The sequence below is a fragment of the Hyphomicrobium sp. genome, assembly GCF_036833075.1.
Taxonomy (GTDB): domain Bacteria; phylum Pseudomonadota; class Alphaproteobacteria; order Rhizobiales; family Hyphomicrobiaceae; genus Hyphomicrobium_C.
Map to the genome: position 1 here is coordinate 1 of NZ_DAITQL010000031.1, position 45,763 is coordinate 45,763.

The 45,763-nt window shown below is 67.8% G+C and carries 37 protein-coding genes and 1 pseudogene; 22 read left to right on the top strand and 16 right to left on the bottom strand.

Annotated elements, in window-relative coordinates; genetic code table 11:
• From V7082_RS10775 to V7082_RS10795, 5 genes and pseudogenes are all read left to right on the top strand, one after another.
• The coding region (locus V7082_RS10775; protein ID WP_334148379.1) for an aspartate aminotransferase family protein at positions 1-1,093 on the top strand (1,093 nt) is incomplete at its 5' end.
• Positions 1,094-1,340: 247 nt separating this feature from the next.
• A complete protein-coding gene (locus V7082_RS10780) occupies positions 1,341-2,663 on the top strand; it encodes an aspartate aminotransferase family protein (RefSeq protein WP_334148381.1) in 1,323 nt (440 codons plus the stop codon).
• A 13-nt stretch (positions 2,664-2,676) separates the two neighbouring features.
• Positions 2,677-4,173, top strand: a pseudogene (locus tag V7082_RS10785) (CoA-acylating methylmalonate-semialdehyde dehydrogenase).
• Between the two features lie 5 nt (positions 4,174-4,178).
• A complete protein-coding gene (locus tag V7082_RS10790) occupies positions 4,179-4,865 on the top strand; it encodes a GNAT family N-acetyltransferase (RefSeq protein WP_334148383.1) in 687 nt (228 codons plus the stop codon).
• A gap of 92 nt (positions 4,866-4,957) precedes the next feature.
• Positions 4,958-5,788 carry a lytic murein transglycosylase gene (locus V7082_RS10795; protein ID WP_334148384.1) on the top strand — a complete coding sequence of 277 codons (831 nt, stop codon included), beginning with the start codon at positions 4,958-4,960 and terminating at the stop codon, positions 5,786-5,788.
• Positions 5,789-5,812: 24 nt separating this feature from the next.
• Here the strand turns inward: V7082_RS10795 and V7082_RS10800 are convergent, their stop codons facing one another.
• Both V7082_RS10800 and V7082_RS10805 read right to left on the bottom strand, forming a co-directional pair.
• On the bottom strand, positions 5,813-7,525 hold the full coding sequence (locus V7082_RS10800) for an NADPH-dependent assimilatory sulfite reductase hemoprotein subunit (RefSeq protein WP_334148385.1): 1,713 nt from the start codon (positions 7,523-7,525) through the stop codon (positions 5,813-5,815).
• Positions 7,526-7,581: 56 nt separating this feature from the next.
• Positions 7,582-9,372, bottom strand: coding sequence for a diflavin oxidoreductase (locus V7082_RS10805; RefSeq protein ID WP_334148388.1), 1,791 nt, complete (start codon positions 9,370-9,372; stop codon positions 7,582-7,584).
• A 581-nt stretch (positions 9,373-9,953) separates the two neighbouring features.
• On the opposite strand from V7082_RS10805, the gene pqqA reads away from it, so the two are divergent.
• From pqqA to V7082_RS10835, 6 genes are all read left to right on the top strand, one after another.
• Positions 9,954-10,043 (top strand): pyrroloquinoline quinone precursor peptide PqqA, encoded by a 90-nt coding sequence (pqqA, locus tag V7082_RS10810; RefSeq protein WP_020086280.1) that lies wholly within the window; start codon positions 9,954-9,956, stop codon positions 10,041-10,043.
• A 186-nt stretch (positions 10,044-10,229) separates the two neighbouring features.
• Positions 10,230-11,162, top strand: a complete 933-nt coding sequence (pqqB, locus tag V7082_RS10815; protein ID WP_334148393.1) for a pyrroloquinoline quinone biosynthesis protein PqqB — start codon at positions 10,230-10,232, stop codon at positions 11,160-11,162.
• Positions 11,159-11,926, top strand: a complete 768-nt coding sequence (pqqC, locus tag V7082_RS10820; RefSeq protein WP_334148395.1) for a pyrroloquinoline-quinone synthase PqqC — start codon at positions 11,159-11,161, stop codon at positions 11,924-11,926. The genes pqqB and pqqC overlap by 4 nt, the downstream gene beginning before the upstream one ends.
• On the top strand, positions 11,919-12,236 hold the full coding sequence (gene pqqD, locus V7082_RS10825; protein ID WP_334148397.1) for a pyrroloquinoline quinone biosynthesis peptide chaperone PqqD: 318 nt from the start codon (positions 11,919-11,921) through the stop codon (positions 12,234-12,236). The genes pqqC and pqqD overlap by 8 nt, the downstream gene beginning before the upstream one ends.
• A gap of 17 nt (positions 12,237-12,253) precedes the next feature.
• On the top strand, positions 12,254-13,477 hold the full coding sequence (pqqE, locus tag V7082_RS10830) for a pyrroloquinoline quinone biosynthesis protein PqqE (RefSeq protein ID WP_334148399.1): 1,224 nt from the start codon (positions 12,254-12,256) through the stop codon (positions 13,475-13,477).
• Positions 13,478-13,636: 159 nt separating this feature from the next.
• Positions 13,637-14,014: a c-type cytochrome gene (locus tag V7082_RS10835; RefSeq protein ID WP_334148401.1), complete on the top strand. Its 378-nt coding sequence runs from the start codon at positions 13,637-13,639 to the stop codon at positions 14,012-14,014.
• A 57-nt stretch (positions 14,015-14,071) separates the two neighbouring features.
• Here the strand turns inward: V7082_RS10835 and folK are convergent, their stop codons facing one another.
• On the bottom strand, positions 14,072-14,584 hold the full coding sequence (folK, locus tag V7082_RS10840; RefSeq protein WP_334148402.1) for a 2-amino-4-hydroxy-6-hydroxymethyldihydropteridine diphosphokinase: 513 nt from the start codon (positions 14,582-14,584) through the stop codon (positions 14,072-14,074).
• A gap of 144 nt (positions 14,585-14,728) precedes the next feature.
• Positions 14,729-15,103 (bottom strand): 4a-hydroxytetrahydrobiopterin dehydratase, encoded by a 375-nt coding sequence (locus V7082_RS10845; RefSeq protein ID WP_334148404.1) that lies wholly within the window; start codon positions 15,101-15,103, stop codon positions 14,729-14,731.
• Between the two features lie 107 nt (positions 15,104-15,210).
• Between V7082_RS10845 and V7082_RS10850 the strand changes: the two genes are divergently transcribed.
• The 7 genes from V7082_RS10850 to fae all read left to right on the top strand — a co-directional run bounded on the left by V7082_RS10850 (position 15,211) and on the right by fae (position 21,944).
• Positions 15,211-16,179, top strand: a complete 969-nt coding sequence (locus V7082_RS10850; protein WP_334148406.1) for a beta-ribofuranosylaminobenzene 5'-phosphate synthase family protein — start codon at positions 15,211-15,213, stop codon at positions 16,177-16,179.
• A gap of 63 nt (positions 16,180-16,242) precedes the next feature.
• Complete coding sequence (locus V7082_RS10855) at positions 16,243-17,142, top strand: NAD(P)-dependent methylenetetrahydromethanopterin dehydrogenase (protein ID WP_334148408.1); 900 nt, start codon at positions 16,243-16,245, stop codon at positions 17,140-17,142.
• A complete protein-coding gene (locus V7082_RS10860; protein WP_334148410.1) occupies positions 17,139-18,290 on the top strand; it encodes an ATP-grasp domain-containing protein in 1,152 nt (383 codons plus the stop codon). The genes V7082_RS10855 and V7082_RS10860 overlap by 4 nt, the downstream gene beginning before the upstream one ends.
• On the top strand, positions 18,287-19,255 hold the full coding sequence (gene mch / locus V7082_RS10865) for a methenyltetrahydromethanopterin cyclohydrolase (protein WP_334148411.1): 969 nt from the start codon (positions 18,287-18,289) through the stop codon (positions 19,253-19,255). The genes V7082_RS10860 and mch overlap by 4 nt, the downstream gene beginning before the upstream one ends.
• 72 nt (positions 19,256-19,327) lie before the next feature.
• Positions 19,328-20,275 (top strand): ATP-grasp domain-containing protein, encoded by a 948-nt coding sequence (locus tag V7082_RS10870; protein ID WP_334148412.1) that lies wholly within the window; start codon positions 19,328-19,330, stop codon positions 20,273-20,275.
• A gap of 67 nt (positions 20,276-20,342) precedes the next feature.
• On the top strand, positions 20,343-21,212 hold the full coding sequence (locus tag V7082_RS10875) for a triphosphoribosyl-dephospho-CoA synthase (RefSeq protein ID WP_334148414.1): 870 nt from the start codon (positions 20,343-20,345) through the stop codon (positions 21,210-21,212).
• Positions 21,213-21,431: 219 nt separating this feature from the next.
• Complete coding sequence (fae, locus tag V7082_RS10880) at positions 21,432-21,944, top strand: formaldehyde-activating enzyme (protein ID WP_334148416.1); 513 nt, start codon at positions 21,432-21,434, stop codon at positions 21,942-21,944.
• 271 nt (positions 21,945-22,215) lie between these two features.
• On the opposite strand, the gene V7082_RS10885 is transcribed toward fae, so the two are convergent.
• Positions 22,216-23,760 carry a class I adenylate-forming enzyme family protein gene (locus V7082_RS10885; protein WP_334148418.1) on the bottom strand — a complete coding sequence of 515 codons (1,545 nt, stop codon included), beginning with the start codon at positions 23,758-23,760 and terminating at the stop codon, positions 22,216-22,218.
• A gap of 23 nt (positions 23,761-23,783) precedes the next feature.
• Entirely contained in the window at positions 23,784-25,574 is a 1,791-nt protein-coding gene (locus tag V7082_RS10890; protein WP_334148443.1) for an extracellular solute-binding protein, read from the bottom strand.
• Between the two features lie 446 nt (positions 25,575-26,020).
• Between V7082_RS10890 and V7082_RS10895 the strand changes: the two genes are divergently transcribed.
• Complete coding sequence (locus tag V7082_RS10895; protein ID WP_334148420.1) at positions 26,021-26,887, top strand: invasion associated locus B family protein; 867 nt, start codon at positions 26,021-26,023, stop codon at positions 26,885-26,887.
• A gap of 114 nt (positions 26,888-27,001) precedes the next feature.
• Here the strand turns inward: V7082_RS10895 and hspQ are convergent, their stop codons facing one another.
• The 4 genes from hspQ to V7082_RS10915 all read right to left on the bottom strand — a co-directional run bounded on the left by hspQ (position 27,002) and on the right by V7082_RS10915 (position 30,770).
• On the bottom strand, positions 27,002-27,391 hold the full coding sequence (gene hspQ / locus V7082_RS10900) for a heat shock protein HspQ (protein ID WP_334148422.1): 390 nt from the start codon (positions 27,389-27,391) through the stop codon (positions 27,002-27,004).
• A 96-nt stretch (positions 27,392-27,487) separates the two neighbouring features.
• Positions 27,488-28,543 (bottom strand): HpcH/HpaI aldolase/citrate lyase family protein, encoded by a 1,056-nt coding sequence (locus V7082_RS10905; RefSeq protein ID WP_334148424.1) that lies wholly within the window; start codon positions 28,541-28,543, stop codon positions 27,488-27,490.
• 121 nt (positions 28,544-28,664) lie between these two features.
• Entirely contained in the window at positions 28,665-29,981 is a 1,317-nt protein-coding gene (locus V7082_RS10910; protein WP_334148426.1) for a polyhydroxyalkanoate depolymerase, read from the bottom strand.
• A 243-nt stretch (positions 29,982-30,224) separates the two neighbouring features.
• Positions 30,225-30,770 carry an Lrp/AsnC family transcriptional regulator gene (locus V7082_RS10915; protein WP_334148428.1) on the bottom strand — a complete coding sequence of 182 codons (546 nt, stop codon included), beginning with the start codon at positions 30,768-30,770 and terminating at the stop codon, positions 30,225-30,227.
• Between the two features lie 142 nt (positions 30,771-30,912).
• Here V7082_RS10915 and ald point away from each other — a divergent pair, with 142 nt between their 5' ends.
• Positions 30,913-32,037, top strand: coding sequence for an alanine dehydrogenase (ald, locus tag V7082_RS10920; protein ID WP_334148430.1), 1,125 nt, complete (start codon positions 30,913-30,915; stop codon positions 32,035-32,037).
• 246 nt (positions 32,038-32,283) lie between these two features.
• Here the strand turns inward: ald and mfd are convergent, their stop codons facing one another.
• Complete coding sequence (gene mfd, locus V7082_RS10925) at positions 32,284-35,760, bottom strand: transcription-repair coupling factor (protein ID WP_334148432.1); 3,477 nt, start codon at positions 35,758-35,760, stop codon at positions 32,284-32,286.
• A 101-nt stretch (positions 35,761-35,861) separates the two neighbouring features.
• Positions 35,862-36,128: a succinate dehydrogenase assembly factor 2 gene (locus V7082_RS10930; protein ID WP_334148434.1), complete on the bottom strand. Its 267-nt coding sequence runs from the start codon at positions 36,126-36,128 to the stop codon at positions 35,862-35,864.
• 228 nt (positions 36,129-36,356) lie between these two features.
• Here V7082_RS10930 and recG point away from each other — a divergent pair, with 228 nt between their 5' ends.
• A complete protein-coding gene (gene recG, locus V7082_RS10935; RefSeq protein WP_334148436.1) occupies positions 36,357-38,471 on the top strand; it encodes an ATP-dependent DNA helicase RecG in 2,115 nt (704 codons plus the stop codon).
• Positions 38,472-38,634: 163 nt separating this feature from the next.
• Here recG and V7082_RS10940 read toward each other — a convergent pair whose 3' ends face one another.
• From V7082_RS10940 to glmU, 4 genes are all read right to left on the bottom strand, one after another.
• Positions 38,635-39,462, bottom strand: coding sequence for a DUF502 domain-containing protein (locus V7082_RS10940; RefSeq protein ID WP_334148437.1), 828 nt, complete (start codon positions 39,460-39,462; stop codon positions 38,635-38,637).
• Between the two features lie 67 nt (positions 39,463-39,529).
• Positions 39,530-41,131: an SPOR domain-containing protein gene (locus V7082_RS10945; RefSeq protein ID WP_334148438.1), complete on the bottom strand. Its 1,602-nt coding sequence runs from the start codon at positions 41,129-41,131 to the stop codon at positions 39,530-39,532.
• Between the two features lie 110 nt (positions 41,132-41,241).
• Complete coding sequence (gene glmS / locus V7082_RS10950) at positions 41,242-43,062, bottom strand: glutamine--fructose-6-phosphate transaminase (isomerizing) (protein ID WP_334148439.1); 1,821 nt, start codon at positions 43,060-43,062, stop codon at positions 41,242-41,244.
• A 129-nt stretch (positions 43,063-43,191) separates the two neighbouring features.
• A complete protein-coding gene (glmU, locus tag V7082_RS10955; RefSeq protein WP_334148441.1) occupies positions 43,192-44,550 on the bottom strand; it encodes a bifunctional UDP-N-acetylglucosamine diphosphorylase/glucosamine-1-phosphate N-acetyltransferase GlmU in 1,359 nt (452 codons plus the stop codon).
• A 288-nt stretch (positions 44,551-44,838) separates the two neighbouring features.
• Here glmU and V7082_RS10960 point away from each other — a divergent pair, with 288 nt between their 5' ends.
• Entirely contained in the window at positions 44,839-45,663 is an 825-nt protein-coding gene (locus V7082_RS10960) for a hypothetical protein (protein WP_334148442.1), read from the top strand.
• The last annotated feature ends 100 nt before the right edge of the window (positions 45,664-45,763 follow it).

Below are 45,763 nucleotides of genomic sequence, written 5' to 3' on the forward strand. Positions count from 1 at the left end.
GCAGCTCGAGGACTTCAGCCACGTCTGCTTCCAGGTGACGCCGCACGAGAACTACGTCTCGCTGGCCGAGCGCCTCAACGCCATCGCGCCGGTCTCGGGTCCCGCCAAGACCATGCTCGCCTCCACCGGCGCCGAGGCGGTCGAGAACGCGGTCAAGGTCGCGCGCGCGTTCAGCGGCCGGCCCGGCATCGTCTCGTTCTCGGGCGGCTTCCATGGCCGCACGCACATGGGCATGGCGCTGACCGGAAAGGCCGTGCCCTACAAGAAGGGCTTCGGCCCCTTCCCGTCCGACATCTACAACGTCGCCTTCCCGAACCTCTACCACGGCACGTCCGCCGCCGAGAGCATCAAGGCCCTCAACGCCCTCTTCAAGCACCAGGCCGACCCCTCGAGCATCGCCGGCATCATCATCGAGCCGGTGCAGGGCGAAGGCGGCTTCAACATCGCGCCGGCCGACTTCATGCAGGCGCTCCGCGCGCTCTGCGACGCGCACGGCATCCTTCTCATCGCCGACGAGATCCAGACCGGGTTCGCCCGCACCGGAAAGATGTTCGCGCTCGAGCACATGGGTGTGACGGCGGATGTCGTGACGCTCGCCAAGGGATTAGCCGGCGGCTTTCCGCTGTCGGCCATCGTCGGGCGCGCCGAGGTCATGGACGCGGCCGCACCGGGCGGCCTCGGCGGCACCTACGCCGGAAATCCCGTCGCCTGCGCGGCCGCCCACACCGTGCTCGACATCATCGCCGAGGAGAACCTCTGCGCGCGCGCCGACGCCATCGGCGAGATCATCCGGAGCCGCTGCCGGGAGCTGGCCTCCCGCTCGAACCTCGCCTGCATCGGCGACGTGCGCGGCCTCGGCGCCATGTGCGCCGTCGAGTTCGTGAAGGACGTGACGAGCGGCGAGCCCGCGCCGGAGCTCACCGCGGAGGTCCTGAAGGCCGGCAACGCGCGCGGCCTGATCCTGCTCTCGTGCGGGACCTCCGGCAACGTCATCCGCTTCCTGCCGCCCTTGACCGCCAGCGACGAGATCGTCAAGGAAGGCATGGACCTCTTCGAGGCGAGCCTCACCGACGCCGTCGCCAAACTTCAATGACGGCTCGCAACATGAGAGGCTCTGAGACAGAATGAAAGCATCGCATTGCAACCCTCGACGTGTCTGGATCCTGGCAAGTCATGCGGAGCATGGCTTCGCCATGATGCCGGGATGACGTTGAAATCGGACAATCGGATCGCCACCAATAATTCGTCACTCCGGCGAAGGCCGGAGTCCAGACACGCCGCCGCAGCGCCGATCCGCGCACTTCGCGCAAAGATATGAAAGAGTCCACGAGAAACGCGCCATGACCGTGCAGCTCAAGACCAACGACCTCGAAGCGTTCTTCATGCCGTTCACGGCGAACCGGCAGTTCAAGACGGCGCCGCGCCTTTTGGCCGCCGCCAAGGATATGCACTACTTCACGCAGGACGGCCGCAAGGTGCTCGACGGCACGTCCGGCCTCTGGTGCGTCAACGCCGGACACTGCCGCCCACGGATCGTCGAAGCGATCCAGAAGCAGGCCGCCGAGCTCGACTTCGTCGGCACCTTCCAGATGGGGCACCCGAAGGCGTTCGAGGCCGCGTCCCGCCTCGTTAACGTAGCGCCGAAGGGCTTCGACCACGTCTTCTTCACCAACTCGGGCTCCGAATCGGTCGACAGCGCGCTCAAGATCGCGATCGCCTATCATCGCGCCAGGGGCAACGGATCGAAAGTCCGCCTCATCGGCCGCGAGCGCGGCTATCACGGCGTCAACTTTGGCGGCACGTCCGTCGGTGGCATCGGCAATAACAGGAAGCAGTTCGGCGCGCTCGTTTCGGGCGTCGACCACCTGCGCCATACGCACGACCTTGCGCGCAACGCCTTTTCGAAGGGCGAGCCCGAGCACGGCGCGGAGCTCGCCGACGACCTCGAGCGCCTCGTCGCGCTGCACGACGCCTCCACCATCGCCGCCGTCATCGTCGAGCCCGTCGCCTGCTCGACCGGCGTGCTGATCCCGCCCAAGGGCTATCTGAAACGTCTCGCTGCCATCGCCGCGAAACACGACATCCTGCTGATCTTCGACGAGGTGATCACGGGCTACGGCCGTCTCGGCACGCCGTTCGGCGCCGATTACTTCGATGTCTCGCCCGACATTATCACGACGGCGAAGGGCGTCACCAACGGCACCATCCCCATGGGCGCCGTGTTCGTGACCTCGCGCATCCACGACGCCTTCATGGCCGGCCCGGAGAACGTCATCGACCTCTTCCACGGCTACACGTACTCCGGCCATCCGATGGCGGCCGCCGCCTGCCTCGCGACGCTCGACACCTATCACGAGGAGCTGCTCCTCACGCGCGCCGCCAAGCTCGCCCCCTACTGGGAGGAGCGCCTCCACGCGCTCCGCGGGCTGCCGCACGTCATCGACATCCGCAACATCGGCCTCATCGGCGCCGTCGAGTTCGCGCCGAAGCCCGACGCGCCGAGCGCGCGCGCCTACGATCGCTTCGTCGAGTGCTTCGAGAGGGGCCTGCTCGTGCGCCAGACTGGCGATATCATCGCGCTCTCGCCGCCGCTCATCATCGGGGAGAGCCAGATCGATGAGCTCTTCGACATCTTCACCGCCGTCCTCCGGGACGCCGACTGAAAAGGCTTCCCCCATGCGCACCATCGAGAACGCCTACGGCGGCAAGACGATCACGTCGCGCTCCGAGCGCATGACCGACGTCACCAATCCCGCGACCGGCGAGGCGACCGCGCGCCTGCCGCTCTCGACCGTGGACGAGGTGAACGCGGCCGTCACCGCCGCGCAAGCCGCGTCCGTCACCTGGGGCACGACACCGCCCATGAAGCGCGTCGCGCCGATGTTCCGCTTCAAGGATCTCTTGCAGAAGAACGCCGACGCGATCGCGCGCGCCATCTCGTCCGAGCACGGCAAGACGCATCCCGACGCCCTCGGCGAGGTGCAGCGTGGCCTCGAGGTCGTCGATTTCGCTTGCGGCATCCCGCATCTCGTGAAGGGCGAGTACAGTCGCAACATCGGGCCCGACATCGATAGCTGGTCCGACCGCCAGCCGCTCGGCGTCGTCGCCGGGATCACGCCGTTCAACTTCCCGGCCATGGTGCCGATGTGGATGTTCCCGGTCGCCGTCGCCTGCGGCAACACCTTCGTGCTGAAGCCCTCCGAGCGCGATCCCTCGGCGCCTATGCTGATCTGGGAGCTGTTCCAGGAGGCCGGCTTCCCCGACGGCGTGCTCAACGTCGTGCACGGCGACAAGACCGCCGTCGACGCGCTGCTCGACCATCCCGACGTCCGCGCCGTGAGCTTCGTCGGCTCTACGCCGATCGCGGAATACGTCTATGCGCGCGGCGCCGCGGCGGGCAAGCGCGTGCAGGCGCTCGGCGGCGCCAAGAACCACATGATCGTCATGCCCGACGCCGACATGGACAAGGCCGTCGATGCGCTGATGGGCGCCGGCTACGGCTCGGCCGGCGAGCGCTGCATGGCGATCTCGGTCGCCGTTCCCGTGGGCAGGAAGACAGCCGACCAGCTCGTCGAGGCGCTGGCGCCGCGCGTGCGTGCGCTCAAGGTCGCGCCGGCCACCGATCCCTAGTCCGAGATGGGCCCCGTCGTGACGGCGGACGCCAAGCGCCGCATCACGGACCTGATCGGCCTTGGCGTCAAAGAGGGCGCCGAGCTGGTGGTGGACGGACGCGGCCTCGTGCTGCAGGGCTACGAGAACGGCTATTTTCTCGGCGGCACACTGTTCGACCGGGTGACGCGCGACATGACGATCTACAAGCAGGAGATCTTCGGGCCCGTGCTTTCTGTCGTCCGCACCGAGAGCTATGATGAAGCCGCCGACCTCGTGAACAGCCACGAGTACGGCAACGGCACCGCCATTTTCACGCGTGACGGCGACACGGCGCGCACCTTCGCCGACCGCATCGAGGTCGGCATGGTCGGCATCAACGTGCCGATCCCCGTTCCGGTGGCCTATCATTCCTTCGGCGGCTGGAAGCGCTCGCTGTTCGGCGACCACGCCATCTACGGCCCCGAGGGCGTGCGCTTCTATACCCGCATCAAGACCGTCACCGCTCGCTGGCCGACCGGCATCCGCTCGGGCGCCGAGTTCAACTTCACCGGCCGGAGCTGAAAGAGATGGTCGCAATCGCGGATCCGCGGGCTTGGGTTCCACGACCGCGCCCGGCGCGCAAACCACTCGACGGCCGCTACACGCGTCTGGAGCCGCTCGACGCCCAGCGCCACGGCGACGGCCTGTTCGAGATCTCGACCCGGCCCGATGCCGCCGAACGTTTCCGCTACCTGAAGGAAACGCCTCCCGAGAGCCGGGAGACCTTTCAGAAGTGGCTCGAGATGGCGCAGGCGAGCGAAGATCCTCTTTACTTCGCCGTCATCGTCAAGGCGTCGGGCAAGGCCGCCGGATGGCAGTCCTTTCTGCGCATCGAGCCATCGCATGGATGCATGGAGATCGGCCACATCCATTGGGGCCCGGCCGTCGCGCGTAAGCCGGCGGCGACGGAGGCGCACTATCTGTTCCTGCGGCACGCGTTCGAGGATCTCGGCTATCGCCGCTGGGAATGGAAGTGCAACGACCGCAACGCGGCTTCGAAACGTGCAGCGGAGCGGTTCGGATTCCAGCCGGAAGGCCTCTTCCGCCAGCATATGATCGTCAAGGGCGAGAGCCGCGATACGGCTTGGTATTCGATCATCGATAGCGAATGGCCGAACCTGAAGCGCGCTTACGAGGAGTGGCTCGATCCTGCGAATTTCGACGCCGCTGGCGCGCAGAGGCGCCGCCTGAAGGACATCATCGTCTCCCCGTAACAGCGCCGACCGGAGAAAGTGCCGCGCTTCGATGCCTTCCCGAATGCCGGAACGCCCGCTAACGTCCCGCAAAAGTCAGGGACCACGAAAATATGATTAACAGCGCCACGATCCGAGTGCTTGCGACGCTTGCGCTCGTGCTTCCCGTTACGCTTTCCACCGCCGCTCACGCCGCCTCGTGCGGCTCGTCCGGCGCCGGCTTCGGCCCGTGGCTCGCGAATTTCAAGAGGCAGGCCGCCGCCCAGGGCCTCTCGCAGCACGCCATCGGCGCCGGCCTCGACGGCATCACGTACGACGCGCGCATTGTCCGCCTCGACCGCAACCAGAAATCCTTCAAGCTCTCCTTCGAGCAGTTTTACGCCCGCCGCGTCGGCACGGCGCTGATCACCCGCGCGCGGGCCCGCCTGAAGACGCACCGGGCAACGCTCGATCGCGTCGAGCGCCAGTTCGGCGTGCCGCGCGAGATCGTCGTCGCCATCTGGGGCCTCGAGACCAACTTCGGTGCCGACACCAGCGGTAAGTTCTCGATCATCCGCTCGGTCGCGACCCTCGCCTACGACTGCCGCCGCTCGGCGTTCTTCACCGGCCAGCTCATGGACGCGCTGCGCATCATCGACAATGCGCACATGCGCCCGGAGGAGCTGCGCGGCGGCTGGGCCGGCGAGATCGGCCAGACACAGTTCCTGCCGACGCCCTACGTCCGCTTTGCCGTGGACTTCGACGGCGACGGCCGCAAGGACCTGATCCACAGCGTGCCAGACGTCCTCGCCTCCACCGCCAACTTCCTGAAGGGCCACGGCTGGAAGGCCGGCCAGTCGTGGGAGCCGGGCTCCACCAACTACGCCGTGATCAAGGACTGGAACCGCGCCGGGGTCTACCAGCGCACCATCGCCATCATGGCATCGAAGCTCGCCGGCCGCTGAGCGCGTATCGCCGCCCGCACAGGGTCAGACGAGTGTCACGTCGTCGTGGAAGGAGTTGCCGCCGCGTGTGGGCTTCACGACGCCGGCGCGGATAACGAAATCGCCGAAGTGCTCGCCCTCCTGGCGCTCCTTCGCGTAGCGGATCAGCAGCGGCTCGACGAGCTCGACGATGCGCGCCTTGCCGACATCCTGCGCGTAGAGCTTGTTCATCCGCGTGCCGTCGTGCGCCGCGCCGAGGTAGAGGTTGTAGAGGCCGGGCCCGCGGCCGACGAGGCCGATCTCGGCGAGGTAAGGACGGCCGCAGCCGTTGGGGCAGCCCGTCATGCGGATGACGATGTCGTCGTCGCGCAGGCCTGCCTTGTCGAGCGAACCCTCGAGCGCTGTGATGAGCTCCGGCAGGAAGCGCTCGCTCTCGGCCAGCGCAAGACCGCAGGTCGGCAGCGCAACGCAGGCGATCGAGTTGCGGCGCAGGCCCGACGTGGCGGCGACCTCGACGCCGTGCGTGTTCAGGACCGCCTCGATCTTCGCCTTCTGGCGCGCGGCCACGTTGGCGATGATGACGTTCTGGTTGCCGGTCAGCACGAAATCGACGCCGCCCGCATCGGCGATCTCGCGTAGCGCGGTACGCAACGCGCGCCCCGGCACGTCCTTGACGCGCCCGTTCTCGACGAACAGCGTCAGGTGCCATTTCTTGTCCGCGCCCTGGCGCCAGCCGATCTGATCGCCCATGGACGTGAAGTGGAACGGGCGGGCCTCCGTGAGCGGGCGCCCGAGCCGGCGCTCGACCTCGGCGCGGAAGGGCGCGAGCCCGCGGTCCTCGATGGTGTACTTCAGGCGCGCGCGGGCGCGGTTCTCGCGGTTGCCCCAGTCGCGCTGTACGGTGAGGATCGCCTCGGCGACCTCGATCACCTCATCGGTCGTGCAGAAGCCCATCACGTCGCCGGTGCGCGGGAAGGTGCGCGTCTCGCCGTGGGTCATGCCCATACCGCCGCCGACGGTGACGGTCCAGCCGGTGAGCTCGCCGTTCTCGACGACGGCGATGAAGCCGAGGTCATGGGCGAGCACGTCGACGTCGTTCACCGGCGGCACGGCGAACACGATCTTGAACTTACGCGGCAGGTAGAAGCGTCCGTAGATCGGCTCCTGGTCCTCATCGGCCGGGCGCGAAACATCCTTCACCTGCTCGCCGGCAAGCCAGATCTCGTGATAGGCGCCCGAGCGGGGAATGAAGTGATTGCTCGCGCGACGCGCCAGCTCGTAAGCGGTGCGGTGCGTCGACGAAAGATGGGGGTTGGCCGCCGCCATGACGCCGCGATTCACGTCGCCGCAGGCCGCACGGGTGTCGAACTCCGCCGCGTTGATGGCCTGCATCGTGCGCTTGAGGTTCGACTTGATCACCTCGTGGAACTGGAATGTGGCGCGCGTCGTGACGCGCAGCGAGCCGTTGGCGTAGGTGGTCGCCACGTCGTCGAGCTGGCGCCACTGGGACGACGTGACGAGACCGCCCGGAATGCGCAGGCGGATCATGAAGCTGAACGCCTTCTCGAGCTTCTTCTTGGTCCGCTCGCCGCGCACGTCGCGGTTGTCCTGCATGTAGGAGCCGTGGAACTTCAGGAGCTGGGTATCGTCCTCGGCGATGGCACCGGTCTCGACGTGCGTGAGGCCGTCGGCGATGGTGCCGCGCAGGTAGCGGCTCGCTTCCTTGAGGAACTCGTTTTTGGAGCGTTTGTCGGTCATTGGGTTTCCAGGCAGTGAGGCAGTGGGCGGCAGTCGTTCACTTACTGCCTCACTGCCTAATAAACATCGCGTTGATAGCGGCCGGCCTTGGTCAGCTCCTTGAGCCGGGCGCGGCCTGCCTCCTCGTCGCCTTTGGCGGCCTCGGCGAGGATCCTGACGAGCGTCGTATCGACGTCCTTGGCCATGCCCTTCTCGTCGCCGCACACGTAGACGTGGGCGCCGTCGTCGATCCACCGCAGGAGCTCCGCGCGCCGCTCCCAGAGCCGATGCTGGACGTAGATCTTCTCCGGCTGATCGCGCGAGAAGGCGACGTCGATGCGCGACAGCGTGCCGGAGGCCAGGTGATCCTGCCATTCGAGCTGATAGAGGAAGTCGTACGAGAAATTGCGCTCGCCGAAGAACAGCCAGCTCTTGCCCTTGTCTCCGGCCTCGGCGCGCTCCTCGATGAAGCCGCGATAGGGCGCAACGCCCGTGCCGGCGCCGATCATGACGATCGGGCGGTCGCCGTCGGCGGGCAGGCCGAAGTGCTTGTTGGGCTTGACGTAGATGCGGGCGTTGCCGCCCACCTTGCAGCGGTCGGCAAGAAAGGTCGAGGTGACGCCGTTGCGCGCGCGGCCGTGAGAGGTCCAGCGCACCGCCCCGACCAGGAGGTGGGCTTCGCCGGCATGGGCCTTGAGGCTCGAGGCGACGGAATAGAGCCGTCCCGGCAGCGGACGCAGCAGCTTCGTGAGCTGATCCGCGGAGAGCTTCTCCGGGAAGCTCTCGAAGAGATCGACCAACTGGCGGTCGGCCGCGAACGTCGCAAGCCCGCCGTCCTCCAGCAGGGCCGCGACATCCTTGCGGCCCGTGAGCTTGGCGTAGCCATCCACCGCCGGGCGCGAGAGTGTCGTAATGTCGAAGCTCGTGACGAGCTTCTGCTTCAAGGCATCGTCGCCGGCGAGGCCCACGGCCTTGAGCAGGTCCTCGGCGAGGGCGGGATCGTTCTCCGGATAGAGGCCGATGGCGTCGCCGGGCTTGTAGACGAAGCCCGGGTCGCCGACGGCGAACTCGGCGTGCCAGGTCTCGCGCGTCGAGCCGGTGCCGTTCAGGTTGATCAGCGCGGCGATCTCGGCCTCGATCGGGTTCTCGGCGGTGAAGCGCGGCTCGTCGTCGTCCTCGGCCGCAGGCGCGCCCTTGAAATCGACGTGCACGACCGTGTTGGCCGGCGCCGCATCGGCGGGCGCGAACACCTCCAGGGCCTTGTCGGTCCAGGCGGCGGCGGCCTTCTGGAAGTCGAGGTCGAGATCCTGGCGGTCGGCGGCGCGGGCGCCGCCCAGCGCCTCGATACGCGCGTCGATCAGGCGGCCAGTCTGGCAGAAATTGACGTAGGCCGTATCGCCGAGCGCGAGCACGGCAAAGCGCACGCCCTCGAAGCGCGGGGCGCCCTCGGCCATCAGGGCGGCGTAGAAATCGGCCGCGCGCTGCGGAGGGTCGCCCTCGCCCCAGGTCGAAATGTAGACGATGAGGTTCTTCGATTTGGCGACGGCGGCGAGATCCGCATCCGCCATATCCACGACCTTGGCATCATAGTTGAGCTTGGCGGCGAGCTTCTTGGCCTTGAGAGCCAGGGTCTCCGTGTTGCCGGACTCACTGCCGTAAAGAATGGTGAGCGGCTGGCGCGGACGCGCAGCCTGCTGCGGCGCGGCGGCGACGGCACCCTGCGTTCCCTGCGCCGCGTCGAGCCCGGCCAGGAACCCCGACAGCCAGCTCCGCTGCAGCGGGGTCGAGCGCTGAACGAGCTGGTTCAGCACATTGATGTCCTCGGCCGTAAACGGCGCATTCTTCGGCAAAAACGGCACCGCTGTCACCCCGCTCCTCTTCCATTGCCTCCGGGCCTGCCGCACGCGTGACCGTCCGGCGAAACGCCCTCCCGGCCCTCAATACGGCACCCTCGATACAGCACGCAACGCAGCCCGATCCTGATACAGGCCCGACATACACCAATGTAGAATGATATTCCATTACTTTAAGATCGATCCCCCTTAGATCGCAATATTGTTCCGATCATTATCGGAAAAATAGATATTCATTGCAAATGACACTTTAAAACGACCGTATTTGCGAGGCTTCGCGGGGCTTGACCCGCATCCCGTTTTCGCACCGCACCCAGCCGTCTCCGCCTGCCCATGCTCCCGGACCCTCGGGCGACCGGCCGCGAGGCCCTTCCGCGTCGCACCGCGCCTCGTCACACGAAGTCGTGACGCACTGTTACTTCTCTCGAAATGCCGAGTGTGGTTACCTCTTTCGCAAGGTCATCGCGCTTGACAAATTCGCATCGATCCGCTGATTGAAGCGGTCAAGACGAGAACTGACGATCTCAAAAGGGGACCCTCGGCGGGGCGCTCCTCACGGGATAGCAGCGTGTCGAACGCTTAGGAGGACTTACACCATGAAGACCTGGACCAAGCCCGCAGTCCGTGAGCAGGAAGTCGGCCTCGAGGTTACCTCGTATCTGCCGGCCGAGATCGACATCATCTAACCGATCCGCCTGCAACGCATTTGAGCAGTTTCTGACGCGGCGGTCGAGGCTTCGGCCGCCGTCGTTGTTTCCGGCCTCCGGCCATGGGACTTGTGGCCTACGGCCACTGAACCTACGGCCTCCGGCCAATGAACTGTGCGCGGCGCCGCTTTCGGCGAGGCTCGCCGCAAAAAAGCGAAAAGAGTCATGCTGATCAGGATCCTGGGGGCAGCTGCTGGCGGCGGCTTTCCGCAGTGGAACTGTAGTTGCCGCAACTGTGCGGACGTCAGAGCCGGCAAGCCCGGGTTCCGCGCCCGGACGCAATGCTCGCTCGCGGTCTCCGCGAACGGGTCCGACTGGGTGCTGCTCAACACGGCGCCGGATCTGCGCCAGCAGATCAATGAGACCCCCGAACTCGGTGCCCGGGCGGATGGCGGCCTGCGCAACAGCCCGGTCAAGGCTGCCGTGCTCACGGGCGGCGACGTCGATTTCATCGCCGGGCTGCTGAACCTGCGCGAGCTGCAGCCGTTCTCGGTCTACGGCTCGGCGCGCGTGCTCGCGACGCTTGCGGACAACTCCGTGTTCAACGTGCTCGACTCCTCCGTCGTGCCGCGCCGCGAGCTGCCGCTCGGGACGGCGACGCCGATCGAAGGTGGCGGCCGCGACACCGGGCTCGTCGTCGAAGCCTTCGCCGTGCCGGGGAAGATCGCGCTCTACCTCGAGAGCGGCGCCTCCTCCGACAACTACGGCAGCCGCGAGGGCGATGCGATCGGGCTCAAGGTCTCCGCGCCCGCCAGCGGAAAGAGCTTCTTCTACGTGCCGGGATGCGCCGTGGTCGATCCTGAGCTCGCGGCCCGGCTCAAGGGTGCGGCCCTCGTCTTCTTCGACGGCACGCTCTACACGGACGAGGAGATGATCCGCCAGGGGCTCATGCAGAAGACCGGCCAGCGCATGGGGCACATCTCCATCTCGGGGCCGGAGGGGTCCATCGACGCGCTCGCGCCGCTCGGCGTCAAGCGCAAGATCTACGTGCACATCAACAACTCGAACCCGGTGCTCGACGAGAATTCACCCGAGCGCCGCGCAACGGAAGCCGCCGGCTGGGAGGTCGGCCTCGACGGAATGGAGATCCGCCTATGAGCGAGCGCCGGACTGGGAGCGATGCGGGCGCCCTTTGGAGCCCGGACGAATTCGAGGCCGCCATCCGGGCCGTCGGCGCCGAGCGCTATCACGACAAGCATTCCTTCCATAAGCTCCTGCACGGCGGCAAGCTCAGCAAAGGGCAGGTCGCGGCGTGGGCGCTCAACCGCTACTGCTATCAGTCGGCCGTGCCGCGCAAGGACGCCGCCTTCGTCAGTCGCGTGTTCGACCGCCAGCTCCGCCGCGACTGGATCCACCGCGTGCTCGAGCACGACGGACATGGCGAGGACCCAGGCGGCATCGAGCGCTGGCTCGTGCTGACGGACGGCCTCGGCCTCGACCGCGCCTACGTGGAGAGCATGGAGGGGGCGCTTCCCGCGACGCGCTTCGCCGTCGAAGCCTATGTGCGCTTCGTGCGCGAGGAGCCGCTCGTCGTCGCCGTCGCCTCGTCGCTGACGGAGCTGTTCGCGCCCAAGATCCACAAGGAGCGGATCGCGGGCATGCTCGAGAACTACGACTTCATCGACGACACGGTAATGGCGTACTTCAAGAAGCGCCTCGTGCAGGCGCCGTTCGACGCGGACTACGCGCTGACCTACATCAAGACGCATGCGCAGACGCGCGCCGAGCAGGATGCCTGCGTCGCGGCCGTCCGCTTCAAGTGCAACGTGCTTTGGGCGCAGCTCGACGCGCTGTACCATGCGTATGTCGCGCCCGGCGCCATCCCGCCCGGCGCCTTCAACCCGGAGACGCTCAATGGCTGAGACGTCCGAGCCTCGCAGTGCACCCACCCGGCTGATCGTCGCCGGAGACACGGTGCTGGCACTGCCCAGGCACATCAAGCTTCGGCACGACGAGGGGCGCGGCCGCTGGATCATTCTGGCGCCGGAGCGTGTCTTCAACCCCGACGACACGGCGGTCGAGGTGCTCAAGCTCCTCGACGGACAACGTTCCGTGAACTCGGTCGCGGAAACCTTGTGTCAGCAGTACCAAGCCCCACTTGACGTTGTGACAACCGATATTTTGGCCATGCTCCAGGACCTTACCGACAAAGGCGTGCTGGTGAAGGCCTGAGCAGGACAGGAGCGACCATGAACGAGATCGCACCGACCCACGTTACCGAATCCGCGATGCCCATGTGCGCGCGCTCGCCAGACGGCGCGCCCGCCGTGGATCCCGGCCCCGACCCGGCCCTCTGCGCGCGTGCGCCCATTGGCATGCTGTGCGAGCTGACGCACCGCTGTCCGTTGCAGTGCCCCTACTGCTCGAACCCGGTAGAGCTCGAGCGCGTCAACGTCGAGCTCACCACCGCCGAGTGGCAGGACGTCATGCGTCAGGCCGCGAAGCTCGGCGTGCTGCAGATCCATCTCTCCGGCGGCGAGCCGACAGCGCGCAAGGATCTCGAGGACATCGTCAAGGTGGCGGCCGAGGTCGGCCTCTACACCAATCTCATCACGGCCGGCGTGACGCTCACGCGCGAGCGCCTCGCCAAGCTCGTCGAGGTGGGGCTCGACCATGTGCAGCTCTCGATCCAGGACGTGGATGCCGAGAACGCGGACCGCATCGCCGCCTACAAGGGCGGCATGAAGAAGAAGATCGAGGTTGCCGGCTGGGTCAGGGAGCTCGGCCTTCCCCTCACCATCAACGCGCCGATCCACCGCCAGAACATCCACAACGTGGGGCGCATCATCGACTTCGCGGTCGAGATGGGTGCGGGCCGCGTGGAGATCGCGCACGTGCAGTATTACGCCTGGGCGCTCATGAACCGCGCGGCGCTGATGCCGACCAAGGAGGCTTTTTTCACGGCCGCCAAGCAGGTCGAGGAGGCGCGCGAAAAGTACAAGGGCGTGATCGTCATCGACGCCATCGTGCCGGACTATTACGCAAAGTTCCCGAAGCCCTGCATGGGCGGCTGGGCGCGCGGGATCGTCAACGTCACGCCGTCGGGCAGGGTGCTGCCCTGCCATGCCGCCGAGTCGATCAAGACGCTCACTTTCGACACGATCAAGGAGCGCCCCCTGGCCGACATCTGGCTCAACGGCGAGGCGTTCCAAGCCTACCGCGGAACGAGCTGGATGAAGGAGCCTTGCCGGAGTTGCCCGCGCAAGGAGATCGATTACGGCGGCTGCCGCTGCCAGGCGTTCGCGCTCACGGGCGATGCCGCCAATACGGACCCGGCCTGCTCGCTCTCGTCACTGCACGCCCAATGGCAGGCGGTGGCCGAGGTCGAAAGCCACAACCCCAACGTACCGGAGTTCAAATACCGGCGCATAGGCGGCGCAGCAAAGACGCCGCAGAGCCATAACGTCTCTTGAGCGAAACCTATCCGTCAAGTACAGGTTAGTCATGAGCCCGGGTGCGGCATCGTGTTCACACCCGGTTCAGGCAAAACTTGCCAGTATGCGACGCCTGCCAGGATGTTGGGAGACCGAGCGGCGGGCCTGGGTTTCGAGAAAGACTTCGGAGGATCAAGGATGCTCAAGTGGGTTCTGGCGGCTGCCGCCATTGTCGTCGTGCCTTTCACTGCGTCGGCGCAGGACGCCGAGGCTGGCGCTGCAGTGTTCAAGAAGTGCGCGGCCTGCCATCAGATCGGCCCCGACGCCAAGAACGGCCTCGGACCGAATCTTCAGTGCGTTGCCGGATCGCAGGCCGGTCATCACGCTGAAGGCTTCGCCTACTCTGACGCCCTGAAGAACTCCGGCATTACCTGGGACGACGAGCATCTTCTCAAGTGGTTCGAGAAAGATGATGCGGTCGTGAAGGGCAACAAGATGATCTTTCCGGCCGGCGTGAAGAGCGAGGAAGACCGCGCCAACCTGCTGGCCTTCATCAAGGCGCAGTGCAAGCAGTAAGCGCCGCACCGCTCAATCGAATATCACGCCGCGGATGGCAGCCATCCGCGGCGTTTTTCATTTTGTGCTCTCCTCGAGCGGCACAACCTCGTTCGCATCGAGCCGGGCCAGCCAATATGCCGGGACATGCCCCGCGATCTCGACACCGGGTGCGATGTCCATCAACGGCACGAGCACGAAGGCGCGCTCGGTGATGCGCGGGTGGGGCAGCGTGAGATCGGGATCGTCCATCGTGGCGTCCCTGCAGGTCAGCACGTCGACGTCGATGACGCGCGGCCCCCAGCGCTCCTTGCGGACGCGCTTCATGTCGTTCTCGACGGAGAGACAGCGCGCGAGCAGATCGCGGGGCGCGAGGTCCGTCGCCACCGCAATACAGGCGTTGACGAACCAGTCCTGATCCTTCACGCCCCAGGGGGCCGTGCGGTAAAGGCGCGACTCTGCAATGAGGCGAATGTCGCCCTTCTCCGTCAGGAGCGCGATCGCATGGGCGATGTTGGCGGCCTTGTCGCCCATGTTCGAGCCGAGCCCGATCAGCGCGTCGAAGGCCGGTGCTGTGTCAGCCGATGTCATGACTGGCCACACTGCAGGAATTTCATACGTATCTGGTCACCGGCCTTCGCGGGTGTGACGCTGACTATGGGCACGCGCCGTCCACCTGCCAAAACGTCATCCCGGCGCAGGCCGGGATCCGGGGACGTCGGCCGCCTGGCGCATTCAGTCATACTTGATGTAGGCGAAGCGCATGTCGCCGGTCGGCGTGCCTTCGAGCTCGTTGTCCTCGCCCGCAGGCTGCCAATGCACGACCTCCTCGATCTTCTTCGCGAGCGCCAGGTCCTTTCCGGTGATGCCCTTGGCGGAGTGCGTGACGAGGCGGACCTCGACCCAAGCATAGGATGCGGTGATGTCCGGGTGGTGCCAGGCCGCCTCGGCGAGATGGCCGATGGTGTTGATGACCATCAGGGTGCCCTTCCAGCCCGTCGTCTTGTATGTGCGGCGGATCCAGCCGTCCTCGAGGCGCCAGTGCGGGAGGTTCGCAGCAAGCCAGGCGGTGACCTCGGCATCAGAAAGTGCTTTGTCACGGGTGCTCATATTGCTCTCTCCTCGCCTTTCGTGGACAAATAGGTTCCGGTCCAGAACCTAATCTCCGGCCCCTGCCGACGCAATCGGCGACAGACCCTCCAAGGACGCCCCCGACAATGCACGATGCTCCCCCGGTTCAAGGCTGCCGCGTCCTAGCACCCGCGCGCCTGCACCTGGGCTTCCTCGACCTCAACGGCAGCCTCGGCCGGCGCTACGGATCGATCGGGCTGGCGCTCGATCAGCCGAGCACGGACGTCGTCGTGTGGAAGGCCCGCGCGACCTCGGTCGCAGGGCCGGAGCCCGAGCGCGTGCGCGCCGTCCTCGAGCGTTGCCGGAGCGCGCTCGGACTGGCGGGCCAGTACCGTGTCGAGGTCACGCGCGCCATTCCGCCCCACGCCGGGCTCGGGTCGGGCACGCAGCTCGCGCTCGCCATCGGTTTCGCACTGATGCGCCTCGAAGGGCTTTCGCTCGCGCCGAAGCAGGTCGGCGATCTCTCAGGACGGGGCGCGCGCTCAGCGATCGGAATGGCGGCATTCGAAGCCGGCGGCTTCATCGTCGACGGAGGGCGCGGCGCCATCGACCGACCGCCTCCGGTGATGATCCAGACGCCGTTCCCCGACGCCTGGCGGGCGCTGCTCGTGCTCGACGCCCGCGCGCAAGGCGCCCACGGCGACCGGGAGGCACAGGCTTTCGCCGTGCTGCCGCCGCTGCCCGAGGCCCTGGCCGACCGCGTCTGCCGCCTCGTGCTCATGCAGCTCGTGCCGGGTCTTCAGGAAGCGGATCTCGGAGCTTTCGGCGCGGCGTTAACCGAGATCCAGAGAATCCTCGGAGATCATTTCTCCACGGCCCAAGGCGGCAGCCCCTGGACGTCGCCCGCCGTGGGAGATCTACTCGACCGTGCCGCAGCCTTGGGCGCGACCGGGATCGGGCAGACCTCATGGGGGCCGACAGGCTTCGGTTTCGTGCCGTCAAGCGATGTGGCAGAGGGCCTCTATCATTCTTTAGTCGAAGAGGCTAAAGCGAGGGGCCTCGAGATCTCAATCGTCCGCGGGCGCAATGCCGGCGCCACGATTGAGGATTGCTGAAGGCCCCGCCGGTGCTCGAAAATCCGAAGCAGCAAGGCCATACGTGAACGGGAGACGACCGAGATGAGTGACGCTACGCCAATTCTGCACATGCTTTCGCCGCAGAAGCACATGAGCCCGTTCGACGTGAACATGGCGGCCGACGCCGGCTACAAGGTCATCGTCCCCTACATCAATGTCACTCTCGACGAGACGACCGCACTCGTGCAGGACGCGATCTTCTCGCGTCCGCCGGATTACGGCGTGCGCACGGGCGTGTTCATCGGCGGCAAGGACGCCATCCTCGCGCTCGACATGCTGGAAGCAGCGCGCACTGCCATGGTGCCGCCGTTCCAGCTCTCGGTCTTCGCCGATCCCGCCGGCTCGTTCACCACGGCCGCAGCGATGGTCGCCTGCGTCGAGCGCGTGCTGAAGTTCAAGTTCGGCCGCGGCTGGAAGGGCACGAAGGTCGCCGTATTCGGCGCGACGGGCGTCGTCGGCTTCGCGTCGTCGATCATCGCCGCCCTCGAAGGGGCCGAGGTGCGGCTCGTCGCACACCGCGGCGTCGACCGCGTCATCAAGTCGGCGAACGTCTCCAAGGAGCGGTTCGGCGTCGACCTCGAGCCGGTCCCCGGCGAGACGCCCGAGCAGAAGCGCGACATCGTCGCGAACGCCGACGTCGTCTTCGCCGCAGCGGCTGCCGGCGTGCAGGTGATCTCGAAGGAAGAGAAGGAGGTCGCCAAGAACCTCCTGGTCGTCGCCGACGTCAATGCCGTGCCGCCGCCGGGCGTCGACGGCATGGAGCTGTTCATGGACGGCGCGCCGCTGCCCGGCTGCAATGCGCTCGGCGTCGGCCCGCTCGCCATCGGCGACATCAAGTACAAGACGGAGTCCGGCCTCTTCAAGCAGATGCTGAGCTCGAGCGAGCCCCTGGCGCTCGACTTCCGGCACGCCTTCGCGCTGGCCCGCCAGCTCACGGCTTGACGGGCGAAACCGTCCTCATCGCCGCCTTCTCCGCGCGGGCGCTGGCCGCGTCCGCGCGGCGTGCCGGCTACCGGCCGCTGGTCGTCGACTGCTTCGGGGACCTCGATACGGAAGCCCTCGCGGACGCCTCGCGGTGCCTGCCGGCGCGCGTCCAGGTCGGATTCACGGCGCGGCCGCTCATGGCCGCGCTCGAAAGCCTCGCCGCGGATGCTCCCTCGCCTCCCATCGGGCTCGTGCTGGGGTCCGGCTTCGAATGCAATCCGCGCCTCGTCGCGAAGCTTGCCGACCGCTTCACGCTCATCGGCAACGACGCGGAGACGATCCGACGCGCCAAGGATCCGCGGCAGCTTTTCGGCGCGCTCGACGAACTCGGCATCCCGCATCCGCAAACCGAGCTCAATGCGCCGGCCGCCTGCGAGGACTGGCTCATGAAGCGCATCGGGGGAAGCGGCGGGCTGCACATCCATCGCTGCCCCGCCAAGCCGCGCCCCGACCCGCGGCGCTACTTCCAGCGGCAGATCGCGGGCGAGCCGATCTCACTCCTGGGACTCGTCTCGGAGACGAGCGCCGCGTTCGCCGCGAGCCGCCAATGGACGAGCCCGTTTCCCCGGCGGCCGTTCCGGTACGGCGGCGCGGCCGGCTCGCTGCCGCTCGAGGCGGACCTCGAAGCGCGCCTCATCGAGATGTCGCTTGCCGTGACTGATGCCCTCAAGCTCAAGGGCCTCGTGTCGCTCGACTACCTGGTCGACGACGGCACCCCGTCGCTCCTCGAGGTCAACCCGCGTCCGGGGGCGACGCTCGACGTATTCGACGACGCGGCGGGCACCCTGTTCAAGGCCCATGTCGCGGCCTCGCAAGGGGGCGATCCGGCCGCCCTCGTGGCGTCCGACTGGCATCCCCCCGTTGCCCGCGCGGCGGCCTTCCTCTACGCAGACCGAGGCCCGCTCACGATCGGCACGGTGGACTGGCCGGACTGGGCTCTGGACCGGCCGCGGCCGGGCAGCCTCATCGGCGCCGGCCAGCCGCTCGCCACCGTGCTCGCCGAGGGAGACGACATCGACGCAGTCCAGGCCGTCTGTGCGGAGCGCCTGGGGAGGCTCGAAACTTTATTGTATGACACGTCAAACGAACAAGGAGCTCGCCCATGAGCAGCACTCAAGCCTTCGCGCCGAGCGTCAACGCGCGCGCAGGAAAGCTGGTTGACGACCTGGTTGCCAATGCGCAGGCGCTGCGCTGCTCCGTGACGACAGGCGAAGCCGGCGAGCGGCGCGTCGACCTCGGCGCCTCGGTGCCGGGCGGCCTCGAGGCAGGGCGGCGGCTCGGTGAGATCTGCATGGGCGGGCTCGGAACCGTAGCGATCACGTCGTCGTCCGGGCTCGAGCGCTGGCCTCTCGGCGTCGTCGTGCATTCGTCGAACCCGGTCGTCGCGTGCCTGGGCAGCCAGTACGCGGGCTGGACGATCACCGACGAGTCCGGGTTCTTCGCGCTCGGCTCGGGACCCGCCCGCGCGCTTTCGCGCGTCGAGGAGCTCTACAAGGAGCTCGGTTATGTCGATCGTCACCATACGGGCGCGCTCGTGATCGAGGGCGACAACGCGCCGCCATCGGTCGTGGCCGCCAAGGTCGCCGCCGCATGCGGGATCAAGACGGCGGACCTCACCGTGCTCTACGCACCGACCGGCAGCCTCGCCGGCACCGTGCAGATCGCGGCACGCGTGCTCGAAGTGTCGCTGCACAAGGCGCACACGCTGCACTTCGACCTCAACAACATCGTCGACGGCTACGGCGTGGCGCCGATCGCGCCGCCGATCCCGGATTTCGTCAAGGCGATGGGACGCACCAACGACGCCATCATCTACGGCGGGCGCATCCAGCTCTTCGTGCGCGGCAGCGATGCGGAGGCCGAGAAGCTCGCCATCGCGCTGCCCTCGAGCACCTGCGCGCAGTACGGCCAGCCGTTTGCGGAGATCTTCGCGGCCGTCGCCGGAGATTTCTACAAGATCGACGGCTCGCTGTTCAGCCCGGCGGTGGTGACGGTCTCGAACCTCGACACCGGCTCCTCGTTCCAGGCCGGCCAGCTCGCCCCCGACATCGTCGATGCGAGCTTCCGGTAGTCGTCAAGGTGCTTCACCTCTCCCCGTCCATGCATGACGGAAGAGGTGAAAAGGCGTCGCGGAACGGAAGGCATGAACAAGCCAGTCACAACAACGGATCTCGGCGATGCTACCCCGCGCGGACCGCGCATCGCGCTGTTCGTCGAGGACGGCGCGGGCGACTGGCATGCCCGCCGCCTGCGAAAGGCGATGGAGGCGCGTGGCGCCCGCGTGGTGACGACGACGCTCAGCGCGTGCGCGTTCGACACGTCGTCGCCCTGCGGCATGGATATCCCCGGCTTCGACGGCCTGCTGCCTGACGGCGTGTTCGTGCGCTCCGTCTCGACGGGAACGCTCGAGCAGATCACGTTCCGGCTCGGCATCCTGCACGCGCTGCGCGAGAGCGGCGTGCGCGTCTGGAACGACGCGCGCAGCATCGAACGCTGCGTCGACAAATCGACGGCGACGTTCCTGTTCCAGAAGGCCGGGTTGCCGACGCCGCCGACGCGCGTCGTCGAGACGCGGACGCGCGCGCATGCTCATCTCGACGCCGATCCGCGGCCGTTCGTGCTGAAGCCCCTGTTCGGCAGCCAGGGCAATGGCGTGCGCCGCGCTCACAGCGCCGACGAGCTGCCGCCGCCCGAGGACGTGGGGCACGTCTACTACATGCAGCATTACATCCGCGCGCCCGATGCCACGCTGTTCGAGGACTGGCGCGTGTTCGTCTGCGCCGGACGCGTGCTGTCGGCGATGGTGCGTCGGGGGAAAACGTGGATCACGAACGTGCACCAGGGCGCCGAGCCCGTCGCCCACGATCCCTGCGACGACATGAGCCGGCTCGCACTCGCGGCCGCGGCGGTCGTCGGGGCCGACTATGCGGGCGTCGATCTCATCCGCGACCAGTCGGGTCGCCTGATGGTGCTCGAGATCAACTCGAACCCGGCCTGGAAGGGCCTTCAGAGCGTCTCGGCAACCGACATCGCCGACACGCTCGCCGCGGATTTTCTTGCGGCCGTCACGCAGGCGCCCGTGCCGTCATGAAGCACGTCCTTCGGCATGATGGGAGAGGAACAGCGCCGCGTGCTGCGCCCGCGATCGAGCTCCTATGATGGGGTTTCCGCTCGACCGCGCGACGATCGAGACGGCTTTCCTCGCGGCTTGCCGTGCGGAGCTCTCGGCGCTGAAGCCGGGCAACGTGCATATCCACGCCGCCGGGCACGGCATGGAGATCGACCATTTCGAGCGCGCAGCGGGAGCGGCGGCGCCGTTCATCGCCGACCCGACGCGTGGCGTCGGCGCGCGCATCCTCGGGGCCGTCGAGGCGAGCGTGGCGGCGACGGGTCTCAACACCAACCTCGGCATCGTGCTGCTCGCGGCGCCGCTCGCGGCGGCGGCCGACGCCCGCGAGGGGGACGGAGACCTCCGGGCCCGCCTCAAGCGGGTGCTCGCCGCGCTCGACCGGGACGATGCCGATCAGGCGTTCCGGGCCATCGTCATCGCCAACCCCGGCGGGCTCGGCACGGTTAAGGACGGAGACGTGGCCGCCCCGCCGACGGTGACGCTGCGCGAGGCGATGGCGCTGGCGGCGGACAGGGACCGGATCGCGAGAGCCTATGTGACGGACTACGACGACGTCTTTGCATTCGGGTTGCCGGCGCTCGAGGCGGCCCGCCGCGCCGCGGCCAGCGAGACCCTCGCCGTCACGGCGCTGCACATGGGTCTTCTCGCTTCGTTCCCTGACAGCCATATCGTGCGCAAGTATGGTGCCGCCGCCGCAGACGCCGTGCGCCAGGAAGCGATCGGGCTTTCGCCCGCATGGAACCCTGCGCCGCGCCCGGAGACGTGGCCGGCGCTCATGGCGCTCGACGCGAGCCTCAAGGCGCGGGAGCTCAATCCCGGGACCACCGCCGACTTCGTCGTCACGACGCTTTTTGCCGATAGGCTCGGCGGTTCGGCGGCGGCCCGCGAGCCCTCCTAGCCCCTTGTCGAAGCCGCAATCATGGGGCATTAAGGGGCAGCGCCTAGCGCCCTATCCGGCCAACCGGTGCGGTGACAATCGTCACCGTTCGCTGCAACTGGGATAGCTTTCGAACTCCAGCCGGCCCGCGCTCCTCGGGCGGACGCTCCAAGCGAACGAAACCGATCGGACGCTCGGGGCGCGTTGTTTTTTGTTTTATCAAGGAAGGGAACCTCTGTAATGGCCAAGATTAATCGCGTACTCGTTGGCGAGTCGCTTGTCGGTGACGGCAATGAAGTCGCCCACATCGACCTCGTGATCGGACCGCGCGGCAGCGCCGCCGAGACCGCGTTTGTCAACGCTCTCTCGAACAACAAGGACGGCTTCACGACGCTGCTCGCCGTGATCGCGCCGAACCTGCCCTGCAAGCCGAACACGATCATGTTCAACAAGGTCACCATCAAGGACGCCCGTCAGGCCGTTCAGATGTTCGGCCCGGCCCAGTACGGCGTTGCAAAGGCCGTTCAGGACTCGGTCGCCGAGGGCGTGATCCCGGCAGACGAGGCTGATGACGTTTTCGTCCTCGTCGGCGTGTTCATCCACTGGGAAGCGGCCGACGACGCCAAGATCCAGGACTACAACTACCGCGCCGTGAAGGAGGCCATCGCCCGCGCCGTCGCCGGCAAGCCGACGGCTGCCGAGGCGACCGCCCAGCGCAACTCGGTCGCGCATCCGTTCGGTGCGAAGACTTGAAGCGGAAACCGTCCACAGCAGGATAACGAAGCTCCTCCCGTGAAGGGGGATCTGCTGCAGCGATTGGGAAGACTACTCTCGGGCCGTTGGAACGGCTGACGACTTCGGGTGGACCCTTCGCGATCCGCTCGCAAGTGGACTGAAACTTCAGAGCCTGGCCGTCTCGCACGGCCAGGTTTTTTTGTGTCTGAGCGGCGAGCCGGGAGGTGCGTTGAGAGCGTTACACGGCGGCTCTTTTACATGCGTCCGGTCAAAGTCCTCGCCGCGCGCCTCAGGCTTGCGCCAGAGCGGCCAAGGCGGCGCGCTTGATCTTGCCGTTGGGCGTACGAGGGAGCTGATCGAGGAAGCGGATCTCGCGCGGGCACTTGTAGGCCGCGAGCCGCTCGGCGGCGAAGGCGAGCACGCCGTCGCGGTCGGGGACGGCGCCCGGCTTCAACACTACGAACGCGCCGACAATGTGTACGTCCGGTCGGATGGCGACCTCGGCGCAGGCGACCTCGGCAATATCGGGATGGGCGGCGAGCGCGGCTTCGACCTCCACGGGGGAGACGCGGTAGCCGAGCGCCTTCATGATCTCGTTGTTACGTCCGAGGTGGGTGATGTAGCCCTCGCCGTCCATGCGGCCGATGTCGCCGCCCGCGAACCATTCGCCGCGCACGACCTCCTCCTGCTCCTCCGGCCGGCCCCAGTAGCCGAGCATGAGTCCCGGATCGGAGCGATGCACGGCGATGAGGCCGTCGGTGCCGGCGGGTTGCAGATCGTCGCCGCCGCCGAGGGCGAGAATGGCGACGCGGCGACCGGCCTGCGCCTTGCCGACGGTGCCGGGCTTCCTCGGCACGCCGGGGCCGGTCGAGATGTAGGTCGAGATCTCGCTCATCCCCAGGGCTTCGTAGAGCGCCCGGCCCGTATGGGCCTCCCAGTCCTCGAACAGGCCCGGCGGCGGAGCTTCCCCTGCCATGAGCGCATGACGCAGCATCGGCATCGCGACGGGGGTCAGGCGTGCGTATTTCAGCATGCGGCGGAAGACGCCGGGCACGCCCGCAAAGAGCGTCGCGCGCGTCCTGTCGATCAATGCCGGCCAGAGAACCGGATCCTTCTCGCCGGTGTAGACGATGGCGGTGGCGCCGTTGGCCCAGGGATCCGTGAGGCCGACGCCGAGCGTGAAGGTCCAGTTGAACGCGCCCGCATGCAGCACGCGGTCGTCGGGCGTGATGCCATACCAGCCCTGGTACATCGGACGGCGCCCCAGGGCGGCACGCTGGGCGTGGAGCACGCCCTTCGGGTTGGCCGTCGTGCCGGAGGTGTAGATGAGGAAGGCCGGCGTCTCGGCAAAGGTCGGCGCGTAGTCCATGCGCGGCCCTTCGCGCATCATGCGCGCGACGTCGTCGGGCGAGAGGACGAGCGGGGCTCGTCCCTCTCCCTTGTGGAAAGGGGACGCCGAGGCGATGGCGGCGGCGCCGCTGTCCTCGAGCAGGAACAGCGCCTCGCGGTCCGTGAGCTGGCTCGAGGCGGGCAGCGCGACAAGCCCCGCCGCGATGGCGCCGAAGAACAGGATCGCATAGGCGCTCGTGTTGTCGAGGCGGATCATGACGCGGTCGCCTTCGGCGAGACCCAGGGCGCGGAGCGCGCCGGCCGTGCGCAGGACGGCGTCTTCGAGGCCGGCGTAGGTCCAGACCTCGGACGGGCGTGCCGCATCGGCGCCGTCGATGACGATCAGCGCCGGCTTCTCCGGCGTCGCTGCCGCGGCGCCGGCGAGGCAGTAGCGCGCCATGTTGAACGGCGGATTTTCGAGAGGCGTGTAGAGGGGCGTGTGCATGGTTCCGTTTTGCGCGGCCGGCGTCAGGTCCGAGGCCGTACCCACCAGGTGTCGAGGTTGAATCCGAAGAGCGGCATCCGACCGGGATGCTGAAGGCGTGTCCAGGAAGCGATCCACTGCTTGGGCGGGAAGAAGAGCGGAATGACATAGTGGCCCGAGAGCAGCACGCGGTCGAGGGCGCGCACGGCGGAGACGAAGTCCTCGTTCGACCGCGCGGCGAGCATGGCCGTGATCATGGCGTCGGCGGCGGGGTTGCGGACGCCGGCGTAATTGTACGATCCCGGATCGTCGGCCACGCGCGACGACCAGCGGAAGAGCTGCTCGTTGCCCGGCGAGAGCGACGACGGCCAGGTGAACTGGATCATGTCGTAGTCGTAGTCCTTGAGGCGCGCCTGGTACTGGGCGCTATCGACCACGCGGATCCGCGCGGCGATGCCGAGCCGCGCGAGATCGCCCGTGAACGCGCCGAGGAGGCGCTCCTGGCCGGTATTGGAGGCGAGGATCTCGAAGGCGAGCTGGGTGCCGGTCTTGCCATCGACGAGGCGGCCGCCCTCGAGAGAATAGCCGGCCGCTTTCAGCATCTCGAAGGCGCGGCGCGCGTTGGTGCGGTTTTGGGGCGTGCCATCGCTCGTGGGCGCGCGCCATGTCCCTTCCATGATCTCCGGCAGGACCGCGCTCGCAAACGGCGCGAGCAGCGTGCGCTCGCGCGCATCGGGGGGACGGCCGGCCGACGACAGCATCGAGCGCTCGAAATAGCTCTGGCTGCGCCTGTAAAGACCGTGGAAGAAGCTCTTGTTGACCCACTCGAAGTTGAAGAGATGGATGAGCGCCTCGCGCACGCGGGGATCGGCGAACACGGCGCGGCGCGTGTTGAAGACGAGGCCGGTCATGCCGGCCGGCAGCCCGATCGAGATCTCTTCGCGCGCGACGCGCCCATCGCGGACGGCGGGAAAGTCGTAACGCTTGGCCCACATGGCCGGATCGTCCTCGTTGCGGAGGTCGATGGCGCCGGTCTTGAACGCCTCGAACTGGGTCGAGCCTTCGCGGTAGTATTCGAAGCGGATCTCCTCGAAATTGAAGCGGCCGCGATTGACGGGCAGGTCGCGCGCCCAATAGTCGGGGTTCTGCCGATAGGTGATGGAGCGCCCGGGATCGACGGCGGCGATGCGGTAGGGACCCGATCCGATGAGGGGCGCGAGCGTGGTCTCCTCGAACCTCTCCGCCGTCATGGCGTGGCGCGGCAGGACCGGCATCAGGCCGAGGATGAGCGGCAGCTCGCGGTCTTCGCCATCGGCGAAGACGAAGCGGATCTCGTGGTCCGACAGCACCTCGGTGCTCGCGACCTTCTTGTAGTAGGTGCGGTAGTTGGGCCGGCCCTTGTCGCGCAGCACCTCGAACGAGAACAGGACGTCGGCGGCCGTAAGCGGCGTGCCGTCCGAGAACCGCGCGCGCTTGTCGAGGCGGAAGGTGACCTCACTGCGGTCGTCCGGCACGTCGATCGTCTCGGCGATGAGGCCGTAGAGCGTGAACGGCTCGTCCTGGCTGCGCGCCATCAGGCTTTCGATCACGAACTCGCGGATGCCCTGCACCGGCTCGCCGCGCACGATCATGGGATTGAGGTTGTCGAAAGAGCCGGGAGAGCCGAGGGTGACGCGGCCGCCCTTGGGGGCGTCGGGCGAGACGTAGGGAAAACCGGAAAAGCCCGGAGCGAGGGCCGGCTCACCGTGCATGGCGATGGCGTGCACCGGCTCGGCACGGACGGGCAGAGCCGGGCCTGCGATGGACGCCAACGCCCAGAGGGCCGCGAAAGTCATTCGTCGCACGGGGGGTCCGTTCCTTTTTCCGGGAAGCCGCCGTCCCGCGCATGTCCCTCGTTGTCCGCTGCGCGATCGCAGATCCGGGAGGGTTTCCCGGCCGGCCTCGCGCCCGCGCGAACAACGACAGGCAATGCGTTGGATTTGCTGGCGGCCCACGGCTCACGTAGCACACATCGAGCCTCTCAGAATGGCGGATCGATGCGGCGTCTGCGTGGCGGGATTGCCACGGCGGCGCCACATCCACCTGTGCATGATGCGGCCTCGATTTCCGCGGCCACGGGATTGCCTCATTCCGGGCTTTAGTGCCCGGCCGGATGACGCGAAATGCGTCAAGGGCGCGCGCCAATTCTTGCCGATTGAGCGCTGCGAGGTGGGGCTGAGCCGCTGGCGGAAAGCGCCAAACGGCTTCTGGACTGACTCATAGACGAAAGGTCGATTTTCCGATGTCGCACAGAGATGGCTTTGCAGCAGGCTTGGGACGCGGCGTGATTGCGGGCAGCGCCGCCCTGGCGCTGGCGTTGGGGCTTGCCGTGCTCCAGGGGCCGGCTCACGCTCAGGATGCCAAGAAGGATGCCGCGCCGGCCGCCAAGAAGAACGCGGCGCCGGCCGCGAAGGACGCCGCGGCTCCGGCCGGCAAGCAGAGCGCTTGGGTGAAGCTCTGCGAGAAGGCGCCGCTCGTCCGTCACGACAAGGACGGCAAAGAGATCAAGGACGAAAAGAACATCTGCCTCACGCATCACGAGCGCCTCGACGGCAACTCGGGCATGGTTCTCGTGTCGGCCGCCATCCGTCAGGTCGAGGGCAACGACAACGACCACCTCATGGTCATGGTGCCGCTCGGCATGGCGCTTCCTCCCGGCATCAAGGCTGCCGTCTACACGAAGGAGCAGTGGGAGAAGGCCGCGAAGAACGAGAAGATCGAAGACAAGGACCTGAAGCCGATCGATCTCAAGTTCTCGCTCTGTCACGCGTCGGGCTGCACGGCCGAGACCGAGGCGACGAAGGACATCATCGAGCAGATGAAGGCGGGCGGCGGGATCATGATCCTGGCCATGAACGCGCAGGCCCAGCCGATCGGCTTCCCGGTTCCGCTCGACGGCTTCGCCGACGCGTTCGCCGGCAAGCCCGTCGACAACGCCGAGTACAAGAAGGCGCGCGGCCAGCTCATGGCGCAGATCCGTCAGCGCCAGCAGGAAGCCTACGAGAAGTTCAAGGAAGAGAAGATGAAGGAGCTGCCGCCGCAGCCGGGCGCCGCTGAAGCCGCAGCGGCCGCCGCCAAGAAGGATGCGAAGCCGGCCGAGAAGAAGTAAAGCTGGTGCGGACCACTCAAAAGGCCGTCCCTAAGGGGGCGGCCTTTTTCATTGCCTTTCCGTCACTTGCGGGCGCCGCCAACCGGGACAGGCGCGCCACGTCAGCAAGGCCGGTCAGTGAGGCTGGATGAAGACGCGGTAGCGGCCCTCCTCATCCTCGATGAAGTAGTCATCGAGCTGAGGATGGCGCAGCGGCTCGCCGCTCTCGTCGGGCAGCAGGTTCTGCTCGGAAACGTAGGCGATGTACTCGGTCTCGGCGTTCTCGGCGAGGAGATGGTAGAACGGCTGGTCCTTGACGGGCCGGCTCTCGGCGGGGATCGAGAGATACCAGTCTTCCGTGTTGTTGAAGACGGGATCGATGTCGAAGACGACGCCACGGAACGCGTACACGCGGTGGCGTACCACCTGGCCGAGGGCGTATTTCGCCTGACGGACGCCCGGAGCTTCGGATCCGGATGCGCCCTTGCGTGACCGCGTCGTCGCCTGACTTTGCTTGCGTGGCATTGTCCTATCCCCGGTGGGGGCATTCGAGGGGACGAGACGATCGATGTCAACCGATCAACGGAACATAGTTGACGGGCAGGCCGGCACGCGCGTGCATCAAAACCCGTATGCGGCCGCGCGCTCCGGATCCTTCTCGGCGACGAGGCGCGCCAGGTCGACGATCACCTTGGCCTGCTTCCAGGTGGCGTCGTCCTGCATCTTGCCGTCGATCATCACGGCGCCAGTGCCGTCCGGCATGGCGTCCAGAATGCGCCGGGCGAAGGCGACCTCCTTCACATCGGGCGAGAACACGCGCTTGGCGATGTCGATCTGAGACGGGTGCAGCGACCAGGCGCCGAGGCAGCCCTGAATGAAGGCGTTGCGGAACTGGGCTTCGCAGCCCGCGCCGTCGGAGAAGTCGCCGAAGGGGCCGTAGAAGGGTTTCAGGCCGTAGCTCAGGCAGGCGTCGACCATCCTGCCCACCGTGTAGTGCCAGAGATCCTGCTGATAACGCGCGCGCGCAGCGCTTGCATCCGGGCCGGCGTCGGCGAGCACGCCGTAGTCGGGATGGCCGCCGCCGACGCGGGTCGTCTTCATGCCGCGCGAGGCGGCGAGGTCGGCCGGTCCGAGGCTCATGCCGTGCATGCGCGGGGATGCGGCGGCGATGGCCTCGACGTTCTTCACGCCTTCGGCCGTCTCCAGGATGGCGTGAATCAGGATCGGCCGCGTGACGGCATATTTTGCTTCGAGCTGGGCGAGAAGCTGGTCGAGGTAGTGGATGTCCCACGGGCCCTCGACCTTGGGCAGCATGATGACGTCGACCTTGTTGCCGGCCTCGCGGACGATCTCGGTCACGTCGTCGAGCATCCACGGCGAGTTGAGGCAATTGATGCGTGTCCAGAGGCCGGTCGAGCCGAAGTCGTTCTCGCGCGCCATCTGGATGAAGCCCTTGCGCGCGGCCTCCTTGTCGCCGACCGGGATCGCGTCCTCGAGATTGCCGAGCACGACGTCCACCTGGGCGGCGATGTCCTTGATCTTTGTGCGGATCTTCTCGTTGTGCGGCGGCACGAAGTGGATCATGCGCTCGATACGGACCGGCAGCGTGCGGTAGGGCTCGGGCGCGCCGATGGCGAGAGGCGCAAAGTGCTTCGCGGGCGTACGGACGGCGGTCATCGGAAGACCCTCGGGTTGGTGCGGACGGGGTGGGAGTGCGGCGCACTCTAGCCGCAGGGCGCCGAGAGTCAACGCGCGGTGGGAGCGCTGCATCCTCCCCCGGATCTGCCCGCCTCCGGCGCTAACGCGCGGCGACCTTGGCGAATGCTCGAGGCGCGGCGCGATGGGCGTGCGGTGCCCCCGTCGCGGCCTGTCCGGTGCTGCGCCGGGACTGCACGGAGCGGATCATCTCGCGGATGCGCGGCTGGATCTCCGTGCGCCAGCGCGTGCCGCTGAAGACGCCGTAGTGACCGACGCCGGGTTGCACATAGGCGTGGTGCGCGTCGGCCGCGAGGCCCGAGCAGAGATCGTGGGCGGCCTCGGTCTGGCCGAGGCCGCAGATGTCGTCGCGCTCGCCTTCGACGGTCATCAGCGCCGTCTTGCGGATGGCCGCGCAGTCGACGCGCCGGCCGCGGTGCATCATCCTGCCGTTCGGCAGCGCGTGGTCCTGGAACACGGTCTTCACCGTCTGCAGGTAGAACTCCGCGGGAAGATCCATGACGGCCAGGTATTCCTCGTAGAACGCCTTGTGGGCGTTGACGCTGTCGCAGTCGCCCCTGACGAGGTTCTCGAACAGCTTCATGTGCGCTTGCGTGTGGCGCTCGAGGTTCATGGTCATGAAGCCGGTGAGCTGGATGAAGCCCGGGTAGACCCGGCGGCCGAAGCCGGCGTTCGGAAACGGCACGCGGTTGATGACGTTGCGCTCGAACCAGGAGATCGGCTTCTCTTCGGCGAGCCTGTTCACCCGCGTGGGGTTGCGCCGGGTATCGACGGGGCCGCCCATCAGCGTCATCGAGGCTGGCTGGCAGGGATCGTCATCGGCCGCCATCACGGCCGCGGCCGCGAGCGCCGGAACGGCCGGCTGGCAGACGGCGATCACGTGCGTGTCAGGACCGAGGAAGCGGATGAAGGCGATGATATAGTCGATGAAATCGTCGAGGTCGAAGGAGCCGTCGTAGAGCGGCACGTCGCGCGCGTCGGTCCAATCGGTGATGTAGGTGTCGTGCTCGCCCAGCATCTCCTGCACGGTGCTGCGCAGCAGCGTCGCGTAGTGGCCCGACATCGGGGCGACGATGAGCACCTTCGGATCGCCGCTCTCGCCGGCGGCGATGCCCTCGCGATCGAAATGCAGGAGATTGCAGAAGGTCTTTCCGAGCACGACCTCCTCGCGCACCGGCACGGTGATGCCGCGGACCCGCGTCTCCTTGATGCCGAACTCGGGCTTGCCGTAGCGGCGCGTCATGCCTTCGAAGACCTCGCAGGCCGCCGCGACGTTCCGGACGAGGGGCGTCGACGCGAAGGGGTTCAACGGCGTTTCGAGTTGCGCCTTCATGGCCCGGCTCATGAGGCGCACCGGATGCAGCCACGCATGGGTCAACTCGTAGGTGTGGTAGTGCATGAACTTCCCCCTCCCGCAGACGCTCTGATGCAGTGCAGCAGGCTCCCTTGGGAACGTCAAGATTTTCGTCTTGGTTTTGCCACAAATGAACCAAGCTACTGGAATATTTATTCGAATTATGGGGAAGAGTGGCGACCGCGTGGAAGCTTGTCCGTCTATTGCGACGCAAGGAGCTGGCGAGTCGCCAGAGGAGCCGCTGCGGTCGCCGGGGCGGCAGGAGCGGACCTCCGCCGGGCGGCGGCGTCAGCGCCGGCTCCGGGTGTCGCGCGCCGTCGGCGAGCGCCCGCGCGCACGCTCCCCCCTCGGCGCGTCGCGCGGGTCCAGCGCCGACATGGGCATGGGCCGCGACGTCACATCGCGCAACACGAAGCTCGACCGCAGGCGCGTGACCCCGGGCAGACGCGAAAGCTCCTGCTTGTGGATGCGCTCGTAGTCGGCAAGGTCGCGGGCGAGCACGGTCAGCACGTAGTCGTCCTCGCCCGACATCATCTGGCAGCCGATGACGGACGGCGAGGCGAGGACGGCCGCTTCGAAGGCTTCGAGCCTCTGCTCGGTCTGGTTCTGGAGGCTGATGAACACGAGCGCCGTCATCTCGAGGCCCATGGCGCGCCGGTTGATGCGGGCCTGATAGCCCTCGATGACGCCGGCCTCCTCGAGCGCCTTGATGCGCCGCGCGATGGCGGTCGGTGACAGCGGCACGCGCTCGGCGAGCTCGACCTGGCTCAGTCGGCCATCCTCGAGCAGAGCCGAAAGGATGGCGCGATCCCGCGCGTCCAGAGCATGTTGCATTGCATTCACGCGCAAATACCCATTTGATCGCTGATTATCTGCGTCTTGCTGCGGCGGCTCAAGGAAAATTGCGGGATTTCGACACCCGCGGTCTGCTATGGTCCGGTCTATTCGGCCCAGAGACCCTAAAGGAAGCGGTCCCATGCGCATCGGTGTTCCGACAGAGATCAAAAGCGACGAGTTTCGCGTGGGCCTCGTCCCCGGCTCGGTGCGGGAGCTGGTGGCGCGGGGCCATGAGGTGATGGTGCAGTCCGGGGCCGGCACCGGCATTTTCGCGGATGACACGATCTACGAGAAGGCGGGCGCGAAAATCCTGCCGACGGCGGAAGCGGTGTTCGACGCGGCGGAGATGATCGTCAAGGTCAAGGAGCCGCAGCCCGAGGAGTACAAGCGCCTCACGCCGCATCAGATCCTGTTCACGTACCTGCATCTCGCGCCCGATCCGGAGCAGGCGCGCGGGCTCCTGGCCTCGGGGGCTACGGCCATCGCCTACGAGACGGTGACGGACCCGGCGGGCGGGTTGCCGCTGCTGGCGCCCATGAGCGAGGTGGCGGGGCGGCTCTCCATCGAGGCCGCGGCCATCGCGCTACGCCGGCCGGCCGGCGGGCGCGGCGTGCTGCTGGGCGGCGTTCCCGGCGTGCGCCCGGCGAAGGTCACGGTGCTCGGCGGCGGTGTCGTCGGCATGCACGCGGCGCGCATGGCGGCTGGGCTCGGCGCGAACGTGACCATCCTCGACAAGTCGCTGCCGCGGCTGCGCCAGCTCGACGAGATGTTCCACGGCCGCGTCGTGACGCTCGCCTCGACCATGCATGCGATCGAGGATGCGGTGCTGGATGCGGACGTGGTGATCGGCGCCGTGCTGGTCGCGGGTGCCAGCGCGCCGAAGCTCGTGTCGCGGGCGATGCTCAAGTCGATGAAGAAGGGCGCCGTGCTGGTGGACGTCTCCATCGACCAGGGCGGCTGCTTCGAGACCTCGCGGCCGACGACGCACGCGCATCCGACGTTCGAGGTGGACGGCGTCATCCACTACTGCGTCGCCAACATGCCGGGAGCGGTGCCGGTGACGAGCGCGCAGGCGCTCAACAACGCCACGCTGCCGTTCGTGCTCAAGCTCGCGGACAAGGGACTTGCGGCCTTCGACCGAGATCCCCATCTGGCGGCAGGGCTCAACGTCCGGGACGGGCGCATCATGCACTCCATGGTCGCGGCTTCGCTCGGCTTCGACAGGCTCGGAGGCGAGAAGGCTCAGCCGGTGGCTGCGGCGTAGGAGCGGCAGCGACGGATTCGAACGAGGGGGCACGTTACACGGTCAGAGGTTCGGGCGCGTCACCCCCAACACCCGCGCGCCCGTATCGGGGTGCTTCCGACCGGCCTCCCGTCCGGTCTTTCACGAAGCACTCCCCCAAGCCGGCCCGTTCCCCCGCGGGCCGGCTTTTTTTGGGGGGACGCTCTATCTTTTTGATGAAGCTGATGATTCACACTTCAGGCTGATAGGGCCTGAAGCGATCCTCGTCTAAGCCGCCTTCGCGCCCTTGGCCGCTATCTCGGCCAGCGCCGACACGAACCCGCGCACGCCTTTGAAGCGCGTCTCCGGCTGGTCCCAGTCGCCGCGGAAGACGAGCTTGTGATCGGGCTGCAGCTTGGCGAGCCCGCGCGAGGCCTGCAAAAACTGCGCGAGGCCCTGCGCGTTGGCGAACTGGTTGCGATGGAACGTAACGACGGCGCCCTTCGGCCCGGCGTCCACCTTGGCGATCCCCGCCGCGCGGCAGAGCCCCTTGATCTCCATGACGTCGAGCAGGTGATCGACCTCCGCCGGCAATTCTCCGAAGCGGTCGACGAGCTCCGCCGCGAACGCGTCGATCTCGGCCCGCGTCTCGAGTGCCGACAGTCGCCGGTAGAGCCCGAGGCGGAGTTGCAGGTCGGCGACGTAGGTCTCGGGGATGAGAACGGAGATCCCGATCGAGATCTCCGGGCTCCACTTGTCGTCGGCTTCGAGGTCGCCGCCCTTCATGGCCGCGACCGCCTCCTCCAGCATCGACTGGTAAAGCTCGAAGCCGACCTCGCGGATGTGCCCCGACTGCTCCTCGCCGAGCAGGTTGCCGGCCCCGCGGATGTCGAGATCGTGCGAGGCGAGCGAGAACCCCGCGCCCAACGTATCGAGCGACTGCAGCACCTTGAGCCGCTTCTGCGCCCCCTCGGTCGGCACCTCGCCGGGCGGCGTGGTGAAATAGGCATAGGCGCGCCGCTTCGAGCGCCCGACGCGCCCGCGGAGCTGATAGAGCGCCGCGAGGCCGAACATGTCCGCGCGATGCACGATCAGCGTATTGGCGTTCGGCACGTCGAGCCCGGACTCGACGATCGCGGTCGACAGCAGCACGTCGAACTGCCCCTCGTAGAACGCCGTCATGATGTCCTCGAGCTCGGACGGAGCGAGCTGCCCGTGCGCGCGCGCCACCTTGAGATGCGGCACCGCCTCGGCCAGGAACTCGGCGACCGCGTCGAGATCGGAGATGCGCGGGGCCACATAGTAGGTCTGCCCGCCGCGGTCGCGCTCGCGCTTCAAGGCATCGATCAGGATCACCGGATCGAACTCCGAGATGTAGGTGCGCACGGCGAGGCGGTCGACCGGCGGCGTCGTGATCAGCGACAATTCCCGCACACCGGTCAGCGCGAGTTGTAGCGTGCGCGGAATGGGCGTCGCCGAGAGCGTGAGCACATGCACGTCCTCGCGGAGCTGCTTCAGCCGCTCCTTGTGCGTGACGCCGAAATGCTGCTCCTCGTCGATCACGAGCAGCCCCAGCCGCTGGAACTCGATCTGCTTGCCGAGCAGCGCGTGCGTGCCGACGACGATGTCGATGGTACCGTCGCGGAGCCCGTCCTTGACCGCGGTGAGATCCTTCGCCGAAATCAGGCGCGAGGCCTGCGCGGTCTTGAGCGGCAGCCCCTTGAAGCGCTCGGCCACGGTGCGCGAATGCTGCCGCGCGAGCAGCGTCGTCGGCACAACGATGGCCACCTGGAGCCCGTTCATGGCGGCGACGAAGGCCGCCCGCAGCGCCACCTCCGTCTTGCCGAAGCCCACGTCCCCGCACACCAGCCGGTCCATGGGACGGCCGGACTGCAGGTCCGCCAGCACCGCGTCGATGCTCGCCGCCTGGTCCTCCGTCTCCTCGTAGGGGAACCGCGCCACGAACTCGTCGTAGGCGCCCTGCGGCGGGGCCAGGACGGGCGCCTCGCGCAACTGGCGCAGTGCTGCGATCTTGATCAGCTCGGCAGCCATCTCGCGCAGGCGCTTCTTGAGCCGCGCCTTGCGCGACTGCCAGGCGACGCCGCCGAGCCTGTCGAGCTGTGTTTCCCCATCGTGCGAGCCGTAGCGCGACAGGAGCTCGATGTTCTCGACCGGAAGATAGAGCGTGTCGCCGCCCGCGTATTTGAGCTCCAGGCAATCGTGCGGCGCGCCGAGCGCCGTGATGGTCTTGAGGCCATGGAACCGCCCGATGCCGTGGTCCGCATGCACGACGAGATCACCGACCGAGAGGCTGGTCGCCTCCGTCAGCACGTCGGCGGCACGCTTCGCCTTGCGGCGCGGGCGCACGAGGCGGTCGCCGAGGATGTCCTGCTCGGCGACGACCGCCAGCTCCGGCGTCTCGAAGCCCTGCTCGAGCCCGAGCACGGCGAGCGCCGTCACGCCCGGCTCGAGCGCCAGCGCATCCGCGTAGCCGTCGACCTTGGCCTGCGCCTTGAGCCCATGGTCGGCAAGCAGCGTGCCCAGGCGCTCGCGCGCGCCGGGCGTCCACGCCGCCACGATCACGCGCCGGTGCGAGGCCTGGACCTGCTTCACGTGGCCGACGACGGCATCGAACACGTTCGCATCCGGGTTCTGCCGCTCGGGCGCGAACGAGCGTCCCATGCGCCCGCGCCACGGCCGCACGCCCTCGCCGTCCGTCATCTCGAACGGCGTGAGCCGCACCACCTTGTGGGCGGCGAGCGCCTTGCCCCACGCCTCCGCGTCGAGGAACATCGCGTCGGGCGGCACCGGCTTATAGGGCGGCGCGCCGAAGCGCTCGGATTCGAGCCCCTCCGTGCGCGCGAGATAATGCTCCGAGACCTGCTCGAAGCGGCTTCTCACCGAGTCGTCCACGAGATGGTCGAAGCTGATCGGCGCCTCGCCCGTATAGTCGAGCAGCGTCTCCAGCGTCTCATGGAACAGCGGCAGCCAATGCTCCTGGCCCGCGTACTGCCGCCCCGCGCTCACGGCCTCGTAGAGCGGATCGTCCCCGGTCGCACCGCCGAACAGCTCCACGTAGCGCGAACGGAACAGCGCCGTCGCCGCTTCCCCGAACGCCACCTCCGAGACCGGCATGAGGACGAGCTTCCGGAGCGGCTTCGCAGTCCGCTGAGTCTCGGCGTCGAACGCCTTGATGCTCTCCAACGTATCGCCGAAGAAATCGAGCCGCACCGGATTCTGCCGCCCCGGCGGGAAAAGGTCGAGGATGCCGCCCCGCACCGCGTACTCGCCGGGCTCCATCACCGTTCCCGTGCGCGTGTAACCGGCGCGCGAGAGCCGCTCGACGAGGCGGTTGAGGTCCACCCGCTGCCCCGGCGCGATGCTCTTCATGGCGTTGCGGATGAACGCCCGCGGCGGCACGCGCTGCAGGATGGCGTTGATCGTCGTCAGAACGACCACCGGCTCGTTGCGGCTCGACAGCACGAGGCGCGACAGCGCCGTGATGCGCCGGGCGACGATCTCCGCATTCGGGCTCACGCGGTCGTAGGGCACCGTATCCCAGGCCGGGAACGGCACAACGCGCACCTTGGGCGCAAAGAAACGGAGCTGTCCTTCGAGGGCTTCGAGGCGCCGGTCGTCGCGCGCGACATGCACGAGCATTCCCGCGCGTGCGCCGTCCGCGGCCTCCTCGACAAGGCGCGCGAGCACGAGCGCGTCGAGCCCCTCCGGCACGCCCGTGAAGATCAGATCCGCCCGCTCGCTCATGTGCGCCTTCGTACCCTTCTATGCCTGTGCCCGCGGCGCCCCCTCACCCGCGCCGCTGTCGCGTCGCGACCTCTCCCCATTGGGGAGAGGTGAAGGGTGCGTCACGCGAGCCCGTGGAATTGCCGGATCTCCGCCACCACGTCCGCGAACTCGCCCTCCGCACCGCCCGAAGGCGGCCCGAGCAGCCAGGCCTGGATCTCGGGATCGGTCACGGCGAGAAACCGCTCGAACCGCTCGAGATCGGCCGCCGCCATGCCGGGCAGGCGCGCTTCGGCAAAGCGCCCGACCAGGAGGTCGAGCTCCTTGGTGCCCCGGTGCGCCGCACGCCAGGCCGCGCGCCGCCGCCGGACCTCGATATCCTCGCTCATGCCCAGAAAAACCGGTTTGGAGTGGCCGGGCAGCGCTTTGCTTGGCCCGTCTCAGAGTGTCATATAACGCCCTCTCCGGGGCCTGTCAGCCCATGCGCACGCGCGACAGTCCTCCACCCCCTTGCAAGGCGGTCACGAGGGGGATCGCCGAACGCCAGCCATCGGGGTCCCCATCCCCGACCCTTCCCCACAAGAGGCAGGGGGAAAATCGAGGTCACGTCCGACGACATGCGGCCCAATGAGCTTTCCCCCCTGTTCGCGGCCGCCGATGCCCTGAAGGGCGTCGGCCCCCACGTCATGACGCTGCTCAGGAAGGCGCTCAACCTGCCGGCCGGCGTGACGCAGCCGCGCGTCATCGATCTCATCTGGCACCTGCCGACCGGCGTCATCGACCGCCGCGCCGAGCCGACCGTCGCTGCCGCCCTTCCCGGCACTATCGCCACCCTCAAGGTGCGCGTGCTGAAGCACAAGGCGCCCCCGCGCGGCAACACCAAGGCGCCCTACAAGGTCTCGACCGAGGACGAGACCGGCCGCCTCGACCTCGTCTTCTTCCGCGCCGAGCGCTCGTTCGTCGAGCGCCAGCTCCCGGTGGGCGAGGAGCGCTACGTCTCGGGCCGCGTCGAGCGCTACGGCGAGACGCTGCAGATGGCGCACCCCGATTACATCGTCGCGCCCGAGGCGCGCGGCGACCTGCCGCTGCTGGAGCCGGTCTATCCGATGACGGCCGGCCTCTCGGGCAAGGTCCTGCTCAGGGCCGAGCGCCAGGCCTTGGAGCGCGCTCCCGAGCTTCCCGAATGGCAGGATACATCGTGGTTGAAGCAGCGCGGCTGGCCAACCTTCCGCGAGGCCCTGCGCCGCCTCCATCATCCCGACGATGCCGCGGACGTTTCGGCCGGCAGCGCGCCCTTGCAGCGCCTCGCTTACGACGAGCTGCTCGCCAACCAGCTTGCACTCGCGATCGTGCGCGAGAGCTTCAAGGCCCAGCGCGGCCGGCCGGTGAAAGGCGACGGCCGCTTGCGCGCACGCATCGTCGCCGCGCTTCCCTTCGCGCTCACCAACTCGCAACGCATCGCGTTGAAGGAGATCGAAGCCGACATGGGCGCGCCGCGCCGTATGCTGCGGCTGCTGCAGGGCGACGTCGGCTCCGGCAAGACGATCGTCGCGCTGCTCGCCATGACCACCGCCGTCGAAGCCGGCGCCCAGGCTGCCATGATGGCGCCGACAGAGGTGCTCGCCCGCCAGCACGCGGAGACCATCGCGCCCCTCGCCGGCGCCGCCGGCCTCACCGTCGCGCTTCTCACGGGCCGCGAGAAAGGCCGCGCCCGCGACGAGATCCTCTCCCGCCTCGCCTCCGGCGAGATCGACATCCTGATCGGCACGCACGCCCTCTTCCAGGACGACGTGAGGTTCCGCGACCTCGCCTTCGCCGTCATCGACGAGCAGCACCGCTTCGGCGTGCACCAGCGCCTCGCCTTGCAGACCAAAGGCGGCGACGGCGGCGCCAACATGCTGGTGATGACGGCGACGCCAATCCCGCGCACGCTGCTCATGACCCACTACGGCGACCTCGAGGTCTCGAAGCTCACCGAGAAGCCCGCCGGCCGCAAGCCGATCGTGACGAAGCAGATCTCGACCGACCGCATCGAGAAGCTCGTCCAGCGCATCAAGGCGCAACTCGCGGAAGGCGCGCAGGTCTATTGGGTCTGCCCGCTGATCGAAAGCTCGGACGTCTCCGATCTCGCCGCCGCCGAGGAGCGCCACGCCCACCTGACGCAGGTGCTCGGCGGCGGCGTCGGCCTCCTGCACGGCGGCATGACGGCCGCCGCCAAGGATGCGACCATGGCCTCCTTTGCCGACGGCAACCTCAAGGTGCTCGTCGCGACCACGGTGATCGAGGTCGGCGTCAACGTGCCGAACGCCAACATCATGGTCATCGAGCACGCGGAGCGCTTCGGCCTCGCCCAGCTCCATCAGTTGCGCGGCCGCGTCGGCCGCGGCAGCCGCGAGAGCTTCTGCATGCTGCTCCACGCCGAGCCGCTGACGAAAACCGCCGAGAAGCGCCTCGCCATGATGGAGGACACCGAGGACGGCTTCCTGATCGCGGAGAAGGACCTCGAATTGCGCGGCGGCGGCGAGGTCCTGGGGGCGCGCCAGAGCGGAGAAGCGGAGTTCCGCGTCGCCGGCGGCGCCAACACTGCCGAGCTGCTCGCCGCCGCCCACGACGACGCCCGCCTGATCATGAGTGCCGATCCGCACCTCACGACCGAGCGCGGCCACGCGCTCCGCCGCCTGCTCTATCTCTTCGAATGCGACGAGGCCATCCGCCTCTTCCGCGCGGCATGACCTGATGTGAAAACGTGTCTGGACTCCGGCGGTCCAGACACGCGAGCAACGGGCAAAAAAGCTAGTTGACGCCAGCGTTCGGCGAGAAGCGTGCTCCAGCGGCCTGCCGACGTCGCGAGCCGCTGCCCGGTCACGTATTTCTCTGCGGCATGGCCCCGGATCGTCATGTATCGCGCCCCGGCGCCGCCCCGCCGGCGGGAGGCAGCGGCCGCTTCGCCTCGGTCCGGATGCCGCGCTCGGCGAGCTGCTTCAGCCGCGCCTCGTAGTCCGGCACCACCATGCCGGCCGACATCACGATCTTCGCCGCGTCCTCGACGCTCATCTTGAGGAATGTCACGTCGCGCCGCGGCACGAAGCAGATGAAGCCCGTCGGCGGGACAATGCCCGTCGGCATGAAGACCGTCAGCAGGTCCTCCTCTCCGCCGGGCTGCGAGATCGAGACCTCGCCCCTGGTCTCGCCGGTCACGAACACGATCGACCACAGGCCCTTGGAGGGAAACTCGATGAGGCCCACCTTCTGAAAGCCCTGCTGCCCGCTGCTCGCGGTCGCGGAGACGAGCGATTCGAAGAACTGCTTCAGCGCCCGGTACACGTTGCGCACGATCGGCATGCGGTCGAGTGCCATTTCGCCGAACGAGATGAGCGAGCGTCCGAGCAGGTTGGCGGCGAGCGCTCCCGTGAGGGTGAGGAACAGGATCCCGAACAGGAGCCCGATGCCGGGGACGGAAAAGGGAAGGTAGGTATCGGGCAGGTAGCTGGCGGGCACGAACGGCTTCAGCCACGCGTCGGTGACGTTGATCACCCACCAGATGATGTAGATCGTGAGCGTGACCGGCCCGACGATGATGAGGCCGGTCAGGAAATAGTTCCTGAGCCTGGCGCCGATCCGGAGCGGCGCGCCATCGTCGCTCGCCAGGAGCTGCAGGCCGGCCGAAAGGCCGCCGTCGTCGCCCTTCTCGGGCGCGCTGTTGCCGGAATTGGGTTCGCTCATCGCACGGCCATCGTGGGGCCCTTGCCGCCACCCGTCAACTGCCCCCGCGGAGCGCCGCGCCGCGGCGCTACTGGCTCACCACGAGGCAATCGAAGCCCTGCGGCTTCAGCGTCTTGCAGAGCTGGTTGGGCTCGCTGGCGTTGGCGTAGGGCCCGAGCCGCACGCGATAGAACGTGCCCATGCTGCCGATCACCGCCTCGTCGATCTCGAGGGCCACCTTGCCCTCGCGCACCGGCGGATACGCCGTGAGCGTCTGAGCCAGACGCTCGGCCTCCGCGCGCGAGCGCACGGCGGCGACCTGGAGCTTGTACTTGCCCGCACCGCCCACGGCCGCCACCTTGGCCGGAGCGGCGGGCTGCGGCGCTGCGGACGAGGCCGTGCCCCAGGGCAGCGCATCGCCGCCCGACGACGCCGGCGGCGAATCCGGGCCGCGCTGCACCATCGACGAGGTCTGCCCCGTGGCGACCGTCGTCTCTGCACCCCAATGCGGCGGCTGCTCGGTCGAGCCGGTCATGACCGGAGAGGTCGCCGCCTCGGCCGGCGTCGAGGAGCCTGAGCCGAACATGGTGCCGAAGAAGTTCGAAACGGCGGTCCCGGTGCCCTCGAGCGGGTTCGAAAGCGTGCTCGGCGACGACACGTCCGGCGTCGGGCTGGAGGAGAACCCGGACAGGGCCCCCATGGGGGAGATGCCGGTATCCGCCACCGGCTGCGGCGCGTAGCCCGAGACGATCGGCGCTGCGGCCGCGGCCGGCTCCGAGGCAACGGCTGCCGCCGCTGCCGTCTGTGTCTCCCACGACGTCGGCACGACCGCGGGTGCGCCCGTAAGCGATCCCGGTACGCCGGCCTCGGCGCTTGCGGGCAGGGGAGCGATTCCGAGGGCCGGCGCGGCGGCCCCGGTGCTGGTCTCTGCTGCCGGCGAGCCGGGAGACAGGAAGCTCCAGAACGAGGAGGACTGTCCGCTCTCCGTCTGCGGCGCCGTCGCCGCCGCGGCGGTCTCTGTCGGTTGTGCCGGCTGCGACGAGCCCGTCAGAGACGGCAGCGTCGGCATCGAGAAGTTGTTCCAGAACGACTGCTCGGTCACCTGCACCACCTGGGTGCCGGGCTTCGAAGGGGTCACGCCGCCGGCCGCGGCAGACTTGGTGCTCTGGTCGAGCGGCGCGGCGCCGATCGGTGGCGGCGTATCGCCGAGCCCGGCCTCGCGGTAGGCGAGCTGACGCTCCTCGTTCGCCTTGGCCTTGTCGGTGTCCGAAAGCCCGCCCTTGAGCCACACGGCCGTGGTGAGATCGGAGATCGCCTGCGCGGGCTTGCCGAGGCGGCGGGAGGCTGCGCCCCTGAGGTAGAGCGCGCGCGCCATCTGGCTGTTCGGAAGTCCGCCTCCGGCCAGGGCCGCCGAAAGCTGCTCCTGAGCCTTCGCCATGTCGCCGGCCTCGAAAGCCTTGGAGCCTGCGGCATACGCGCGTTGGGCGGCCGCGGTATCGGCCTGGGCGGGCGCTGCCTCCGCGCCCTTCTTTTTCTTCGCCTGGGCGCGCGCCTCCACGCTGAGCGCTGCGCCCGCAAGGCCGAGCGCCAGGGCGGCCGCACCGAGCAGCACCCCCCGATGCCATCCCCGGAAGATCGATTGCCCGGACGGGCGGTTCCCCTCCGAGCCCCGACGCGTCGCATTCGTCATGCGCTCTTGTCCCTGCAGCCTGCCTGAAAAACGCAGCACCCCCGCGAAGCTTTAGGTCAATCATACGGAAGAGGCAAATCCGGGGCGCTCAGGCGGCAGACCTTATCCCCTCATTCAACCGTGACCGATTTGGCGAGGTTGCGGGGCTGATCGACGTCGGTGCCCATGAAGACGGCCGTGTGATAGGCGATGAGCTGCACCGGAACGGCGTAAATGAGGGGATTGGTCAGGGCATGCGCCCGAGGCGGCCGGATGTGGGCCGCGATCGCGCACCCGACTTTCTCCGGATCAGCATTGGAAATCAATATGATCTGCCCACCGCGCGCGGCCACCTCCTGGACGTTCGAGACGGTCTTCTCGAGCAGATCGTCCTCCGGCGCCACGACGATAACCGGCACGTTCTCGTCGATGAGCGCGATGGGCCCGTGCTTGAGCTCTCCGGCCGCGTAGCCCTCGGCATGGATGTAGGAGATCTCCTTGAGCTTCAACGCTCCCTCGAGCGCGATCGGGTAGCTCGACCCGCGGCCGAGATAGAGCACGTCGCGCGCCTTGGAGAGGCTTTGCGCCAGCTCGACGTACTGCCCCTCGTCGTGCAGCATAGTGGAGATCAGCCGGGGAACCTCGATCAGGGCCGTCACCAGCTCCTGCTCCAGATCGGCGGAGATGGCCCCGCGTGCCTTGCCGAGCGCGATGGCGAGCGAGGCCAGGGCGGCGAGCTGGCAGGTGAAGGCTTTGGTCGAGGCGACGCCGATCTCGGGCCCCGCGAGCGTCGGCAGCACGGCGTCGGATTCGCGCGCGATGGTCGAGGTGCGCACGTTGACGATGGAAGCGATGCGCTGCCCGCTGGCGCGCGCATAGCGCAGCGTCGCGAGTGTATCGGCCGTCTCGCCCGACTGTGAGACGAACACGGAAAGCCCGCCGTCGGGCAGCGGCGCCTCGCGGTAGCGCAATTCCGACGCCACGTCGATCTCGACCGGGAGGCGCGCATAGCGCTCGATCCAGTACTTGCCGACGAGGCCCGCGTAATAGGCGGTGCCGCACGCCGAGATCGTGATGCGCGAGATCCGGGCGAGGTCCACGCCGAGATCGGGGAAGCTCACGCGCCCGCTCGCCATGTCGATATAGTTCGACAGCGTGTGGCTGATGACGTCCGGCTGCTCGTGGATCTCCTTCGCCATGAAATGGCGGTGGTTGCCCTTGTCGACGAGCAGCGAGCTTGCGACCGACTTGACGAGCGGCCGCGTCACGCACGCGCCCGCCCGGTCGAACACCTCGACGCCCGCGCGGCGCATCACCGCCCAGTCGCCCTCCTCGAGATACGTGATGGCGTCGGTGAAGGGCGCGAGCGCGATGGCGTCGCTGCCGAGATACATCTCGCCCTGCCCGTGCCCGATGGCGAGCGGGCTCCCTTGGCGCGCGGCGATCATCAGGTCGTCCTCGCCGGCGAAGATGATGCCGAGCGCGAAGGCTCCCTTGAGCTTGCCGAGTGCCGCAGAGACGGCATCGATGGGCCCCAGGCCCTGCTCGAGCCCGTCGGTCACGAGGTGCACGACGGCTTCCGTGTCGGTATCCGTCTCGAATGCGTGCCCCTTGGCGGTGAGCTCGGCCCTAAGCTCGCGGAAGTTCTCGATGATGCCGTTATGGACCACGGAGACCTTGGCGCTCATGTGCGGATGCGCATTGCGCTCCGTCGGCCGGCCATGCGTCGCCCAGCGCGTATGCCCGATGCCCGTGCGCCCCGCCAGCGGCTCCGCCAAGAGGCGCTGCTCGAGATTGCGGAGCTTGCCTTCCGCGCGCCGCCGCTCGAGGTGCCCGTTCTCGACCGTCGCGATGCCGGCGCTGTCGTAGCCGCGGTACTCGAGGCGCCGCAAGGCATCGACGAGGTCCATCGCCACGGGTTTGCTGCCGAGAATGCCGACGATGCCACACATCGGGGAGCCCTTCGCTGGAGAGGATAAAAAAAGGAGACGGCAGGGACACTTCGTGTACTGCCCTACGAAAGCCGGATCAGGCTTTCAAATCAAAGAATATGTCGATTCTTAACGGGTCCTCGCCCGACATCAGGCCGTGCGTGCGGCCTTGCGGCGGGCCATCGCGGCACGGAATTTCTGCGCCCATCCGAGCCGCTCGTCCTGCACGCTCCGCTCGAGCGCGAGCGCATCCGCCGCCACGTCGCGGGTGATCACGCTGCCCGACCCGATATAGGCGCCGGCCCCGACCTTGACCGGCGCCACGAGAGCCGTATTCGAGCCGACGAACGCGCCCTCGCCGATCTCCGTCTTGTGTTTGAAGAAGCCGTCGTAGTTGCAGAAGATCGTGCCGGCGCCGATGTTCGCTTTCGCCCCGATCGAGCCGTCACCGAGGTAGGACAGGTGATTCGCCTTGGCCCCGTCGCCCATCGCCACGTTCTTGACCTCGACGAAGTTGCCGACATGAACGTCGCGTCCGAGCACCGCCCCGGGCCTCAGCCGCGCGAACGGCCCCACGCGGGCGCCGGGGCCGACGCGTGCGCCTTCGAGGTACGAGTTGGCCTTGATCTCGGCTCCGTCACCGACCGTCACGCGCGGCCCGAAAAAGACGTTGGGCTCGATCAGCACGTCCTCACCGAGCACCGTGTCGAACGAGAGCCAGACCGTCTCCGGCGCGATCAGCGTCACGCCCCCGGCCATCGCGCGCCCTCGCGCGCGCCGCTGCCAGGTGGCTTCCGCCTCGGCAAGCTCGCCCTTCGCGTTGACGCCCAGCACCTCGTCCTCCTCGCACACCACGACGCCGGCGCGGCCGCCACCCGCGCGCACGATCTCGATCGCGTCCGTGAGATAGAACTCGCCCTTGGCGTTGGCGTTGCCGATCCTGTCGAGCACCGCGAGCGGCTGATCGAGCCGGAACGCCATCACGCCGGAGTTGCAGAGCCGGATCTGAAGCTCGGCAGGACTTGCGTCCTTGGCTTCGCGGATCGCGACCAGCGCGCCGTCGGCATCCGTGACGAGGCGGCCGTAGCTGCCGGGCTCCCGCGCCTCGAAGCCGAGCACCGCGACCGCGGCACCCCGGTCAAGCTCGGCGCGGAGCTTGCCGATGGTGGCGGCGGTGATGAGCGGCGTGTCGGCGAACAGCACCATGAGATCGCCCGTGTGCGCCGCGATTGCCGCGCGCGCAGTCCGCACGGCATCCGCCGTCCCGAGCTGGGCCTCCTGGACGAACACCGTCGCCCCCGGCGCCGCCGTGAGCGCTTCCTCCCGCACCCCGTCCATGCCGGGGCCGACGACCACCGCGAGCCCATCCGAGCCCGCCTCCCCGGCCAGCGCCAGCACATGGCCCAGCATCGACCGCCCGGCGATCCGGTGCAGCACCTTGGGCCGCGCGGAGCGCATGCGCGTTCCCTTGCCGGCGGCAAGTATGACAGTGAGCAGCGGTCGGCTCATGATGGGTTCCCGATGTCGGCGAGCGCGGATCGGGCTGCACGCTATCGCCCCGCACCGCGGTTCGCAAACGGACACTGCGGGATTGAGCCGGGACACCCCGGCGGCGGCGGATTTCCCCAAATCGTCCACAGTTGCATCGGCCCGCGAAGTTGCCCGGCCGGGGCGACTCAGACACGACGGTCGGAAGGGTTGAGGTCGCGTCGCCCGGGCGTTTGTGAACGGATCTCACGTCGGCCTGCAGCGCGGCAAAGGACCTCCACAACAAGGTTAGGCCCCGGAAGGCAGATCATGACGCAAAAAAGCTTCCCCCAGCCAAGTTCGCCGCATACCCCAGCCCGCACGTTCACGAAGTATTCGCTGGTCTGGGCGGTGGCGGCCGGAATATCGCTGCTCTACCTCATTCTGCTGGTCGCCCAGCCCGACGTCATCGCCCGCTCCCTCGGATCGGGGGCCGAGACGGCCGAGAACGATGCCACGCAAAAGGCGCTCCACGAGACCGTGGCCGAGGTTCGTACGCTGCGCGACACCATCGATCTGTTCCGCAACGAGCTGATCGAGGTCCGCGCACAGATCTCGAACCAGTCGGATGCCGCCCACGACCTCGCGGCGCGCGTCGGCACGCTCGAGACAGCGGCCGCCGAAACGCAGAAGGTCGCCGCCAACGACGACACCAAGGCCAAGGAGAAGGAGGCCACGGCGAAGAAGGCGAAAGAGACGGCTGCCAAGAAGCCTGACAAGGCCGGCATCGAGACGGGCAGCGTCGCCCAGCCTGCTACCGGCGCCATCTCCTTCGGTCCCGCCGTCGTGACGCCCGCCGCCCGGCCGGCGGCCGCCACACCCTCCGTTCCGGCGAGCCAGGTTGGCGTGCAGATTGCGACCGGTCCCTCCGTCGACAGCCTGCGCCTGAGCTGGACGCTGCTCAACGAGCGCCATGGCGAGAGCTTCCGCTCGCTCCAGCCGCGCTACACGACGAACATGTCCGGGCCGGAGCAGACCTATGACCTGGTCGTCGGACCGGTGGCGTCCGTCGACGCGGCGAAAAAGCTCTGCCAGGAGCTGGCCATGAAGGCCACACCCTGCGCCGTGAGCCGCTTCACGGGCGACGCGCTCTAGTCTAGGCGGGAGCTTTCAGGAGATTGTCCATTCGGTCCGGAGCGGGGTAGTGTCTCAGTTTGAAATCCGACCCTTGTTGACATCTGCGTTCACGCTGCCC

Bases quoted from the DNA above. Each gene is read 5' to 3' on its own strand.
- mch (WP_334148411.1), top strand. From the start codon at position 18,287: ATGAGCAGCACTCAAGCCTTCGCGCCGAGCGTCAACGCGCGCGCAGGA.
- V7082_RS10945 (WP_334148438.1), bottom strand. From the start codon at position 41,131: ATGACGAATGCGACGCGTCGGGGCTCGGAGGGGAACCGCCCGTCCGGG.
- V7082_RS10930 (WP_334148434.1), bottom strand. From the start codon at position 36,128: ATGAGCGAGGATATCGAGGTCCGGCGGCGGCGCGCGGCCTGGCGTGCG.
- mfd (WP_334148432.1), bottom strand. From the start codon at position 35,760: ATGAGCGAGCGGGCGGATCTGATCTTCACGGGCGTGCCGGAGGGGCTC.
- V7082_RS10910 (WP_334148426.1), bottom strand. From the start codon at position 29,981: ATGCACTACCACACCTACGAGTTGACCCATGCGTGGCTGCATCCGGTG.
- fae (WP_334148416.1), top strand. From the start codon at position 21,432: ATGGCCAAGATTAATCGCGTACTCGTTGGCGAGTCGCTTGTCGGTGAC.
- V7082_RS10870 (WP_334148412.1), top strand. From the start codon at position 19,328: ATGAACAAGCCAGTCACAACAACGGATCTCGGCGATGCTACCCCGCGC.
- V7082_RS10855 (WP_334148408.1), top strand. From the start codon at position 16,243: ATGAGTGACGCTACGCCAATTCTGCACATGCTTTCGCCGCAGAAGCAC.
- V7082_RS10790 (WP_334148383.1), top strand. From the start codon at position 4,179: ATGGTCGCAATCGCGGATCCGCGGGCTTGGGTTCCACGACCGCGCCCG.
- recG (WP_334148436.1), top strand. From the start codon at position 36,357: ATGCGGCCCAATGAGCTTTCCCCCCTGTTCGCGGCCGCCGATGCCCTG.
- glmU (WP_334148441.1), bottom strand. From the start codon at position 44,550: ATGAGCCGACCGCTGCTCACTGTCATACTTGCCGCCGGCAAGGGAACG.
- ald (WP_334148430.1), top strand. From the start codon at position 30,913: ATGCGCATCGGTGTTCCGACAGAGATCAAAAGCGACGAGTTTCGCGTG.
- V7082_RS10795 (WP_334148384.1), top strand. From the start codon at position 4,958: ATGATTAACAGCGCCACGATCCGAGTGCTTGCGACGCTTGCGCTCGTG.
- V7082_RS10890 (WP_334148443.1), bottom strand. From the start codon at position 25,574: ATGACTTTCGCGGCCCTCTGGGCGTTGGCGTCCATCGCAGGCCCGGCT.
- hspQ (WP_334148422.1), bottom strand. From the start codon at position 27,391: ATGCCACGCAAGCAAAGTCAGGCGACGACGCGGTCACGCAAGGGCGCA.
- V7082_RS10885 (WP_334148418.1), bottom strand. From the start codon at position 23,760: ATGCACACGCCCCTCTACACGCCTCTCGAAAATCCGCCGTTCAACATG.
- pqqA (WP_020086280.1), top strand. From the start codon at position 9,954: ATGAAGACCTGGACCAAGCCCGCAGTCCGTGAGCAGGAAGTCGGCCTC.
- V7082_RS10940 (WP_334148437.1), bottom strand. From the start codon at position 39,462: ATGAGCGAACCCAATTCCGGCAACAGCGCGCCCGAGAAGGGCGACGAC.
- V7082_RS10850 (WP_334148406.1), top strand. From the start codon at position 15,211: ATGCACGATGCTCCCCCGGTTCAAGGCTGCCGCGTCCTAGCACCCGCG.
- V7082_RS10915 (WP_334148428.1), bottom strand. From the start codon at position 30,770: ATGCAACATGCTCTGGACGCGCGGGATCGCGCCATCCTTTCGGCTCTG.
- folK (WP_334148402.1), bottom strand. From the start codon at position 14,584: ATGACATCGGCTGACACAGCACCGGCCTTCGACGCGCTGATCGGGCTC.
- pqqD (WP_334148397.1), top strand. From the start codon at position 11,919: ATGGCTGAGACGTCCGAGCCTCGCAGTGCACCCACCCGGCTGATCGTC.
- pqqB (WP_334148393.1), top strand. From the start codon at position 10,230: ATGCTGATCAGGATCCTGGGGGCAGCTGCTGGCGGCGGCTTTCCGCAG.
- pqqE (WP_334148399.1), top strand. From the start codon at position 12,254: ATGAACGAGATCGCACCGACCCACGTTACCGAATCCGCGATGCCCATG.
- pqqC (WP_334148395.1), top strand. From the start codon at position 11,159: ATGAGCGAGCGCCGGACTGGGAGCGATGCGGGCGCCCTTTGGAGCCCG.
- V7082_RS10835 (WP_334148401.1), top strand. From the start codon at position 13,637: ATGCTCAAGTGGGTTCTGGCGGCTGCCGCCATTGTCGTCGTGCCTTTC.
- glmS (WP_334148439.1), bottom strand. From the start codon at position 43,062: ATGTGTGGCATCGTCGGCATTCTCGGCAGCAAACCCGTGGCGATGGAC.
- V7082_RS10780 (WP_334148381.1), top strand. From the start codon at position 1,341: ATGACCGTGCAGCTCAAGACCAACGACCTCGAAGCGTTCTTCATGCCG.
- V7082_RS10845 (WP_334148404.1), bottom strand. From the start codon at position 15,103: ATGAGCACCCGTGACAAAGCACTTTCTGATGCCGAGGTCACCGCCTGG.
- V7082_RS10875 (WP_334148414.1), top strand. From the start codon at position 20,343: ATGGGGTTTCCGCTCGACCGCGCGACGATCGAGACGGCTTTCCTCGCG.
- V7082_RS10800 (WP_334148385.1), bottom strand. From the start codon at position 7,525: ATGACCGACAAACGCTCCAAAAACGAGTTCCTCAAGGAAGCGAGCCGC.
- V7082_RS10960 (WP_334148442.1), top strand. From the start codon at position 44,839: ATGACGCAAAAAAGCTTCCCCCAGCCAAGTTCGCCGCATACCCCAGCC.
- V7082_RS10905 (WP_334148424.1), bottom strand. From the start codon at position 28,543: ATGACCGCCGTCCGTACGCCCGCGAAGCACTTTGCGCCTCTCGCCATC.
- V7082_RS10895 (WP_334148420.1), top strand. From the start codon at position 26,021: ATGTCGCACAGAGATGGCTTTGCAGCAGGCTTGGGACGCGGCGTGATT.